Genomic DNA, 55,488 nt, shown 5'->3' with positions numbered 1-55,488 from the left:
CTACGACGCCAACGGCACGATCCGCGACGTCGTCCAGAACCACCTTCTGCAGATCCTCGCGCTCCTGGCCATGGACACGCCGCCGTCGACCGACGCGCGCGCCTTCATCGACGAGAAGTGGCGGGTGCTGCGCGCCGTCGAGGCCGTCGACCCCGACGACGTCGTCCGCGGCCAGTACGACGGCTACCTGGGCACCGAAGGCGTCCGCGAGGGCTCGACCACCGAGACCTACGCGGCACTGCGCCTGCGCATCAACAACTGGCGCTGGGCCGACGTCCCGTTCTACATCCGCTCCGGCAAGGGACTGGGCACCACCGACCTGGAGGTCGTCGCCCAGCTCCGCACCCCGCCCATCACCTTCTTCGACGGCGCCCCGGCGCCCAATCTGATCCGCTTCCGCATCCAGCCCGACGCGGGCGTCACGTTCGACCTTCTCGCCAAGATCCCCGGTCGCGACAGCACCCGGCAGGTCCCGCTCAGCGTGGACTTCACCAAGGTCCTGGGCCCGATGGAAGCGGCCTACCAGCGCATCCTCACCGACGCGATGACCGGCGACCCCCGCCGCTTCGTCCGCTTCGACCTGGCCGAGGAGTCCTGGCGCATCATCCAGCCCATCCTCGACCTCCCCACCCAGCCCTTCCCCTACGCCAAGGGCACCTGGGGACCGGACGAGGCCACCGACCTCGTTCCCGGTGGCTGGCACGAAATCTCCACCACCTTCGACTGACCCTTTCTCGTTCCGCGGAACCGATCACGTGGTGCTGCCGTCGCAGGGTTTCATGGTCGTTCAGGAGATCCAGGGACGAAGGACGCGATGACTCAGTTTCCGCAGCTGCCGGCAACGACGGACCTTGCCGCAGCCGGGCCCACGGGCGCCAAGAAGATGCTGACCAAGGCCGCGAGCCCGTTGCCCGCGGGCGATGTGGCGCTCTTCTTCGAGCAGGCCTGCCGGGAGCTGGTGGCGGCCGGGGAGAGCGAGCTGGCGTTCTGGGCGTTCGGGCAGGCGCGCAAGGTCGAGAAGGACCATCCGGCGCTGCTCGATCTTGATCGGGTGCAGGGCGTCTTCCTTGAATTGGTGGTTGTGGGTGGGGTGGGGCCTGCCGCGTTGCGGGACTACGCCAAGACGCTCGCCGCGGAGTTGCCCGGGGAGGAGGCGCACGCGCGGTTCCGGGAGGTGATCTGCGCGGGGCTCGATGCCGGGCTCGTTCCGTACGCGCGGATCTTCCCTGATCTGCGGACGCTGGCGCGCGGGGCGAAGATCAAGAAGCGGGATGAAGAGGCGTTCCTGGCCGAGCGGCTGCTGCGGGCCGGGCTCATGCCCGTCGCGTCTCATCAGGTGTGGGCGGCGGCCCGGGAGCCGCTGGCGGTGGTGGCCGAACGCGATGACGACCTGATGAAGCTGCTGATCGCCGCCGAGCCCGACCGTGCGCGGCACGAGGAGGAGAGCGGCGAGGAAGTCGCCGAGGAGATCCGGCAGATGTGGCTGGAGTCCTTGGCGGAGGCTGGGGCCGGGGCGCAGCTGTCGGCGGAGTGGTTCGGCACGGCGGGGCGGGGTTGCGCTGCGCCTGTGCTGCTGAGGCTCGCCGACCAGGCCGGGGAACGGCTGTTCCCGAATGCCGAGGTGGTCTTCGGCGAGGAGACGGACCCGGCGCTGCCGCCTCCCGACTATCGGCACATCATTCCCATGTGGGAGACCGCCACCGACTCTCCTCGCTGGTGGGGTTCGAACTTCGACGCGGGGCAACTTGCCGCGGACGTGGCGTCCGGGGCTGAAGGGCGCGAGCGTTTCGCCGGTCTGCTCAACGCGTTCGTTCGCGATCTGGGCTACTACGGCAACGTCGACTACGAGGCCTCCGTCAAGGCGCTCTGGGAGCTGCCGGAGACCCGGGAGGTGCTGAACGAAGCCGTCGATGGGTGGAAGGCGGACGCGGGGCGCGCGGACCTTCCTTTCATGTACAACGCCCTGCAGCAATTGGTGCGGCTCACCGGCTGTGGTCTTCTCAGGCTGGCTCCGGGCATCGCTGAGGGGCTCGAGCCTGCCGACCCGGTGGACGCCCTGCTGGCCGCCCTACGGGGTGGCATTCCCGCCGAATTCGGCGTGCCCAGCAATGGGTCGCCGTACAAGGCCCCGAAGTCGGGTCGAACGATCGTTCAGCACCTCGGGTACCTCACGGTCACCGAACGGTCCTGGAACGCCCAGGCGTCCGTCAGCGGCGACGATTCTCTGCCGGTGCGGCTGCCCCAGCTGCCCGAGGGGCTGCTGCCCTGGTACGACGGCAAGACCGGGCTACTGTCACGGATCCAGGGCGGTCTCTGGCAGACGTTCCGGGTCGAAGGGCAGACGGGCCAGGCTTTGGCGCTGACTTTGGACCCCGGCTCCGCGACCGCGCGGCCCCAGGCGCCGGGCACTTCCGAGGTGACGTTCCCGGGCGCCGGCGGTCCGAGCGAGGTCCGGCTGAGCCGCGGTGCGATCACGGTCACCGCCCCTGACGGGACCCGGACGGCCCGGCTGCTGTTCTCGCCCATCATGAGCACGAAGGGCGGGCTCGTTCCGCCGCCCGGCTGGTGGGCACGGCGTGACGCGGTGGACCCGGACGGGTCGGCGGCGCTGCGGCGGCTCGATCGCGAGGGTGCGGCGCGTTTGCTGGAGGCGACGCTGGCCGGGCCGGGTGCGGCCGCTGACGCGCTGGAGGCCGTGCTGCCCGAGGTGACCGTCCCGGCGCTGCGCGATGGCGTATCGGCGGCGGCTCGCACGGCCGTCGAGTGTCTTCTTCTGGCCATCGAGCTGCGCGATCGGACCGGCCGTCCCCAGCCCTCGGGACTGCCCGAGCTGGTCTCACCGGCCGCCGACCTGCCGTTCGCGCGCACCGCGGCGCGGACGAGGTGGCTCGTACGCCAACGGCTTCTGGCGCGCGCGCTGGAGTCGGCGACCGAGGAGCCGGCGGCCGACCAGCCCTACCTTGTCCGAACGGTCTCCCTGCCGCCCCGCGGTTACGTGGGCGTCGAGCTGGAGACCCTGGCGGGCTACGCGCTCCCCGCCGTTGTGCCGTGGACCCCTGACTCGCTGCGCGAAGACATCCTCGACGTTCTGCGCCTCTGGGCGAACGCTCCGATCGGCGCGGGAGCCTGCCGCGTCCTGAGGCTCACTCCCTCGGATGGCGAGGGGCAGTCCAACGCCGAACGTCAAATGGCCGACAAGAACCTGGAGCAGACGGCGCCCGGGCAACTCTGGCGCACTCCGAACGGCGCTTTGCTGATCTTGGACTACCAGCGCCACAACCGAACCGCGACCGCCGTGGAGTGCACGTCAGACGGAACGTTCACCGCAACGGAGCCGTTTGGTTGGCAGCCCGCCCGAGCCCCTATCCCCTGCTGGGCCAGCGCCGACCGCATTCTGCGGCTCATCCAGCTGCTGACCGACCGCGGCCCCGCCCCGATCGACGCCACCGCGACCGTTCGCGCCCTGGCGGAACGTGCGGGCTTCGATCTGGCCGACGCCGTCGCGATCTGCAGGTTTCCGGCAGAGGCACTGGATGCCGATATCCCGGCAACTGGTGCCAAGTTGTCCTTCCCCATGAGGGACGCCGTGCGCGAACGTCTGCTGCCGGACGACCCGGCCGACCTGTGGACCACCGGTCTGGCCACCGACGCCGCAGCCGCCTGGTGGGAGGCCCACGGCAGCTAACTCTGAGTCCAGGGAGGGGGAAGCTGCTGCTTCTCCCTCTTTGGCGTTCTCGTCGCCGTCAGCTGTGGGATTCGGCGGTTGGGCCCAGCGGGTTGGGCCCGGCGGTGCGGTTCAGTGGTGCGGTTCAGTGGTGCGGTTCAGCGGTGCGGTTCAGCGGTGCGGTTCAGCGGTGCGGTTCAGCGGTGGGATTCGGCTAGGTCGACCAGACGTACGGCCAGGTCTGCGAAGCGGATCAGCTCTCTGGCGATGGGGCTGTCGAACGGCTGGTCACCGGGGCGGCCCGCCACGGCCAGGACGCCACGGACGTTCTCGCCCGTCTCCAAGGGGAGCAGGAGGATCGGGCCGGGCGGGAGCCCGGCCAGGGCGGTGTCGCCGGCGACCCGGGCCGACAGGGGCCGGCGCGTACTGAAGGCGCGGCCGATCATGGAACGGCCGCGGCGGACGGTCAGGTCGCGGATCGCGTCGCTGCCGGGTCCGACCGCGACGGCGACCCGCAGCTCGTTGCCCTCCCGGTCGGGGAGCGCGATGAAGGCCAGCGTCGCGACCGCCATCGTGCGCGCGTGGGTCGCCACGCGGGTCAGGAGCTCGGGCAGGGGCGCGCCGTACAGGACCGCCGACATCAGATCCGTTGACGCGGCGAACCTGCCCACGTCCCTGGTGAGCTGGGGCATCCCGCCGGGCGCCCAGGTGATCGGCGGGAGTTCGCGTTCAGCCTCGGGGATGTGTTCCACGCGATCAGACCGCGGTCCGGCCGGAACGGCGTCGCGCGGCCCTTGCCGGCAGGGTGTCCTTCACGGGCATGGTGAAACTCCGATCCGGACTCTCCAGGTGTCGCACGGCGGGGTGCCGTGGAACGGAATCAGGCCGTCCCGGGGGGAGCGAGCGAGCGGCGGCATGGGCGCCGTACCTGTCCGGGCACTGGAGCGCCCAAGTATCAGACGAGGGGAGACACCGGCCAGTTGCCTGCGTCACGGCCCCCTTGTCGGTCCCGAGCCTACGCCCTGCCGATTCGGATCATGAGTTCTGCACCGTTGCGGCCGGAACCTCCGGCGCTGCTGAGCTGCGGAGTTCAGAGCTTGAAAAGCTTCGGATAGGGCGTGAGGATCCTGATTTTCTGAGTCCCGAAGTCGACCAGGACGGCGCGTCCGGGCTCGATCTCGACCACGCGTCCCAACCCGTGGGTGTCGTGAGTCACCTGGTCGTGGAGCTCGAACTCCTTGACCGGCGGTGCCTCGGCCGGAGCCTTGAAGGGGCTGGTGGGAAGGTGTCGGCGTCTGCCGGGCCTGGATGAAGTCACACCACCAGTATGCGCTCGATCAAGAGTTTTTGGGCGGCTACAGGCTCGGTATGAAAATCATCGCTCCGCAGGTCGGCGCCGAATCGTCCCTGGTGGAGCCTCCTGTGCTACCGTCAAGTAAAGTTGCGGTTCCCATAAACATGCATAGACGCCTGCGGGTCGGACCCTCGGGCGTATTTGTTGTTCTGGATCTTCCGGATGGGCCATCGCGGCGTCTCCGGTCGTGCACGGTGTACGGCCGGGATCGACCCAGAGGGAGATGGCCATGGCCACCGGCACCGTCAAGTGGTTCAACTCGGAAAAGGGCTTCGGATTCATCGAGCAGGACGGCGGCGGCCCCGACGTCTTCGCCCACTACTCCAACATCGCGGCCCAGGGCTTCCGAGAGCTCCAGGAGGGCCAGAAGGTGTCCTTCGACGTCACGCAGGGCCAGAAGGGCCTGCAGGCGGAGAACATCGTCCCCGCCTGAGCTTTGACGCTCAATCGTTAACGTCCGGTCGTTCACGGCGGGCGTTCGCGGCGCGGAAACTTCGGTTTCAGGGTCAGTGTGGTCGGAAGCCCTCGGCTTCCTGCCCGCTGACCCTTTGTCGTTTTCGCCCCCTCCTGCGGCCGACGCCCTGGTGGGTCTGCGCCTTTGGGTGGGGATGGGGGGCCGGCTCCGTCTGAAGTCGCGGTTCTAAGACGGGACGGCGGGTTGAGGCCCTAGGACGGCGCGCTCCCTAGCGTCGAAATCATGATGATGCCGGGTGTGAAGAGCGCGTCCATCGTGGCTGCGGTGGTCTCGGCCATGGGGTTGGCGGGGGCCTGTAAGACATCGCAGGAGCCGCTGACCGTACGGGTGGACTCGGGGAGCGTACGGGGCGTTCTCAAGGGGGACGCCCGGGAGTTTCTAGGGATTCCTTACGCTGCGCCGCCTGTTGGGGGGCTGCGGTGGACGTTGCCGCGCAAGCCACAGCCTTGGAGCGGGGTACGCGCGTCCCGGGCGAGCAAGGACTGCAAGCAGGCCGGGAAGCAGCCCTCGAGCGAGGACTGCCTCTACGTGAACGTCACCGCCCCGCGTAAGCGGCGTGGCCGCCTGCCGGTGATGGTGTGGTGGCACGGGGGCGGATTCACCCAGGGAAGCGGCAAGGACTACGACGCCGTACGGCTGGCCACCGAGGGCAAGGCCATCGTGGTCACGGTGAACTATCGGCTCGGGATCTTCGGCTATCTGGGGCTGCCCGGGCTCAAGGGATCGGGCGACTTCGGGCTCGCGGACCAGATCGCGGCGCTGAAGTGGGCGCGGCGCAACGCCTCGGCGTTCGGGGGCGATCCGCACAACATCACCGTGTTCGGGCAGTCGGCGGGGGCGATGTCGGCCTGCGCGCTGCTCGCATCGCCCGAGGCCAAGGGCCTTGTCGACAAGGCGATCATCTCTTCGGGGTCGTGCCGACTGCGCTGGCCTGCCGGTGGGCTGTTCCCGGGGGCGCCTGCCGACAGGCCGTACGTGCCCGTCAAGCAGGGGCAGGAGGACGGGCTGGCCGCCGCCAAGGAGCTGAAGTGCGGCGATGTGGCGTGTCTGCGGCGCAAGAGCGCGGACGAACTCCTTCCGCAGTCGGCGTCGTTCTCCGATCACCTGGCGTACGGCACCGCTCTGCTGCCGCGGGACCCGGCTGTGGCGCCGCTCGCGTCCGTTCCGGTCATGATCGGCGGTACGCGTGACGAGGCGCGGTCGTTCGTCGGAGGCGCGATCAACTACGACCCGAAGCTGATCACGGCCAAGACCTATCCGCGGCTGCTGGCGGCGGCGTTCGGGAAGGACGCGGGCAAGGTCGCCGCCAAATATCCGCTGTCGCGGTATCGGTCGGCGGGGCCGGCCTGGGCGGCGGTCCTGACCGATGGATCCTGGGCCTGCTCGGCGCTGGCCACTGCCCGCGGCCTCAGGAAAGTCTACTCGTACGAGTTCGCCGACGAGAACGCGCCCAACGTCAACGGGATCAAGATCCCCGGCTTTCCGATGGGCGCGGCGCACGCGTCCGATCTCCCCTATCTGTTCGACCTGGGCGGCCGCGACCTGCTGGTCAACAAGGAGCGCAAGGGACTGGCCCGGACCATGATCGGGTATTGGAGCGCGTTCGCCCGTTCAGGCGACCCGAACCACCGTGGCGCCCCAAGGTGGCGGCCAGGCCTCGCGCCGCTGAGCCTGGCACCAGGCGCGATCCGCACCATCGACGCGGCGTCCGAGCACAACTGCGCGTTCTGGAAGACGACAGGCGTTGCCTGACCGGCCTTGCGTGTCGCCTCACCAGCCTCGCGTGCGTCCTGATCGGTTTGGCGTGATGCGGTGGGTTCGCGTGCTGCTAGCGTCACTCATCGTGCCGGACCGGTTCGAGGCGACGCTGTCACCGCGGTGGCGGATGCTGCTGGTCGTGTGCGCGTTGGCCCTGCTGGCGCCGTTGGTCCTGGGCGTTCCCGAGGGGTACGAACGCGTCGCGCTGATCGCCCTGGTGGCGGTCCAGGCGGGCGCCGTCTGGTGGATGGGTGAACGGCCTGGCACGGTGACCGCGACGGTGCTGCTGGCCGGGGCGGGGATCCAGTTCCTGAATCCCTCCGGCGGGCCCGGGATCGCGCTGATCGTGGTGAGCACGTTCGCCTGGCTCCGTCCCGCCCGCGAGTCCCTGTGGGGCTTGGCCGGGGCGCTGGCGACGGCCGTGATCCTGCCGTTGGCGACCGGCCACGCCCAGCACGCGCTGCTGTGGCCTGGAGCGGCCCTGCTCGCGTGGAGCTGGGGCGCGCTGGGCAGAGCACGCTCGGCCCGCCGCCAGGCCGAGGCGGAACGCGTCGTCCTGGAGGAACGGGCTCGGATCGCCCGCGAGCTCCATGACGTTCTCGCTCACACGGTCTCGGTCATGGTCGTCCAGGCGGCCGCGGCGGACGACGTGTTCGACGCCAACCCGACCAAGGCCCGGCAGGCGTTGCGCGATCTGGAGACCTCGGGTCGGCAGGCGCTCACCGAGTTGCGTGCGTTCCTGCGCACAGTTCGTTCACTTGACGGAGAGGCCGCGCTCGGCGACGTCGAGGCGGCGCCGCAGCCCGGCCTGGCCGACCTCGACACCTTGACCAAGCCCCTGGCAGCGGCGGGACTGCGCGTGACGCTGCACGCCGAGGGCCTGGACGGCCGGACGCTGTCCCCTGGGGTCGAACTGTCCGCCTACCGCATCGTTCAGGAATCGCTCACCAACACGCTGCGCCACGCGCGCGCCAGCACCACCGACATCACCGTCGCCGCCACCGACCGCGAACTCACCATCGACGTCCGCGACGACGGCACCGGCGGCGGCCGCCTGACCGGCCTCGGCGCGGGCCAGGGCATCGCCGGCATGCGCGAACGCGCCGCGATGATGGGCGGAACGCTGGCGGCGGGACCCGACCCCGCAGGCGGATTCCGGGTCCACGCGCGGCTGCCACTGGAGGAGCCTTCATGACCATCAGGGTGCTCGTCGCCGACGACCAGGACCTGGTCCGGGCCGGGTTCTGCATGATCATCGACGCCCGCGACGATCTGGAGGTCGTCGGCGAGGCGGGCGACGGCGACCAGGCCGTCCGGGAGGCCGCACGGCTGCGCCCGGACGTCGTCCTGATGGACGTGCGGATGCCCGGCACCGACGGCATCACCGCCACCCGCCAGATCACCTCAGGCGACGACCCACCCAAGGTCATCATCCTGACCACGTTCGACCTGGACGAGCCGCTCTACGCCGCGCTGCGGGCCGGGGCGAGCGGCTTCCTGCTCAAGGACGTGCGCCCGCCGGAGCTCGCCGATGCCGTACGCGTGGTGTCGCGGGGCGAGGCGCTACTGGCCCCGACCGTGACGCGGCGGCTCCTCGACCGGTTCGTGGCCGTTCAGCCGAGCGAGCCCGTACTGCCCGAACGGCTCTCCGAGCTGACCGACCGCGAGGTGGAGGTGCTCCAGCTGGTCGCCCGGGCCGCCTCCAACGCCGAGATCGCCAAGCATCTCGTGCTGGCCGAGGCGACCGTGAAAACGCACGTCTCGGCCGTCCTGCGCAAGCTCGGCGCCCGCGACCGCGTCCACGCGGTCGTGATGGCCTACGACCTCGGTATCGTCCGCCCCCGCCCCTCGGCCTGAAGTCGCATCCGCAAGACCAGACACGCGGCCGAGGCGCCCCGCTCCGGATCTCCCTAGCCTGGTCACAGGGCGTAAGAGGCACACCACAGAGGGCAGGCGATCACATGTTCAGGTCACGTCGGATGCGCAAGGGCGACGCGTGGGAAGGCGTCGTCACCGGCAAGTCCCGCAACATGCCCGACGGGTCGAATATGTACCACTACCTCGAGGTCACCTTCACCGACGGCAAGAAGAAAAAGATCCGCGTCAAGGGCGGCCTCTGGGAGACCCTGAACGCCGGCGACCAGATCATCAAGCAAGCCGGCTCCGACCCCGTCAAGAAGTAGATCCAGCCAAGAAGCAGCCCGCCAAGCCCGAGGCTGCGGACATGCCCCGACCTCACGCACTCGAACTCAGACGCGCTCGGAGTCGGACGCGCTCAGGGTTCGGACGCGCTCAGCGCTCAGACGTGCTCGGAGACCAGGACCGCGCGGGTGCCGGGTTCCAGGGCCTCGAAGACGTGCGGGAGGTCACCCGGGTAGGCGACGTAGTCGCCCGGGGCGAGCTCCACGGGGTCGTCGGCGGTACCCACGTGCGCGCGGCCGGTTGCCAGTAGGACGTACTCCATGACGCCGGGCATGTGGGGCTCGGATTTGCGTGAGGTGCCCGGCTCGGCCTCGATGCGGTAGACGTCGCGGCGCGCGCCGGGCGGGCAGGCCGACAAGAGGAAGGCCCGGTAGTCGGCCTGCGCGGAGGCCACCGCGACGCCCTCGCCGACTCTGATCACCTGCTGGCGCGGGCGTGGCGGGTCCAGCAGGTGGGCGAACGGGACGTCGAGCGCGATCGACAGCGCCCACATCGTCTCCAGGCTCGGGTTTCCGTTGCCCCCCTCCAGCTGGGACAGCGTGGACTTGGCGACCCCCGCACGCCGCGCGACCTCGGTGATGGACAGCCCGGCCCGGCCGCGCTCGCGCCGGAGCGCCGCCGCGACCACCTCGATGGGGAACCTCTCAGTCACGCGTTCACCATAGCAGTCTCGTGTTCGATTTGACGAACACGGGATCGAGCGTTCATTATTATCGTCATGCGTTCATTCTGGCGAACACTCGGACGGGCGACGGTACGCGACATCGCCCTGGTCTGCGCCGCGGTGAGCCTGGTCGGCGTCTCGTACGGCGCGACCGCCGTCACCGACGGGCTGCCGCTGTGGCTGCCCGTCGTGCTCGGCCTCCTCGTGGTCGCCGCGTCGTCGGAGTTCATGTTCATCGGGATCGTGGCGGCGGGCGGCAACCCGTTCGCGGCGGTCCTGGCAGGGCTGCTGCTGAACGCTCGCCATCTGCCGTTCGGGCTCGGCCTGCCGGACGTTCTGGGCCGGGGTCCGCGCCGCCTGCTGGGCGTTCATCTGATGAACGACGAGACCGTCGTCTTCGCCCGCGCTCAGCCGGACCGGGCCCGCGCGAGCGCCGCCTACTGGGCCTGTGGGCTGGGCATCCTGCTCAGCTGGCCGCTCGGCACAGTGGTCGGCGGCCTCGCGGGAACGTTCATCGACGACAGCGCACCCCTGGGGCTGGACGCGGTCTTCCCAGCGGTCCTGCTGGCCCTGGTCCTGCCCGCGCTACGAGAGCATCGAGTCTCCGCGGTCGCCGGAGCCGTCGTCGCGGTGGCCACCACGCCGTTCCTCCCGATCGGACTGCCCGTACTACTCGCCCTCTCCGTACTGGCGGTGGCCAGATGACCATCCTCGTAGCGATGGTGCTGCTCGGGGCGGGCACGTACGCCCTCCGCATCGCAGGCCCGTGGCTGCGCAGCCGCATCACCTTCCCGCCGCGGGCCGAACGGCTGATGGAGTCCTCCTCGACCGTGCTGCTCACCGCCCTGGTCGCGACCACCGCGCTCACAGAGGGCCACTCCCCTTCCGGCGTAGCGCGTCCCGCCGGCGTAGCCGTGGCCGGTCTCCTCGCATGGAGACGGGCCCCGTTCCCCCTGGTCATCGTCGCCGCGGCCGTCGCCACCGCCTCCCTCCGCCTACTGAACGTCCCCTGACACCCCAACCTCCGCCCCCTGACCCCAACCCCGACGACCCGAAGGAGGCCCTATCTGACCGACCACGCATGACCAGCAGTCGCGCCCTCTGCCGGCCATCGATGAGTGAGCGGGCGGCGCAGATCGGTGGTTGAGCGGACGACGCAGATCGGCATTGGACGCGGGGCGGCAACTGGGCTTGATTCTTTGGCATGGACACCAGTGACGATCGAGGACACAGCCGTCGTGCGTTCCTCTCAGCCTCCGCCGTCACCGCAGTCGCCGTTCCGCTCTTCGCGGACCCGGCGTCCGCCCATGCCGCGGGCGCCAGCGCACCGGTCCCTGGGCCGGGGCAGCCCCTCACCCCTCAGCGTCCAGACAAGGAACTGCGCGAGCTGCTGCGGCAGGTGGACACGCGCAGGATCAAGGCGACCGTCGAACGGCTGGTCGCGTTCGGAACCCGGCACACCCTGTCCAGCCAGACCGACCCCGCTCGTGGGATCGGGGCCGCGGTCGAATGGGTGAACGCGCAGCTCAGTGAGTATGCGGCGGCCTCCGGTGGCCGGATGACCGTGGTCAAGCAGTCGTTCGTGCAGCCGGTGTCGCCGCGCATTCCGCAGCCGACGACGATCACCAATGTGATCGCGACGCTGCGCGGTGACGCCTCGCCGGAACGCGTCTATGTCGTGACCGGTCACCTGGACTCACGCGTCACCGACGTCATGAACGCCACCGCCGACGCGCCCGGCGCCGATGACGACGGGTCCGGGGTCGCGGTGGTGCTGGAACTGGCGCGGCTGTTCGCCACGCGCCGCACGCACGGCACGGTGGTGTTCGGCGTGGTGTCGGCCGAGGAGCAGGGCCTGTACGGCTCGGCGCACATGGCCGCGCAGCTGAAGGCCGCGGGCGCTGATGTGCAGGCGATGTTCAGCAACGACATCGTCGGTGCGAGCCGGGCCTGGGACGGCACCCGGCCCGATCCCTACACCGTGCGGCTGTTCGTGGAGGGCGTGCCGACGTCGGAGACGCCGGCCGAGGCCTCGGTGCGCCAGTCGGTCGGTGGCGAGAACGATGGGCCGTCGCGGCAGCTCGGGCGGTTCGTCAAGGACGTCTCGGACGGCGAGCACACCGGGATGAACGTCCGCGTGATCTGGCGGCGCGACCGGTTTCTGCGCGGCAGCGACCATCTGTCGTTCCTGCAGCAGGGCTACCCGGCCGCCCGGTTCACCGAGCCGCGCGAGAACTACAACCACGAGCACCAGGACGTGCGGGTGGAGAACGGGGTGCAGTTCGGCGACCTGCTGGAGTTCGTCGACTTCGCCTACATGGCCCGCGTCGCCAAGGTGAACGCGTCAGCGCTGTGGTCGCTCGCGCAGGGGCCCGGCACCCCGAAGAACGCGCAGATCCTGGCCACGACGCTGACCAACGACACGACGCTGACCTGGACTCGCGGCACGGACGCGGGCCTTGCCGGGTACGAGGTGGTGTGGCGGGAGACGACCGAGCCGGACTGGACGCACCGGATCGATGTCGGCGACGTCACCCGCGCCACCGTCGACCTGGTCAAGGACAACGTCCAGTTCGGCGTGCGCGCCGTCGACCGAGACGGGCACCGCAGCCCGGTCGCCTTCCCCCGGCCCGGGAGCTGACAGAGGCGCTCCTGCCCCAGGCCCCTGTGGGAGGCCCCTGCGGCAGGGGCGCTCCTGCCTCAGGGCCCTGCGCGTCTCTGATTCCGTGACGCGTCCGCAGTGATGGTTTATTTTTTCTACTGATTGGTGGAGTTTCTCAACCGAGGGCCTTAGGTTGAGGGAATGCGGTCGTACAACCAGTTCTGCTCGATGGCGCGCGCCTTGGATCTGGTCGGGGATCGGTGGACGTTGCTGATCGTTCGTGAGTTGCTGACGCAGGGGGCCTGTCGCTTCTCTGATCTGCGGCGCGGGCTGCCTGGGATCGCTAGCAATCTGCTGGCGGATCGGCTGCGCGAAATGGAGGCGGCCGGGCTGATCACGCGGGACGAGCAGCCACCGCCGATTGCCGCGACGCTGATCGGGCTTACTGAACGCGGCCAGAGCCTCATTGGTGTCGTTCGCGAACTGACCGCTTGGGGCGCGCCTCTGATGGTCGAGCCGCCGGACGACGATGAGTTCAGGGTGCACTGGTTCTCGCTGCCCCTGCGTTACCTGTGTAGCGACGGCGCCCCGGGCGAGGCGGGCGTGGTCGTTCGGCTGGGCGACCCGCGTGACGGCTTCGACGTCGTGGTCGCGGACGGGCGGGTCGATGTTCATCCCTGCTCGCCCGATCGGCGGCCTGACGCCAGCGTCACGGCGCCGCCCGAGGTCTTCGTTCAGCTGTTTACCGGTCAGGTGGGCTTGCGGGGGGCGCGGGACTTGGGGCTGGTCGTTGAGGGGTCCAGCGCTGCGCTCGAACGCATCCTGCCCTAGAGGAGAGGACGGACTGATGGCCGACAAGAAGGAAGCTCCTAATCTCGACCTGCTCGATCGGATCTCCGAGGACTACAAGGACGAGCCCGAGGTCATGATGGGGACCATGTTCCGCAGTCCTGGGCTCCGGGTGGGCGGCAAGATATTCGCCTTCCTGGGCTTTGAGGGCCAGCTCATCGTGAAGCTTCCGCGGGAACGGGCCGTCGAACTCGTCGGCGCGGGGACCGCTGAGGAGGTCGTCATGGGGACGCGGCGCATGCGCGAGTGGATTTCGTTCCCGTGTGGGGATGACCGCGACGCGACGCTCGTGCTCTGGCGTGATGTGGCGCAGGAAGCCTTCACGTACGTCGACTCCCTGCGCCGGGCGAACTAGCGGCCCGGTCCTAGGTTGCCGGGGTGAGGACTTGCAGATCCTTGAGGATGGCCTGGGCTGCGACGCGATGTTCGGCGGCTTGGGTTGGGTCGGTGTCGTTCAGGACTGCCGCTATGCCTTCGTGGGCCAAAGCCTCCTTGTGCCGGTAACCGAGCTTGGGGGCCAGCTCCAACGCCTGCCGGTGTAGGGCCAAGGCCTGCTCGGGAAGGCCGGCCAGGCGGCAGGTCTCGGCGTAGGTGTCCAGGAAGTGGATTTTCCAGTGGTCTTCGAAGAGGTCGTCCAGGAGGGCGAACGCCTGCTGATGGTTGGCCAGCGCCTCGTCGTACCGGCCCATCTGGCGTAGTGCGGCGCCCAGGCAGTTGAGGCACCAGGCCTCGTTGTGCTTGTGCCCGTCCTCGCGTGCCATGTCCAGGGCCTGGTTCAGGTGCTGAACGGCCTCGTCGGGCTGCTCGTCGGCGATGGCGACGCCTAGGGTGATGCGGGCCGTCAGTGTGGGCGGCCAGGCGGGGTCGGCGTGGGGAATGGCGAGGGCTTCGCGGGCCAGTTGTGCTGCTTGTTCGCGGTTGCCCAGTTGGAGCATCGCCCAGGCTTCGTAGGCGACCGCGTGGGCCGCGCCCATGGGACAGTCGGCCGCCGCGTACTGCTGGCCTGCCAGGCGGAAGAGGTCCAGGGGTTCCTCGACATGGCCCTTGTCCCATTTGAGGTAGCCGCGGCGCATGGTGAGTTCGGCCTGCGATCGCGGGTCTCCGGCCTGGGAGACAAGTGGTGTTGCTGCGTCGTAGGCGGTTTCGGCCTCCGCCATACGTCCTGCGTTGTAGCGGGCAAAGCCGAGGTCGCTCTGGGCCTCGGCCAGCTGGAAGGGGTCTCCTAGGCGCTGTGCGGCGACCAGTGAACGTTCGAAGAGGACGTTCAGGTGGGTCGTACCGCAGCGGCGCGCGAAGAAGGCCCGCATGAAGCGCGGCAGCTCGCACACGTGCACGTCGGCGCCGGTGGCCACCGCCGTTTCGAAGACGGCCATCAGGTTGGTGTATTCGGTGGCGAACCACAGGAGCGCCAAGTGCTTGCCGGCGAACTTCGGCAGCTCGGCCGGAGGCCCTCCCGCCGTGACAGGGCGGTTGGGCGAGAGGTAGGACATCGTCGCGTCGGCGGCCGCAGCGGCATGAACGTAGTAGTCGAGCACCCGCCGCAAAGCCTGGTCTAGGTCAGCAGGGGAATCCTCTTCGGCGGCAGCGTTGCGGGCATGCTGGCGCACCAGATCGTGCAGCCGGTAGCGGCCTGCCGCAGGCTGCTGAACGAGGTGTGCGTCGAGCAGGTCCTCCAGCATCATCTGGGCCTTGCGCAACGGGATGTCCGCGAGCGCCGCCGCCACGTACTCGTCGAACGTCGAGCCGGGCAGCTGTCCCAACAGCCGGAAGAAACGGCGCTGCGCCCGGTCCAGTTGCCGTACGGACATGTCGAAGGCCGTGTCGAACTCGGTGGCGCCCTCGGCCATCCGTTCAACCAGGATGCCGACCGTCCAGCCCGGCCGGTGCCGCAGCCGCGCCGCCGCCAGTCGCAGGGCCAGCGGCAGGTGACCGCACAGCCGCAGCACCTCGGCCGCCGATTCAGGGTCGCGGGCGAGCCGGCTGTCGTTCCCGCCCGGGTCGCCGCTCGCCCGGGCCAGCAGTGCGGCGCTTTCCTCGGGCGTCAGAACGTCCAGCGACACCGGGGGCACCTCGTCCAGGCCCATCAGGCGGTTGCGGCTGGTGATCAGCGTGACCGACGGACCCGCGCCGGGCAGCAGCGGGCGGACCTGGTCGGCGTCGGCGGCGTTGTCGAGGACGACGACGGCGCGGCGATGGGCCAGTTCCGAACGCCAGCACGCCGCCAGCGGCTCGATGCCGCCCTCCTGCGGGATCTTCTCCGACGGTACGTCGAGGGCGGCGAGCAGGGTCCGCAGCGCGGGATCGGGATCGAGCGGCGCGCGTCCGGCGGTGAATCCGTGCAGGTCCACGTACAGCTGGGCGTCGGGGTAGTCGTCGGTGAGGCGGTGCGCGGCGTGCACGGCCAGGCAGGTCTTGCCGACGCCCGCCATGCCGTCGATCGCGACGACCCGGCTGTCGTTCACCGCGGCGAGAACGGCGTCGAGCTGGCCCTCCCGCCCGGTGAAGTCGGGGACGTCGCGCGGAAGGTCGTTGCGGGGCGGACGCGGCGCACCGGTGGGCGGTGCGGGCGGCTGGACCTGGCGGCTGGTCTTCGGCGGCGCGGGCAACGGGTTGGAGGCCCGTTCCCACAACGGGCGCAGCGGGCGGGGGTCGCGCTGAACGAGACGGCACAGCGAGATGACCGCGGACCAGGGCGGAACGGTCTGGCCGCTCAGGTAGCGCGACAGCGACGACGAGCTGAGGCCCGCGTCCCGCGCGAGGGCGCGTACGCCGAGCTTGGAGACCTCCTGCAGCAGGCGCAGCCGGGCGGCGAGCTCGTCCTGAGGGTCTTCCTGGTGTTGCACGGCCATAGACCCTGTCTCCCTGTCCCAGCCCGGTACATCTACTTTGCACAGATTAGCCCTGCTCAGGGCGGTTCTGACTGTCCCACGGTGTCCCACGCCCATCGGTTTCCCCGGCCGACCCGGCTGAAATGAAGTCACGCCCCAAGGGAACGGGGCAGCGGCCCAAAAGGCCGGAACGGCTAACACAAGGAGAAACCGAAATGCAGTCACGTATGCAGAACCCCGCGGTCGTCCTCTCCGGCGCGATGCAGCCCATCCAGGAGATCTTCAAGGCCGTTCACTCCGGCGGCGCCGACCCCGAGATCCTCGAGCTGGTCCACCTGCGGGTCAGCCAGATCAACGGCTGCAGCTCGTGCGTCGACGCCGGCGCCAAGACCGCCCGCAAGGCCGGGGTGAGCGACGAGAAGCTGGCCACCGTCGTCGCCTGGCGCGAGACCCCCTACTTCTCCGACGAAGAGCGGGCCGCGCTCTCGCTGGCCGAGGCCGCCACGCGCCTCGCCGACCGTCCCGACGCGGTGAACGACGAGATCTGGGACACCGCCGCCACCTACTTCGACGAGAAGCAGCTCGCCGCGATCGTCCTGATGATCAGCGTCACCAACCTCTTCAACCGCCTGAACGCCACCACCCGCCAGATCGCCGGCGCCTGGGGCTGAGCGCCTGGGGCCTGGGGCCTGAGCCCCTGCCCCCTCCCCCACCCCTCTAGATCCGCACGTACGACCTCACAACACGTACGACCCTCACAAGGAGAAGCACCATGGCCGCAGCGCAGAAGACCGGAAGCAACGCCAAGTTCGACGGCTTCACCGCCGAAGAGCGGGCCGCGATGAAGGACCACGCCCAGGAGCTGAAGAAGGCCGCGCGGCGTACCGCAAGCAAGGCCGACGGCGAGCGCGACGTGCTCGACAAGATCGCCGAGATGGAGGACGGCGACCGCGCCCTCGCCGAACGGATCCACGAGATCGTCAAGACCACCGCGCCGCACCTGGTGCCGCGTCTCTGGTACGGCCAGCCCGCCTACTCCAAGGACGGCAAGGTCCTCTGCTTCTTCCAGCCCAGGGCCAAGTTCAAGACCCGCTACGCGACCCTCGGCTTCAACGACGTGGCGGCCCTCGACGACGGCTCCATGTGGCCGGCCTCCTTCGCCCTGGCCGAGCTGACCCCCCAGGTCGAGGCGCGCGTCACCGCCCTCATGGAGCAGGCGGCCTGAGACCCGAAACTGAAGATCAATGAAGGGCCGATCCCGGTCCAGACCCCAGTATCCGAACTCGGCCGACAGCCGGTGCCCGCGAAGGGCGCCGGCTGTTGCCGTTGATCTCGACCTTGGTACGGCGGCGCCGCTCCGAACCGTGACCGATACTTGGGCCAACCGTAACTCTGTGTGATCTTCTTGTGGGTACGGGGTGATGGTCGGGTGTTCAGCGCCTTGGCGTACGGGATTTCGGCCTCGTTCATGATGATCTGGGTGGAAAATTCCACCCCGGTGTCATGCGGCGGACCGGGAAGCTGTAAGTTCGATCTCCGGGCGGCTTGGATGCGCGCGGCTACGAGCGGGGATCCCGCCGAGCCGCGTGTCAGAGAAAGGTGCCCACCCCTCGAATGCTGATCTCGCGCCCCAAGCAGCAGGACCCTGATCGGGGCGCCCCCACGGGCCGGCCGCGCCGCAAGCTGCTCTTCTTCGGCGGTAAACGGCCCTTCCTGGGCGGCGAACTGCTGATCGTCTTCGTTCTGCTCGAGGTGTACGGCGAGCTGCGCAAACTCGCCGATACCCGGTACTCGACGGCGCTCTCGCACGCCCAGGACATCCTGCGCGTCGAACGGTTCCTGCACCTGGACGTCGAGCTCGGCATGAACCGGTGGCTGACCGAGCACCGCCTGCCGGAACGGATCGCGTCCGAGTGGTACCAGCACACCCACACGTGGTTCACCATCGCGATCCTGCTGTGGTGCTACCTCTCGGGGTCGGCCATCTACCGGCCCGCGCGCAACTCGCTGATCCTGATCAACTTGGTGGGGCTGGCGATCTTCTTCGCCGTTCCGGTGATGCCGCCGCGGCTGATCCCGGACGCGGGCTACATCGACACCGTGGCCGACGCGGGCTACGGCGTGACCCACAGCGATCCGATCACGATGTCGCCGGCCCAGTACGCGGCCATGCCCTCGCTGCATATGGCGTGGTCGTTGTGGGTGATGATCGTGGCGTTCCTGCTGCTACGCCGCTACCGGATCAAGTGGCTGACGATCATCCATCCGGCCATGACCGGGATCGTGATCATGGCCACCGCGAACCACTACCTGATGGACGTGGTCGCCGGGGCGGCCGTCGCGGTCGCCTCGTTCGTGGCGGTCGGCCTGGTCTGGGCGGGCGAGGGAACGCCGTACTTCGGCGGCCAGCTGATCCGCCGCCACAAGGTCGTGGCTCCCCCGCAGCCCGTCATCCGCGAGCCCAGCCCGTCCATCCCCGCAACGGCCGCAGCAACAGCCGCCGCCACGGCCACGACGGCAGCCACTACGGCCACCAAGGCCTCGGCAGCGGCCGCCGCATCCGCCTCGACAGCGGCCACGGCCACCACGGCCACGGCTCCGGCCCCGGCCGCCTCCGCCCCGGCAGCGGCCGGCACCAAAGCCACCCACACCGCGCCCACCGCCGCTGCCGCTGCCGCTGCCGCGGTGGCAGGCTCAATGACCTCGGCCGCGACCCCCGCCAAGGCCAAGCCCAAGGTCAACGGGCGGTCAGGGAGTAACGGCGTCGTCCATCCCGCGAGCACCGCGGGTCCAGGGCCAGGTGATCAGGGCCCAGCCGGCCAGGATGATCCCGACCTCGGCCAGGACGTACCAGGGCCAGGGGCCCAGCAGATCCAGGGCTGAGCCCGTGCTGGGCTTGCGGTTGAGGAAGCCGTAGTTGGTCCCGGCGATCCAGTTGAAGACGAACGTGGCCACGGCCCACGTCGAGGTGACGGCGACCGCGAAGCGGTAGGAGCCCCAGTCCGGGCGCATGCCGAGGCCCCAGGTGAGGTAGACGGCGGTCCAGACGATCATCAGGTGCGGGCCGAAGAAGTTCAGGTAGTCGATGTCAGGGTAGTCCGACCCGTTCAGCGCCGGGGTCAGCAGGGCCTGCACCGACAGCGTGAGGCCCCAGTAGTAGGCGAGCGCGAACCAGCGCCGGTTCCTCGTCCACAGGGTGGGGATGGCGACGATCCAGGCGAGGTCGCACAGCTGGAGGGGCAGCGATCCGCCGAGGCTCCAGTGGCCGGGCAGCAAGGTGTACGTCTGGACGCCGATCACCACGTACGCGATGGCCAGGGAGAACGCCCTGCTGAAGCCCTTGGCCTCGGAGGGCGTCTGCCCCCGGCCGAGCATGATCAGACCGACGCATCCGATCGCGAACAGCCCGAGCGCCGCCCAGTGCGAGGGGCCGTACGCGGCGAAACCACCGGACATCCGGCGATATTAACCGGAGATCGGCCACAAACCGGTGACGGGCCATTAACGGTGACGAAGCGTTAGCCGGCTACGAACTGCTGGCCGCCGTCTATGTCGTAGGTGGCGCCGGTGAGGGCGGTGTTGGTCATGAGGTGGACGGCTAGGGCGGCGACGTCGGCGGGGCCTACTACGCGGCCGATAGGGAGGGTTCGGCGGAGTTCCTCGCGGCGGGCGTCCAGCTTGTCGCCGAGGAGGGACGCCGAGAGTGGGGTGTCGACGAAGCCGGCGGCGATGAGGTTGACCCGTACCGGCGCGATCTCCAGGGCGAGCGAGGCGGTGAACGGGGGCAGCGCCGCGGTGGCGGCGGCCATGATGCCGGGCCTGATGCGGCGGCCGCCCGTTCCGCCCATGAGCAGGATCGTTCCGCCGGGGCGCATCTTGGGGGCGGCGTTGCGGGCGACGTCGAGCGCCAGGACGATGTGGTCGCTGATCGCCAGGCGGGCGGCGTCGGAGTTCATCTCCATGAGGGGCTGGTAGTGCGGCCCGCCTGCCGTGACCAGGACGTGGTCGAGGCGTGACAGGCTTCCGAAGAAGTCCGCCATGGCGGCCGGATCGGTCGCGTCGAAGGCGGCTGTACGTTTCACATCCAGCTCGTGCGCCGCGGCCTTGAGCCGGTCGGGGTCGCGGCCGGTCAGGACGACGTCGGCGCCCTCATCCCTGGCGCGGCGGGCGGTCTCCAGGCCGATGCCCGCGCTGCCGCCGATGAGGACGACGGTCTGGCCTTCGAGTTCTGGCTCGCGCACGGCGTCTCCTCAGGTCGGAAGTGTGGAGCCGGACTGCTCCGCCACCATGTAACGCGAATACCAGACCGGCCAATCCGGGTCGGCCTTGCCGGTGCGCTTCTCGTGCTCGCCGTGGGCGACCGAGGCGCGCCGCATCGCGTCCGCCAGGTCGTGCTCGGAGGAGAACGAGGTCACGCCGGGGTCCACACGACCGGGGAGGCGGGTCGTGATCTCCTGCAGCAGCCACTGGTTGCCGTCGGGGTCGCTGAACTTGGCGCGCGAGAAGTAGCTGCGGCGCTCGGGGTCCAGGCCCGGGGTGGGCCCTTCCGCGCCGAGATGGGAGAAGTCGCTCACCTCGACACCGGCCGCGACGAGCGCGTCCCGAGTGGCCACGATGTCGCCGACGACCAGGTAGTTGGAGGCCGAGCCGGGCGCGGCCGTGGTGAGCGTCGCGCCGAACTGCACCGAGCACCAGGAGCCGGGCGGCGTCAGCTGGACGACGAACGGCGGCGTGACGTCCAGCCTCCACCCGATGCCCTGGTAGAAGTCCCGCGCGCGATCGACGTCGGCGACGGGGATGATCACCACTTCGAGCTTCATGTCGATCGGGTTCTCTCGCAGGCCCATCGCGGCCTCCCTCGGTCGGTGCCGTCGGCCACGACGCTAGCCCGCCTGGACCGCCGCGTCCCCTGAGGTCAGCACCGTTTCGCGGCTTACGGTCGGGGCCTTCCTCACCCGCCGCGGAGGATGTCGGCGATCTCGCGCTGGCCCTTGTCGACCGCGTGCTGCAGCGGCGTCACGCCCTCACCGTCGGCGAGGCCCGGATCCGCGCCGCCGGCCAGCAGCAGGCGGACGATCTGCTGGTACGGCTCGCCGCCGTCGCCGAGGATGATCGCCTCCAGGAGCCCGGTCCAGCCGAGCCTGTTGACGTGGTCGACGTTGATTCCGGTCTTCAGGACCTCGCGTACGTAGTCGACGTGGCCGCGTTCGCAGGCCGGGATCAGCGCCACTCCCCCGTACCGGTTGGTCAGGGTCAGGTCCGGCTTGGCGGGGAGCAGCGCCCGCAGCATCGCCACGCTGCCGGTCACGCCGGTGACCAGGAACGCGCTGTCGCGCTGGTTGTCCTGCGCGTTCGAGTCCGCGCCCGCCTTGACGAGCTCCCTGGCGACCTCGACGTGGTCGGCTGATGCCGCCAGGAGGAGCGGCGTACGGCCCTGGTCGTCGCGGCTCTCGATGGCGGCGCCCTCGTTCAGGGCCTGCCGCACCTGGGCGACGTCACCCTCGGCGGCGGCCCGCAGGAGCGCCTGGTCGTTATCGGTCATCTTCGGTGCCTTCCGTTCGTCGCCCGGACCGCAGGCCGCGACCGCGATGCCGGCCAGCGCGGCGAGCGCCCCTCGCCTAGTGATCATCCGCATTGTGCTGCACGTCCCTGGTCGAGCCGGACGGTGAGGCGCAGCTCGAGAACGTCCGCCAGCCGTTCCAGCACCTGGATGGGCGGCACCAGGGCGCCTGCCTCCAGGCGGGAGACGGTCGGCTGGTCGATGCCGACCAGCTCCGCCAGGCGGGCCTGGGTGAGCCCGAGGGCCTTCCGGCGGAGACGGACCGTGTTGCCGAGGGATTGGTTCATGTGGACCTCCTTGCACGATCCACACTCGCCGCCGGCCGCCACCGGCCCATCATCCGATCGGTTGATCCCTCAACATCCTTCGCATGAGCGCCGCCGCCCGCCATTCCCCGGCCCGCCGTTAATGCGCGCGTGCACGGCGACTTCTTATGCATAATTTATTTGCTTTACCAGTTTGATACTCGCCCTTTAATGTGCTTAACCTCGCCGACATCGACCGAAGTCCGGTCGTGCGCCGAGTCTCCGCAAGGAGAGCCGGGGACCCAATCTCCCGGGGTGAATCCGCTGCTCAGCAGCGGTAGGGCCGTCTCCTTTGGCCCGAACCCGTCAGCTAACCCGGTAGGCGGACAAAGGAGAGGCGAAGGCCCTTTGAATACGGGCATTCAAAACCTGATCAAGGCACTCGAGTCGGAACTCGGGTACACCGAAAAGTCCGACGGCTACAGCAAGTTCGGCGACTGGTACACCAAGAACGTCGACGACTCCTACGACTTCGGGCACGCCGCCTGGTGCGACACGTTCCTCGCCTGGGGCGCCCAGCAGGCCGGCGTCACCGCGCAGACCGGGCAGTTCGCCTACACCCCGTCCCACGCGGCCTGGTTCAAGAAGCAGGACGCCTGGGGGACCAAGCCCGAGCCGGGCGCGTTCGTCTTCTACGACTGGTCCGGCGGCAAGGGGATCGACGGCGTCGACCACGTCGGGATCGTCACCTCGGTCGAGGGCAGTACGATCCACACGATCGAGGGCAACGTCGACGGCCAGTTCGCCAAGCGCAAGGACCGCGACCAGGGCAACGTCGTCGGCTACGGCTACCCCGAGAAGGTCAAGGTCGCCCCGGCCCAGCCCCAGGCCCCAGCGCCGCAGCAGAAGGCGGCGCTCCCCTCGGCGGGCGGCAGCGGCGGCGGTACGGCCACCGTCCTCGCACAGCAGGCCTCCGCACCGCAGGACGCCCCCTCGGTGGAGCTCTGGGGCGCGTTCACGGCGATCATCCTCGCCGCCATCGCCGTCCTGATCGTCGCCCGCCGCACCGTTCTGCCGAACGCCAGGCGCGCGACCGCCCGCAAGGGCCGCCACCACCGCTCCGCCACGACCGCCTGACCGGCCAGACCGCAGAAAGGAACCCCCGATGAAGAAGAACCTGACCCGGCTCTTCGCGGTCTCGCTCGCCGGAGCGGCCGCGATCATGACCCAGACCGTCCACGCCGAGGCCGCGCAGACCCCGCGCGACGGCATCGACGTCTCCTCGTACGACCGGGGCGTGAACTGGGGCGACGGCAAGCTCGGCTTCGGCATCGCCAAGGCCACCGAGGGCTACACCTTCGACGACCGCACGTTCACCGACAACTGGACCAAGCTCCGCGAGAGCGGCCTGGTCCGCGGCGCCTACCACTACGGCCACCCGAAGAACGACCCCGTCAAGGAGGCCGACCACTTCCTCTCCAAGGTCACCCAGGCCGGTCTCCAGCCCGGAGACCTGCTCGTTCTCGACCTGGAGACCACCGACGGCCGTAGCGAGAAGCAGGTCAACACCTGGGCCAAGAGCTGGCTCGGGCACGTCTACCAGAAGACCGGCGTGAAGCCGTTCTTCTACAGCTCCTGGTCGTTCGCCCAGGAGAACGGCGCCGGCCTGGGCGACTACCCGCTCTGGGTCGCGCACTACGGCAAGGAGCCGGGCAAGGTCACCGCCCCCTCCCCGTGGAAGCAGTGGGAGATCCACCAGTACGAGGCCACCGACCACGACCACAACGTGTCGCGGCAAGCCCCGGACGAACTCCGCAAGCTCGGCTACAAGGCCGGCCAGGCCTGAGCCGTGGATGACCGGGGAGCCCCGCTGCGCAGCGAACGAGCCGCAGCTGGGCTCCCCCAGGCTCCTACGACCCTCATGCTTCTACGACTCGCGGGCTTCTACGCCCCTCGTGCTTCTACGACTCGCGGGCTTCCTCGGAGCTCTCGCCCTCGGCGGCCGCGCCCTCGCTGTCGTCTTCGAGAGTTGCGGCCCAGCTTGCCAGGAGCTTCAGGCCGTCGTACGACGGCGTTCCGGGTTCGGCGGAGTAGGCGGAGAGCGTGAGGCCGGGGTCGGCCTGGAGCTCCATCGCCTCGTAGGCGAGGGTGAGGTCGCCGACGACCGGGTGGTGGAAGCTCTTGATGCCGGTCCGGTGGAGGCGGACGTTGTGCTCGGCCCAGCGGACGCGGAACTCCTCGCTGCGGGTGCAGAGCTCGCCGATGAGGTCGGTCAGATCCTTGTTGTAGGGATCGCGGCCGGCCTCGGTGCGCAGCATCGCCACGGTGGAGGCGGCGACGCCCTCCCAGTCGGGGAAGAACGAGGGCCCGTCCGGGTCGAGGAACTGGAAGCGCGCCGTGTTCGCTCGCCCGTACGGGCTCTGGAGGATCGGCCAGTAGAGCGCGTGGCCGAGCTGGTTGGTGGCGAGGACGTCGAGGCGCCCGTTGCGGATGAACGCGGGGGCATCGGTCATCGCGTCCAGCAGTTGCTGCAGGCTGGGCCGGACCTGCCGCACGGGACGGCGGCGGCTCCGGGAGCCGGTGTTGGCGACGCGGGCAAGGTCGTGCAGGTGGGCGCGTTCGGCCTCGTCCAGCTGGAGCGCGCGGGCGAGTGCCTCCAGAACGCTCTCGGACACCCCGCCGAGGTTCCCGCGTTCGAGCCGCACGTAGTAGTCCACGCTCATCCCGGCCAGCATCGCCACTTCCTCGCGGCGCAGGCCGGGAACGCGCCGGTTGCCGCCGTACGCGGGCAGACCCGCCTGCTGCGGCGTGATCCTGGCTCGCCGGGAGGCCAGGAACTCGCGAACGTCGTCCCTGTTATCCACAGCCCCAGGCTATGTGGCCCGCCCGCTGCTTGGGGGGTACGGCCGGTACCTGGATCATCAGGCCCTCATACGGCCGCGCCACCTGGGGTTTCCTAGGGGTGATCTAGTAGCCGATCTGGTCATCGAGGAAGGATCACTATGCGAGGAACCGTTCTGCACGGGCCCGGGGACGTGCGCATCGAGGAGCGCGCCGAGCCGAAGATCGTCGAGGCGACGGACGCGGTCATCCGGACCGTGGCGACGTGCGTGTGCGGGTCGGACCTGTGGAGCTACCGCGGGATCAACGACGTCCCCAAGCCGACGCCGTTCGGCCATGAGTACGTCGGCGTGGTCGAGGCGGTCGGCGGTGAGGTCACCGCGATCCGGCCCGGGCAGTTCGTCGTCGGCTCGTTCTACGCCTCCGACAACACCTGCCCGCACTGCCGTTTCGGCTACCAGACCTCGTGCGAGCGCAAGCAGCCGGTCCCGGGGTGCCAGTCGGAGCTGATCCGCGTGCCGCTGGCGGACGGGACCCTGGTCGCCACGCCGGACGAGCCGTCCGACGAGCTGGTGCCGAGCCTGCTGGCGTGCTCCGACGTCATGGGAACGGGCTGGTTCGCGGCCGTGGCCGCCGAGGTCAGGCCGGGTTCGACGGTCGCGGTGGTCGGCGACGGCGCGGTCGGGCTGAGCGCCGTGCTGGCCGCGCGCGAGATGGGCGCCGAACGCATCATCGCGATGAGCCGCCACGAGACCCGGCAGAGCCTGGCCCGCGAGTTCGGCGCGACCGACGTCGTCACCGAGCGGGGCGACGAGGGCGTCGAACGGATCAAGGACCTGACCGCCGGCGTCGGTGCCGACGCGGTCCTGGAATGCGTCGGCACCGGCGAGTCGATGCGGCAGGCGCTGCGTTCCACCCGGCCGGGCGGCAACGTCGGCTTCGTCGGGGTGCCGCACGGCGTGGAGATCGCGGGCCCCGAGCTCTTCTGGACGCACGTCGCGCTGCGCGGCGGCGCCGCTCCCGTGCGCCGCTTCCTGCCCGATCTGATCGAACGGGTCTGGAACGGCTGGACCGACCCGGGCCGCGTCTTCGACCTGACCCTGCCGCTCAGCGAGGTGGCCGAGGCCTACAGCGCGATGGACGAGCGCCGCGCCATCAAGGCCCTCCTGCAGCCTTAAGCGCTGCGGCCTTAGTCCTCGTTCTGCGGGAGGTGGGTCTTGGCCTCGTCGTAGCCGCCCTCGCCGGCCTCGGCGGGGGCGTAGACGAGGTTCAGGACGCCGGTCTCGAACGTCTGCGACGACAGGAGCTTCAGCGGGATCGCCTCGCCCTCGTCGAACAGCCGCATGCCCTTGCGCACGGCGATGGGGTGCTGGAGGAGGTGCAGCTCGTCCAGCAGGCCCGCGGCGAGCAGCGCTCGCACGACCGAGACCGAGCCGCTCAGCCCGATGACGCCGTCGCCCTCGTTCTTCAGCGCCCGGACCGCTTCGACGAAGTCGCCCTCGAGCTGCTCGGAGTTGCGCCAGGTGAAGTCGAGCTTCTGCCTCGACACGACGATCTTGCGCATGTCGCCGAGCTTCTTGGCGAAGTCGGCGTCCTCGGCGCCCGCCTTCTCACGCTCGGGCCAGGCCCCCGCGAAGCTGTCGTAGGTCACGCGGCCGAAGAGCATCGTGTCGGCCTGGCCGAGGGTGGCGCCGACAGCGGCGCCCATCTCGTCGTTGTAGTACGGGAAGTGCCACTGGTCGGGCGCCTCCACGACGCCGTCGAGCGCGATGAACAACCCCGCGACGATCTTCTTCATGATGAGCCCCTTCAAGGATCTCGTGGTGAGAAGTCACTGTCCCCTACTGACCGACGGACCCGCCAGAACTCATCGCCGACAGGTGATCATTACATTGCGTCAACGTTCGGTTGCGGAGAGCTCAAGGGCGGGAATGCCCATGACATGCGGGCACAGCTGCGGGCGTTCAATGTCTTTCTCGTCCTTATTTCGACGGTCATCGCCATTTCGGTGGTCGCGGCCGTCCCTCAGGCGCGCGCGGACGTGGTGTCCGAACGTCGTCACGGCCGGACCCTGGATCTGAAGGTCCAGTCCGCCGCGATGAAGAAGACGATGGGGGTACGGCTGCTCGTTCCGCCCGGCTGGAGCGAGAACGCGACCCGCAGATGGCCCGTCCTGTGGCTGCTCCACGGCGGCGGGGACGACTACCGCAGCTGGACGTCCCACACGGACGTGGAACAACTGGCCGCCAAGTATCAGGTCATCGTCGTCATGCCCGAGGGCGGGCGATGCGGGAACTACAGCGACTGGCGCAGCGGCGGGGCCAACTGGGAGACGTTCCATATGGGCGAGCTCCGCGAACTGCTGAAGTCGCGTTATCGCGCCGGGGACGCCGCGGCCATCGCGGGCAACTCGATGGGCGGCTTCGGCGCGATGTCCTATGCCGCACGGCATCAGGGCTTCTTCAAGGCGGCGGCGTCCTTCAGCGGCACCCTCGACTCCCTGCTGAAGGGGCACGTGCCCAGCGGGCCGCTCTTCATGGAGACGACGACGGCACTGGCCTGCCTGGGAAGCGACCCCTACGACGTGTGGGGTGACTCCCAGGACCAGCGCGACGTCTGGGAGGCCCACAACCCGACCAGCCAGGCCGCACGGCTCAACGGGGTCTCGCTCTTCGTCTCCTCCGGCAACGGCAAGTTCGGGCCGCTCGACAAGCTCGGAACCCCTGACCTGGTGCTGGAGCCGCAGACGCTCGCCGAGTCCCGGTCGTTCGTCAAGGCGCTGAACAAGGCGAACGTGCCCGCCAAGCTGGACTTCTACGGCAAGGGCACGCACAGCTGGCCGTACTGGCAGCGCGAGCTCCACCGTGCCTTCCCCATGCTGATGAAACGGATCGGCGCCTAGGCAGTTAGGCGCCTAGCCTTTGGCGAACTGTTTCCGCTGGCCAGACCGAGTGCCGGAAACAATGTCCTCATGCGATCAAGACGGTTCTCATGGATGGCCGCACTCGCATGCGGACTCGCCGCAGCGGTTCAGGCCGGCCCGGCATCGGCGTCAGCGGTGGAGGGGATGCCCGTGCGCTGCACGTTGTCGGGGTCGCTCTCGTTCGAGCACGCCGTCACCGAGGCGCCGCACGACACGGCCGTCACGCTCAAGGCCCAGGCGCTGCTGTGCACGGACCCCGACGTCAGCTCCGCCGAGGTCACCGGCACGCTGAAGGGGCCGGTCGGCAGGCTGACGTCCCAGCTCACCGGGACGCTCACCTACGCCTGGCACCTGAAGTCCGGGGCCACCGAGCCCAGCGTCCAGCAGGTGTCGGGCGTGGGGATCGGCGGCGGGTTCAGCTTCGAGGGCGAGACCACGAGCGGCCGCAACCAGGGCCGGCCCGTACGGATCATCCCGCTGACGCCGGGCGCCTTCTCCGAAGGGAAGGGTTCCGAGGTCAGCATGCTGGCGCGCCTGACGATCAAGTGACCGCCCTCACCTCATGATCTCGTTGAAACGGCGGCGCGGCGGGCATGAGGCCAGGGTGGAGATCTCAGCCTTGAGCGGCACGTTCGAACCGGAGTGGCTGCGGCCCGTGCTGGACGGCCGGTGGGAGCCCATCCGCCAGGAGGCCCGCGAGCGCATGCGCGAGCTGCGGCCGCCGGCGGGCGAGAGCGGCGACACCGAGCAGGAGCGCGCCCGCGTGATGGACGGGCTGCGGCGGCTCGCCGAGCAGGGTTATCCACGGCTCGGGTTCGCCAAGGAATACGGCGGCGAGGGCGACATCGGCGGCTCGGTCGTCTCGTTCGAGATGCTCGGGTTCGGCGACCTGTCGCTGCTGGTGAAGGCGGGTGTGCAGTGGGGGCTGTTCGGCGGGGCCGTGCAGGCGCTCGGCACCGAACGCCACCACAGTCGCCATATCCGGGCAATCATGGAGCTGGAGCTGCCCGGCTGCTTCGCGATGACCGAGACGGGCCACGGGTCCGACGTCGCGAGCCTGCAGACCACGGCGACCTACGATCCCGGCGCGGAGGAATTCATTATCCACACCCCTGTGGATAAAGCGCGCAAGGATTACATCGGCAACGCGGCGCGCGACGGCCGGATGGCGGTCGTCTTCGCCCAGCTGATCACCGACACCGAGTCCGGGGAGTCGCACGGGGTGCACGCCCTGATGGTGCCGATCCGCGACGAGCGGGGCCGGGCGCTGCCGGGCGTACGGATCGAGGACTGCGGGCGCAAGGGCGGGCTGAACGGCGTCGACAACGGGCGCCTCTCCTTCGACCACGTCCGCGTCCCGCGCGAGGCGCTGCTCAACCGGTTCGGCGACGTGGAGCCCGACGGCACCTACACCAGCCCGATCGAGAACCCGTCCCGCCGCTTCTTCACCATGCTCGGGACGCTGATCCGCGGCCGGATCAGCGTGGCGGGCGGCTCGGGCTCGGCGGCCAAGACCGCGCTGGCCCTGGCCGTACGGTACGGAGAGGCCCGCCGCCAGTTCGAGCGGCCCGGCACCGGCACCGAGGTCAAGGTTCTGGACTACCTGTCCCAGCAGCGGCGCCTGCTGCCCGCGCTGGCGACGACCTACGCCCTGCACTTCGCGCAGGAGGAGCTGGTCGCGGCGCTCCACGAGATCCAGACCGCCACCCTCCAACCTGACGGCGCCGGAGAGGGCGCCGGAGACGACGACGGCAAGGCCGAGGAGTGGCGGCAGCGCGAGCTGGAGTCGCGCGCCGCCGGCCTCAAGGCGATCGCGACCTGGCATGCCACCCAGACGATCCAGGACTGCCGGGAGGCCTGCGGCGGCGCCGGTTACCTGGCGGAGAACAGGCTGGTGCAGCTCAAGGCCGACACCGACGTCTTCACCACGTTCGAGGGCGACAACACGGTCCTGCTGCAGCTGGTCGCCAAGGGCCTGCTCACCCGCTTCCAGCACGACGTGGAGGATCTCGGCACGATCGGCCTGGCCCGTTTCGTGGCCGAGCAGTTCGCCGAGGCCTTGATAGAACGCACGGCGGCGCGTTCCACCATCGCCCGCCTGCTGACCGCGCGCGGCGAGCCGGACGAGGACGACCTGCTGGACCGGGCCTGGCAGCTGCGCGCGTTCGAGGACCGGGAGAAGCACGTCCTGGAGGGGCTGGCGCGGCGGCTGCGGCGCGCGGCCGCGGACGACGCCGACCCGTTCGAGGTCTTCAACGACGCCCAGGATCACGTGCTGCGCGCCGGGCGCGCACACGTCGACCGGATCGTGCTGGAGGCGTTCGTCGCCGCGCTCGACCGCTGCGACGGACCGGCCGCGCCGCTGCTCGCCAAGGTCTGCGACCTGTACGTGCTGTCGACGATCGAGGCCGACCGCGCCTGGTTCCTGGAGCACGGGCGGCTCAGCCCGGCCACCGCCAAGGCGCTGCTCGAGACGGTCAACGAACTGTGCAAGCAGCTCAGGCCGCACGCCCGCACGCTGGTGGACGGCTTCGCGATCCCCGGCCACCTGCTGGAGGTCCCGATCACCCAGGGCCCGCCCGCCACCGACTGATCCGCGTCACATCACCTCGCTCATCCCACCTCGCTCACACCACCTCGCTCATCCGGTAGCCGATCGGGCGTTCGGCCGTCTCGGGGGCGGCGGGCAGCGTGACGGTCACGCGCAGCCCGCCGCCGTCGCGCGCGCGGGCCGTGATGTCGCCCTCGTGGGCGCGGACGATGGACCGGACGATCGACAGGCCCAGCCCCACCCCCTTGGAGTCGACGATCCGGTCGGCGTCCATGCGGCGGAACGGCTCGAACAGCGCGGGGATCTCGTACGCGGGCACGGACGGGCCCGAGTTGGTCACCTCCAGCTCGACCTGGTCGCCCCGAACGTCGGCCCGGACGCGGCTGGCCACCTCGACCCAGCCGCCCTGCCCGCCGGTGTTGTGGCGGATCCCGTTTTCCACGAGGTTCTGGACGAGCCGTTCGAGCAGGAGCGCGTCGCCCGAGGTCATCGCCTCGCCCGGCTCGGTGCGGACGGCGACGCCGGACGCGTCCGCCTCAGCCGTGGTCTGCGCCACCACGTGGTCGACGACGTCCGCGAGGTCGACGGGGGCGCGCCCGGTGATCTCGTTCTCGGTACGGGCGAGGAGCAGCAGGCCGCCGATGAGCCGTTCGTGCCGCAGGTTGATCTCCAGCAGGCTCTCGCCGAGCTGCAGCACGTCCGGGGACGCCGAGCGGCGCCGCATGGCCACCTCGACCAGGGCGCGGCCGACGGTCAGCGGCGTGCGCAGCTCGTGCGAGGCGTTCGCGACGAAGCGGCGCTGGCCGTCGAACGAGCGGTCCAGCCGTTCCACCATCGTGTCGAAGATGTCGGCCAGTTCCTTGATCTCGTCGCTCGGCCCTTCGAGCGCGATGCGTTCGTGCAGGTTGTTCTCGGCGGCGGGGGCGCTGGCGATGCGGCGCGCGGTCTCGGTGACCCGGTTCAGCGGGGCGAGCATGCGCCCGGCGACGATCCAGCCGAGCGCCGCCGCCAGCCCGCCGACCCCGAGCAGCGCGATCCCGCCCTGGGTGATCAGTGACGTGGTCGCGGCGTCGTGCGCCTTCTTCTGCTGGTCCCTCATCACCTTGTCCGCGCTCGGGAACACGGGGCCGTCCTGCTCCGAGGATCCTTCGCCGGGCCTGGATCCTTCACCGGGCCTGATGGTCCCGGTCAGCTTGACGACGGCCCCCTTGGACATCTGCTGGTCGAACATCACGTACGTGGCACCCAGGAGCACGATGCCGGCGATCAGGAAGAGGCCGCCGTAGGTGAGCGTCAGGCGGGAACGCAGCGACAGTTTCATGGTGCGCTTCTTCATGTTCACAGGGCGCTTCATGGGATCCGGTACCCCGCTCCTTTGACGGTCTCGACGACGGGTGGCTCGGCGAGTTTGCGGCGCAGCTTGAGGATGGTCAGGCGGACGGCGCCGGTGAACGGGTCGGCATGCTCGTCCCACGCCCTTTCCAGCAATTCCTCTGCGGAGACCACGGTCCCTTCGGCCCGCATCAACTCCCACAGAACGGCGAACTCCTTGCGTGCCAAGGGCACGTACCGGCCGTCCCGGAAGACTTCCCGCCGGGCCGGGTCCAGGGTGATGCCCGCCCGGCGCAGAACGGGCGGAACGGCGGGACGCGAGCGGCGCCCGAGCGCCTGCACGCGGGCCCCCAGCTCAGGGAACGCGAAGGGCTTGGTGAGGTAGTCGTCGGCCCCGATCCCCAGGCCCATGACGCGGTCGGAGATCTCGGCGGCGGCGGTCAGCATCAGCACCCGCGCGTCCGACTCCCGCTGCGCCAGGTCCCGGCAGACGTCGTCGCCGTGCACGACGGGAAGATCACGGTCCAGGACGACCACGTCGTAGGCGTTCACCGCGAGGCGTTCCAGCGCGGCGCCCCCGTCGTAGGCGAGATCCACCGCGTGGGCGTCCTCGCGCAGCCATTCGGCGATCGCGCCCGCGAGCAAGCGCTCGTCCTCCACCACCAAGACCCGCATGTGTCCCGTCCCTTCGCACCCCTCAGCAGGGGCCATTCGTCCGCCATGCTGCCGGGCGCCGCGTTTCCTTTCTGTTAGGAAATGCGGAAACGGAGGGGAAACGTCGGACCGGGTTGCATCACCTCTCGTTCGGCCGGAACGGATCCGGCTTCGACGCGAGGAGACGAGAAATGCGACTGCGAACCACCGGCGCGCTGGCGGCGCTCCCCCTGACGCTGGCGCTGGTCCTGACCGGCTGCGGCTCGGGCGACGGCAAGAACGACAAGGTGGCCTCGGCGAACGGCGGCTCGGTCTCGACCGGGACGAGCGGAAAGCCCGGCGGCGGGAACGTCGGCGGCGGCGACAAGGGCGACCAGGCGGTGAAGTTCGCCGAGTGCATGCGCAAGAACGGCGTGAACGTCCCCGACCCCGATCCCGGCAGCGGCCGCATCACGATGAAGTTCGACGGCAGCACGCCCAAGGAGAAGGTCGACAAGGCGATGCAGGCCTGCCGCCAGTTCAGCCCGCAGGGCGACGGCTCGACCCCCGATCCGCAGGAGGAGGAGCGCGGCCGCAAGTTCGCCGAGTGCATGCGCAAGAACGGCGTCGAGAAGTTCCCGGACCCGAAGCCCGGCCAGCGCGGCATCATCATGAACAAGGACGCCGGCGAGGACCCGGACCTGCAGTCCGCCCAGCAGAAGTGCGACAGCATCCTCGGGCAGAGGCCGTAATGGGCGGCTCGGTCATGGAGGATCCACAGGGACCGGCACCGTCGCCCGACGGTCCACCGGCGCCGCCCTCACCGCCCCCGCCGGATGAACGTCCGCGTCGCAGGCGGCGGTCGCGCAAGAAGGCCGTCTTCGCCGTCCTCGCCATCGTGGCGGCGGGTGGGGTCGCCGCCACCGCGCTCACCCTGCGCGACGGCGATTCCGGCGGCACGACCTCGTCGGCAGGGCTGCCGCCGAACACCACCGCCGTGACGCGCCAGACGCTGAACGACAGCCAGAGCGAGAACGGCAAGCTCGGCTTCGGGGACACGACCACGGTGACCAGCCGCCTGCCCGGGACGATCACCCGGGTGCCCGACAGCGGCAGCACGTTCAGCCGCGGCCAGAAGCTCTACGAGGTCGACGACCGGCCCGTGCTGCTGATGTACGGGTCGCGGCCGATGTACCGCGACCTGAAGCCCGGCGTCGAGGGTTCGGACGTGCGCCGGCTCGAACGCAATCTCAGCGCGCTCGGCTACGACGGCTTCACGGTGGACGACGAGTACACCTCGGACACCGCCGACGCCGTCAAGGAGTGGCAGGACGACCAGGGCCTGAAGGAGACCGGGACGGTCGAGCTCGGCCGCGTCGTGTTCGCGCCCGGGAAGATCCGGGTGGACAGCGTCGAGGCGGGCGAGGGAGATCCGACCGCCCCCGGTCGCAAGGTCCTGACCTACACCGGGACCGACAAGGCGGTCACGGTCGATCTGGAGACCACCGACCAGCGCCTGGCCAAGAAGGGCGCGGCGGTCGAGGTGACGCTGCCCGACGACAGCGTCGTGCCGGGCACGATCGACAAAGTCTCGACCGTGATCGAGCCCGGTGGCCAGGGCGAGGACCCGACGACCAAGGTCGAGGTGCTGATCGGGCTGAAGGGCGGCAAGGCGGAGAAGGCCGCCCAGCGCTACACGATGGCGTCGGTGGACGTCGACTTCACCTCGGGCACGCGCAGGAACGTGCTGACCGTGCCGGTCTCCGCGCTGCTGGCGCTGCAGGAGGGCGGGTTCGGCGTGGAGGTCGTCAAGGGCACCGCGTCGTCGTACGTGCCGGTCAAGACGGGCCTGTTCGCGTCCGGCCGGGTGGAGGTCTCCGGCCCCGGCATCGCCGAGGGCACCAGGGTGGGGGTGCCGAAGTGATCTCGTTGAAGGACGTGACCAAGCACTATCCCGGTGGCGTCGCCGCGCTCGGCGGGGTGTCGCTGGAGATCGAGCACGGCGAGCTGCTCGCGATCGTCGGCCCGTCCGGGTCGGGCAAGTCGACCATGCTCAACATGCTCGGCACGCTGGACCGGCCCACCTCGGGCACGGTCCGGGTGGACGGCTTCGACGTCGGCTCGCTGTCGGACGCCAAGCTGTCGGCGCTCCGGGCGAGCCGGATCGGGTTCGTCTTCCAGCAGTTCCACCTCGCGCCGGGCATGCCCGCGCTGGACAACGTCGCCGACGGCCTCCTCTACTCGGGGCTGCGCGCGAGCGAGCGGCGCCGGCGCGCGGCGGCGGCGCTGGAACGGGTCGGGCTCGGCCACCGCATGGACCACCGCCCGCACGAGCTGTCGGGCGGCGAACGGCAGCGCGTCGCGATCGCGCGGGCGGTCGCCGGGGAGCCCGCGCTGCTGCTGGCCGACGAGCCGACCGGCGCCCTGGACTCGGTCTCGGGCGCCGGGGTGATGGAGCTGCTGCGGGGGCTGAACGCGGCGGGCACCACGGTCGTGATCATCACGCACGACCGGGACATCGCCGCCGCGCTGCCCCGCCAGGTGCGGATGCGGGACGGCCTTCTGGTGCCCGGCCACGATGGCCCCGGCCGCCCCGGTGATCTTGTGGCCGCGGGAGCGGGCCGATGAGCACCGACGCGCTGGGCCCCGGCCGTCTCGACGCGCAGCGGCCCGCCGCCCGCCTCCGCCCGGCACGGCTGCGGCCCGGCGACGTCGTCAAGGTCGGCGCCGTCGGGCTGCGGACCCGGCCGCTGCGCGCGTTCCTGTCCGCGCTCGGCATCGCCATCGGGATCGCCGCGATGGTCGGCGTCGTCGGGATCTCCTCCTCGTCGCGCGCCGACCTGGACGCGACGCTGGCCTCGCTCGGCACCAACCTGCTCAAGGTCTCGCCGGGGCAGACGCTGACCGGTGAGAAGGCCAAGCTGCCGCTGGAGGCGGAGTCGATGGTGGCCCGCATCGCGCCGGTCCGTTCGGTGTCGGCGGTCGGACTGGTCGAGGACGCCAAGGTCTACCGCAACCGCAAGATCGACCAGGCGGAGACCGGCGGCATCGCCGCCTACGCCGCCCGTCCGGGGTTGCGCGAGGCGACCGGTGCCAAGCTCGCGAGCGGCACCTGGCTGAACGACGCCACCGGCACCTACCCGGCCGCCGTGCTCGGCGCGTCGGCGGCGGAACGGCTCGGCATCGGACGGGCGACGCCGAACACGCAGGTGCTGATCGGGGGGCGCGAATTCACCGTGATCGGCATCCTCGCCCCGGCGCCGCTCGCGCCCGAACTGGACAAGGCGGCGCTGATCGGCTGGCCGGTGGCCAAGTCCGCGCTCGGCTTCGACGGGCATCCGACCACCGTCTACACCCGTTCCGACGACAGCGCGGTGGAGGACGTCCGGGCGGTGCTGGGCGCGACCGCCAACCCCGAGCAGCCGAACGAGGTCGACGTCTCGCGCCCGTCCGACGCGCTCGCCGCCCGGCAGGCCACCAACAAGGCGCTGACCGGGATGCTCCTCGGCCTCGGCGCGGTGTCGCTGCTGGTCGGCGGCGTCGGGGTGGCCAACACGATGGTCATCTCGGTGCTGGAACGGCGCTCGGAGATCGGCCTGCGCCGGTCGCTGGGCGCGACGCGCGGGCAGATCCGCACGCAGTTCCTGGCGGAGTCCTTGCTGCTCTCGGCCTTGGGAGGCGCGGGCGGGGCGTTGCTGGGGGCGCTGGTCACCGGCGGGTACGCGGTGTCGCAGGGGTGGCCGGCGGTCATCCCCGCGTGGGCCGTGGCCGGGGGCATGGCCGCGACGCTGCTCATCGGCGCCGTCGCGGGCCTGTACCCGGCGGTGCGCGCGTCCCGGCTGTCCCCCACCGAGGCGCTCGCCACACCATGATCATTTCGGCGTGTCCGCTGGTCAGAGCCACGATTCTGGTCTTCCATTCATGATCATTAACGACGTCCCGCCGGGGCGTCGACGAACGAGGGAGCCGGATCACATGGTTCGGACAGTAGGCACGATCACCACCTGGGCGGGCGCGGCGCTGCTCGCCGCGAGCGCGCTCGGCCTCGCGACCACCGCCGCGTCCGCCGCCACCGCCGCACCGGCGAAGGCCACCGCCGCGTCAGCGCGGGCCACCCCCGCGTCCGCGACGGCGGGCACGCGTGGGGTCGTGGATCAGACGGTGCCGGCGCTGGCCCAGGGCGCGATCCCGAACGCGCATCACGACAAGCCCGTGCGGGTGGCGTTCAAGCTGACGGCAGGCGACACCACCTCGCCGTTCAAGGGCTACAGGGTCGGCGACGTCCTCAAGATCACCGCACCGCCGGGGACGACGATCGCCGACCTGATGTGCGGCCCCAAGAAGGACATCGCGGCCGACAGGAGGTCCGCGACCTGCACGATGCCGGCCAGCTCCTTCTGGACGGCCGACCGCTTCGTGATCCTGAACGTCGACGACAACGCGGCCGGGGGCACGGTCACGGGCAAGCTGAGCTACAGCGACCCCGCGGGCAGGCGCCTCACCGCCGCCGACCTCACCGTCTTCATCGCCGGAACGGTGAAGGCCGGCACGTACTGCAAGGCCGCCGACCTCGGCAAGACCGCCTTCACCGACAAGAACAAGGCGATCATCTGCAACCGGGACGAGGACGGCGGTAAGCAGCGCTGGCGGTTCCCCGCCTGATCGTTCAGGTGTGGGCGGGCGCCGGTGCCTCCTCCATCCCGAGGTAGTTGCGGAACATCGGGTGCACCTGGAAGTGCGGCACCGCGGCCAGGTTGATCTGGTGGACCTGGTGCACGCCGTAGAACGCGCTCTCGCCCGGCCGTACGGAGTCCCCGAGCGGCTGGGCGATGAGGAACCCCATCTGGTAGAGGATCTCGATCAGCGCGTCCGGGTCGCAGTGCGGCAGCCAGGGGAAGGTGTCGCGGGTCGGGATGTCGCCGGTGGCAAGTTCCAGGCAGAGCAGTTCGAGCTCGTCCCTGGTCATGGTGTGCCGGCGCCCGCGGAAGACCTCGAAGACGCTGAGGAGCCCGGGGTACTGGTAGCGGTACTCGGCGGCGATGTCCCTGGCACGTTCCGCCGAGTAGGTGTGCTCGGCCCTGGCGATCGCGGCGAACGGGAGCGGCAGCTTCTTCGCCCGTCCCCGCGCGCTCTCCAGGGCGTCGGTGCAGAACTGGATGATCTCGCGGGGACGGTAGAGCGTCCGCTCGATCGTGTATCTGAACGTGGTCTCCCAGCTGCCCCCTGGCGGCGATGCGAAGACCCCTGCCCAGCAGGCCGGATCGGTCGCCCGCTGCAGAACGTCGCCGTCGTACCCCTGTTCCTGCGCCGAGTAGCGGATTCGCTTGGCGATGAGCTCAAGTAGCGATTCCTCCGACCACTGGATGCGTTCGAGGAGGTCGCGGTGCTTTTGCATGTCGTCGTACAGGGCCGGGATGTCGTCGTAGAGCTCCTGGCGGAGTGACACGTACACCCGCAGGTTGGGGTGCAGGGCGTTGATGGACACGCACGCCTGGAACAGCCCCGCCACGAACGACTTGGCGTCCTCGGAGGAGTCCCAGCCGCGGTCCAGCTCGTCGACGAAGACGACCACGCGGCGCTTGTCCAGGACGTTCTTCAACGAGGGCAGCAGGTCGTGGATTTCTTCGAGCTTGTAGAGGCGGTCCAGCTCGCGGGTCCGCAGCCCGGCCTCCAGCGGACCGATCTTGATGCCCTCCAGCCGCTTCAGGTACGAGACCAGGAGCGTGAGCGGGCCGAGGTTGCCGGTGGCGTGGTTGTCACGGATGTAGCGGTGGATGTCGGCGCCGCCGTTCTTGGTCAGCCGCATCCCCTTCTTGGCGATCTCCTTCATCACCAGCACGTAGATGAGGTACTTCCAAGCGGCCGCGTAGGCGCCGTGCTTGGCCCACGAGCCCTTGCGCTCGGCGACCAGCGTCGCGCTCAGCAGCTCATAGGAGTAGTCGTCGGGGGACAGTTCGATGACGTTGCTTCCGGCAAGCCGTTCTCGTTTGGCGATCATCTGGAAGATGGCGCTCTTGCCCGACCCCCGGTTGCCCAGGACGATCGTCTTGGCGCCGGAGTTGACGCGCTGGTACGCGCCCGACTCCACGAAGCATTTCTCCAGGCCGCGGGCGATGTCCCGCTCCGCCGACGGTGTTCCGAAATCCAGGTGGTCGAGCACTTTCGGGGACAGGGCGAGCCGCGGCATGCATCCTCCCGTGGCAACGGACATTGCCAACGAGTTTCACATTCAGCCCGAAAACAGTCCACATATAGACACATGCCCCGCACCCTCAGGGAAGGGCCCCCTCAAGGCAGAGCCAGGCGGAAGATCTTCTTCCACGTGCTGCCGACCTGACGGGCCAGCGAGCCGGTGTTGTACGGCAGGTCGTACTTGACGCAGAGCGCCCGGACGTGCGGGGCGATCTCGGCGTAACGGTTGCTCGGCAGGTCCGGGAAGAGGTGGTGCTCGACCTGGTGGCTGAGGTTGCCGGTGAGCAGATGCAGGAACGCTCCACCGCTGATGTTGGCCGAGCCGGTCAGCTGCCGTACGTACCACTCGCCCCGGCTCTCGTTCTCCAGCCGGTCCTCGGGGAAGACCTGCACGTCCTCGGGGAAGTGACCGCAGTAGATGATCGTGGTCGCCCACAGGTTGCGGGCGGTGTTGGCGATGAAGTCGGCCAGCAGCGTGGACCCGAAGCCGCGGCCTGACAGCGCAGGGAACGCCAGATAGTCCTTGGTCCACTGGCGGCGGATCTTGCGGCCGATCACGCGGAGCTTGGCGCGGGTCAGCTCCTTGTCGTGCTCGCCCGCCAGGATCTGGTCGATCTCCAGGTCGCTGACCGCGACGCCGTACTCGAAGAACATCATCAGCAGCAGCGCGTAGATCGGCTGCGCGACGCAGACCGGATGCCAGGGCTGCTCGGGCGTGATGCGCAGCAGGCCGAAGCCGAGGTCGTCGTCCTTGCCGAGCACGTTGGTGTTGGTGTGGTGAACGACGTTGTGCAGGTGCTTCCACAGCTCGGCCGGCGCCACCGCGTCCCACTCCCACGTGGTCGAGTGGATCTTCGGGTCCTGCATCCAGTCCCACTGGCCGTGCATGACGTTGTGCCCGATCTCCATGTTCTCCAGGATCTTGGCCAGCGAGAGCGTCACCGTTCCCGCCGCCCAGAGCGGCCTGGACCCGCGGCGCCCGCCGGCCATCGCCGACGCCTGGAGGATCGCGCGGCCGCCCAGCTCCAGGCCGCGCTGCAGCTTGATGATCCGGTGGATGTACGCGGCGTCGCGTTCGCCCAACTCGGCGCGGAACCGGTCGCGGAGCGCGTCCAGATCGGCGGCGAGCGCGTCGTGGTCGGCGTCGGTCAGCTGGCTGGTCTGCCGCATGAAGCGTCCTTCTGATGTGGGGCCACGATCCCGGAACGGACTGTTCCAGATGGCCCGCCACGGCGATATGAGATCAGGGACAAAGAATCCGGACTCGGCACGCACTCACGACCATGCATACATCGTTCGCATCCTGCGAACGATGTATTTTCACGGACCCTCCGGTCTGCAGATCGAACGCTTCGGAAGGGAGGTGGAGACCGTGCGCGCGTACCGGATGCTCATGGCGCTCTGGAGCCTGGCGCCCGTGCGGGTCGCGGTCCGCCTCTCCAACTTCGTGCTGAACGCGGTGTCGGTCCGCGACCTGCTGTACGCCCTGCACCGCGCCGAACTCCGCCCCTCCCTGATCGCCCTCGCCTGGCTGGTCCCGTGGGAACGGATCGCGATGTCGCTCTACCGCGCGTTCCGTTCCGCCTACTCGCGCGCCGCTCACTCGCGGGCGGCGACTCACTCGCGGGCGGCGACCAGGGAGACCGGGGACGCCTTGGTCGCCGACCACGCGGTCAGCACGCTCGCGACCGCCGTCACCGCGAACGAGCCGGCGCTCAGCAGCGCGAGCAGTCCCCACGGGACCGCGAGCACCTGCACGCCGCCCGGTCCCGGCCGGAAACCCGCGAGCGCGCCCGCCGCGACCAGCGAGCCGAGCAGCAGACCGATCAGCGTGACGGCCATCGACTCGGTCAAGGCCATCCGTACGACCTGTCCGCGGCTCAGGCCCGTCACGCGCGCGACCGCGAACTCGGCGCGGCGTTCGGTACCGGCGATGACGACCGCGTTGACCACGGCCACGGCGGCGTAGAGACCCGACAGGCCCATCAGCACGGCCATGATCCCCATCGTTCCGCTCTGCTGCGCGTCGACCCGCGCGTCCGCCCAGGCCGCCACGGTGCGGGGCTCGCCGAGCCCGGCCGCACGGATCTGCCGCGCGACGTCGTTCACGGGCGTGCCGGGCGCGACCTTGATCATCGTCTGGGTCTCCGAGTCGTTCGCCACCGTCCCGGCGGGGATCAGCTCGCGCGGCACCAGGAAGGTCTCGCTGCCGTTCTCCAGCGTCGCCGGCAGCCGCGCGACGATCCGCAGCCGGACCTTGCGATCGCCGATGCGGGCCGTCACGTAGGGGCCGCGGACGCCCGCCTCGGCCATGCCGGGGCCGACCGCGATCGTGTTGCCGCGCAGGCCGTCCAGCAGGTGCGGCTTGAAGCGATGCGTCCGCTGGTAGGCGGCGCCGTCGACCGCCACGATCCCCAGGTGATGGGTCTGCCGGAACGACCGCACGTCCTCGCGGTGCCGTGCGGTGACCGCGATGTCGACCGGGATCTGCGGCGAGGCCGTCGCGACGCCCGGGATCCGCGCGATCCGATCCACGGCCGCCGCGTTCTGCGACGACACGACCAGGTCGGCGTCGGTCAGCCGCCGTACGTCGGCGCCGGTCGCGCGGGCCAGCGAGTTCAGCGCGCCGATCAGCCCGATCACCAGCCCGACCAGCACGATCAGCGGCGCCGCCGTGGACGCGCTGCGCCGCACGCCGTCCCGCAGGTTGGCCTGCGCGAGGTCGCCCAGCGGGCTCAGCCGCAGCACGGCGCCGAGCGCGCGCCCGGCCACCGGCACCAGCAGCGGGCTGAGCTGGCTCAACGCGACCGAGCCGGTGATCGACACGGCCATCGCGATCAGCAGCGCGCCGAGGAGGTCGGCCGACTGGCCCGCGCCGACCATGAGGACGGTCAGTGCCAGCGACGACGTTCCGACCAGCCATCGCCCGATCGTCATCACGCGCGCGGCCTGGGGGCTGTCGCGTACGGCGTCCAGGGGCCTGATCCGCGCGGCGCGGTAGGAGGCCGCGAGCACGCCGCAGACCGAGACGCTGATCCCGAGGCCGAACGACACCGGCAGGATCGCCCAGTTCCAGCCCACCCCGAAGCCGTCCGGGAGCAGCCCGATCGCCACCAGCAGCTTGGCCTGCACCCACGTTCCGGGGATGCCGAGCGCCACGCCCGCCGCCGAGCCGGCCGCGCCCAGCAGCACCGCCTCGCACAGCAGCAGCCACACCATCTGGGGCCTGCTGCCGCCGAGGATCCGCACCAGCGCGAGCTCGCGCCGCCGCTGCGCCACGGTGAACGCGAACGTCGACCCCACGATGAAGACCGCGAGGAACAGCGCCAGCGGCACCGCCATGCCGAGCAGCGTCGCCGCCCCGACGTACCCCTCGCGGATCTGCTCGGCCTCCTTGCCCGACGCACCCACCGGGATCTTCGGGTCCCCGGCCGACACCATCACCATCAGGCACGCCTGCACGAGCGCGACGCCGAGCGCCACGGTCAGGATCGCCCCGCTGAACATCGCACGGCGTTCGAGGAACGTGCTCCAGGACATCCGCAGCACGGCTCAGCCCTCCAGCCGCGCGAGGCGTTCGGCCACCTGGGCGGCGGACGGGCGCACGAGCCGGTCCACGATCCGGCCGTCCGACAGCAGCACGACCGCGTCGGCGGCGGCCGCGGCGACCGGGTCGTGCGTCACCATCACCACGCACTGGCCGCTGCCGTCGACCATGCGGCGCAGCATCCCGAGGACCGTACGGGCCGAGGAGGAGTCCAGCGCGCCGGTCGGCTCGTCGGCGAACAGCACCGCCGGACGGGTCGCCATCGCCCGCGCGATCGCCACACGCTGCTGCTGCCCGCCCGACAGCTCCCGGGGACGATGCCGCGCCCGGTCCGCGAGCCCCACCTCGGCGAGCGCCGCCCGCACCCGCTCCCGATCGCGCCCACCCGCCAGCCTCAACGGCATCGCGACGTTCTGCTCGGCCGTCAGCGAAGCGATCAGGTTGAAGTTCTGGAAGACAAAACCGACGGCCCCGCGCCGCAGCCCCGTGAGCACCCCTTCCGGCGCCCGCGTGATGTCCGCCCCGGCCAGGAAGACCCGCCCCGAGTCCACCCGGTCGAGCCCGGCCGCGCAGTGCAGCAGCGTCGACTTCCCCGATCCGGAAGGGCCCATCACGGCCGTCCAGGACCCGGCGGGAAAAGAAAGACTGACCTCGTCAAGGGCCCGGACCCGCGCCGCACCCGACCCGTACTCCCTGGTCACGCCGTACAGCTCGACCGGCGGGCGCATCGTTTGGTTCATGACATCGATCCCACCCGGCGGAGGGGGTCATCGATAACAGGGCAGGCCCCCAACTTGCGGGTATGCCTGGCCATACCTGGCGGGAAGGTCGCCTAACGTAAGCCCGTGACCGCGACCCCGCTAGAGGCTGCCGGGCGCCGCACGTTCCTGCTCACCGGCTGGCCATGGCGCTCCGCGGCCCACCTCCTCACCAGCCCCCTGGCCGCACTGCCGACCGCGCTGATCTCCATTCCGTTGATCATGGCGATGGCGAACGCCCACGACCTCACCGGCTGGTCCTGGACCATCGTCCTGTCCACGGCCCTGATCGCCGGTCTAGGACCGCTGATCGCCACCCCCCTGGCCGGCCTAGAACGCCGCCGCCTCCTCTTGATCGACCGGCGCCCCGTCACCGCCCCCACCAAAACCGGCCTGCTCCCCCGCTACACCGACCCCGCCACCTGGCGAGAGCTGGCCTACGCGGCCCTCCTGGCCGTCCTGGCGCCCGCCCTGATCGCGGTGCTCGGAGTGACGCTGGCCTGGGCACTGACCGCGCTGCTCAGCCCCTGGCTGGTGGCGAACGGCGAGCACACCGTCGCGCTGTGGCCCGTGACCGTCAGCTCGCCAGGCGAGGCCATCCCCTGCGCCGTGGGAGCCCTGATCCTCCTCCTGGCCTTCCCCTATCTACTCGCGCTCCTCGCAGGCGTCCACGGCCTGGCCGCCCGCGCCCTGCTCCAAAGTGCCCCCAACCAACGACTCCGCGAGGAACTGGTAGAGGTCTCCCGCTCGCGCGCACGCCTCGTGGACGCCTTCGAAGCCGAACGCCACCGCATCGAACGCGACCTGCACGACGGCGCCCAACAAAGCCTGCTGGGCCTCACCCTGCAGATCAGCATGGCCCGCCTGGACGTCCCGCCCGATTCCCCCGCCGCCGAACGCATCGACGAGGCCCACCGCCAGGCCAAGGACCTCATGAACGAGCTCCGCGAACTGATCCGCGGCATCCACCCCCGCGTCCTGACTGACCGAGGCCTGACCGCCGCCCTAGGCGAACTAGCCGACAAGTCCCCCCTCCGTGTCACCATCGGCGCCGACCTCCCCGGCCGTCCACCCGCCCCCATCGAGACGACCGCCTACTTCGTCGTAGCCGAAGCCCTCGCCAACGCCGCCAAACACGCCGACGCCACCACCGCGGCCATCCACGCCCACTGGCACGACGCCCTCCTCACCCTCCAGATCGAAGACGACGGCCAAGGCGGCGCCGACCCCGAACGCGGCACGGGCCTCACCGGCCTCGCCGACCGGGTCGCGGTGATCGACGGCAGAATGTTCCTGGCGAGCCCGCCCGGCGGGCCGACGACCCTACGCGTGGAGCTCCCGTGTCACCTGTCCGAGTAGTCCTCGCCGAGGACGGTGTCCTCCTCCGGGAGGGGGTGTCCAGCCTCCTCACCCGCTTCGGCTTCGAGATCGTCGCCGCCGTGGGCGACGCCGACGACCTGATCACCGCCGTCAAGGACCACGCCCCCGACCTGGTCGTCACCGACATCCGGATGCCCCCCGACCACACCGACGAGGGCCTCCGCGCCGCCGTGGCCCTCCGCCGCGCCGACCCCGCCCTCCCCGTCGTCGCGCTCAGCCAGTACGTCGAGCTCAGCTACGCGGGCGACCTGCTCGACTCCGGCGACGGCCGCCGCGTCGGCTACCTGCTGAAGGACCGCATCGTCGACATCGAGGACTTCGTCGACTCCCTGCGCCGCGTCGTGGACGGCGGCACGGTGGTAGACCCGCAGGTCATCCGCCAGCTCCTCAGTCGCCGCGACCCCCTGTCGGAGCTCTCGCCCCGCGAACGCGAGGTCCTGGCCCTGATCGCCGAGGGCCATTCCAACAGCGCCATAGCCGCCCGCCTGGTCATCTCCGACGCCACCGTCGGCAAGCACATCGGCAACATCCTCGCCAAGCTCGACATCCCCCAGACCGACGACACCCACCGCCGCGTCCTCGCCGTCCTCACCTACCTCCGAACCACCCCCCGCTAGGGGAAGGAGGTGTCACGGACTCCAGGCGTGACGCCCATGTCCTCCTGCAGTGACTCCAGGAGCTCTTCCAGGCGACGCCCCTCGGGCTCGTTCAGGAACGCGGTCACGGCGGCGTAGACGTCCACCGTCGCATCCGGATCGTCCGCGTCGTACTCGCCCATGAGGAATCGCGCGAAGGTGGGCGACTCCGGGTCCTCGTCGAGCACCCACCGGCCGCCGATGTCAAAGAACATGTACTCGGCGCAGTACGCCGTCAGCAGCAGATCGAAGGGCTTGTAGCCGATCATCTCGAAGGCGGTCAGGTCCTCGAAAGCGCAGATCGTGCTCATGTGCCCGAGACCGTGGCTCGGGTGCTCAAGGAGGGTCTCCGGCGGATCCCAACGAGACAGCGCTCCCAGGTAAACCACCAGATCGCGACTCTCGCCCACCCAGTTCGGCAGCAGTTCCCGGCGCTCGTCGAGGACGCGGGCCGCCACGTCCGGAGTCAGCGGATCAGGCAGCGGCAGCTCCGGAAGAAACGGGTACGCCATGAAATCTCCTGATCTTGGAACGGCCGAGCCCGCACACTAGCGCAGCCAGCCGCCAAGGCCGGCTTCGTGCCTTGCTGGGTTAGCTAACCGCCTCCGGCCCATCAGACCCCCACCGAACGAGGCTGGGCTCGTGGCCGACCTGAACGCCGTTAGAAGGATCGATGTTGAAGCGGCCGAACAGCGTGGTCGTATCGAGCTGCGAGGCCGCGTTCCACAACGAATCGCGGGAGGTGCTGTTGGCAAGGCGAGCGCAATGCGTCGCGATCGCGGCCGTCGCTACCGCCTGTGCAGCGGGGTAATCAGGGAGCGTCGCCATCCGCTTCCGGTAAGCGTCGAGGAACGCGCCCTCGTCGAGCCCCAACTCAGCGCGACCACCAGCACCGGGGAACCATTGCCCGATGCCGTAGATGCCTTCCGCCTCACCGACGGCTTCCCCGAACTCGCGAACGCCGGCAGCAACAGCGCAAACCGTCTTTGGAGGCGCGTTGAGGCCCCGTGCTCGCGTGACAGTGTCCACGTCTTCCTCAAAGGAGGCGGCACACAGCAGCGCCCAATTCGAATCGACATCCTCCGCAGGGAGGTCCTCACCTGGACCAAGACGCGCGGTGTTGAGCCCGAGCTTGCGCGCGAACGAGTCGGCGCCATCCGTCACCTGTCGGCCGAAGCTGCCTTTGCCGTGGATGATCCAGAGTCGGTCGGGCCGCTCGTTCACCACAAGGCGACGGAGGAACGATTCCGCGTACCGGCTGGTCGGCGTAAGCACCGAGACGACATGACCTGGATGGGCGGCCTCGACGTCATCGCCGGAGCCGCCGTGATTCCAGACGAGCCGGTCAAGCTGCGCGGCGGTTTCCCCAGCCCGGCGCATGAGCTGTGTCGAATATGGGCCGAGGAGTAGGTCGCACTTGGCGGCGAGGCGGCAGAAGACCGCGTCAAAGCCCCTGCGATCGCTCTGATCGTCTTCAATGATCAGGCTGACGCCCTGCTCGGACTCCTGCCAGATCTCAAGTCCGGCACGCGCTTGCTTGCCGAAGCGCGCGTGTTTTCCCGTGAGCGAAAGGCAGGCGCCGACGCGGAGTTGACCAGTGCCGGTCGTGTTCATCGCATCTGCACCTCGTACCGGAACTCATGACGGTCGGCCGCCAGGATCGAGTCTTGTACCTCCACTGGCCGATCCTCGGAGTCGTAGACCGTCCGGATCACGCGGACGACCGGCACGCCTGTCGAAAGGTCGAGCGCCTCGGCCTCCTCACGGGTCGGCATCCTGCTCACGAGATCGTCGACCGACCGCGTGATCTGTCGATGGATCTGGCCCGCCGGGTCCTCGATCACCGCATAGACGCCACCCTTGATCTTGCGGTGCTCGGCGATCGGAGTCCCTGCTGCCATGTCTGCCGGGTAATAGCTGGAGCAAAGCGCCACAGGCTGACCGTCGGCCAGGAACAGACGACGGCGGACAACGACGCTCGCGCCCTCGTCCAACTCCAGGCGGCGGCGAGCATCGACCGGTGCCTCGATCGTCGCCACGTCGAGCAAACGTTGCTCGGCGGTGAGCCCCTGCTCCAGCACTTGGGCATTGAACCCGGGGAGCCCGGCAGCACGGTGCTTGCGATAGTTCGACCCGCTGATGAGCAGGCGAACACGTGGCTGGGGCCGAACGAACGCGCCTTGACCCTGCCGGCTCACGACGAGCCCCTCGCTCTTGAGTAGAGCGATCGCTCTGCGCACCGTCGGCCTGCTGGTGCCGTACTGATCCGCAAGATCGTTCTCGGAAGGCAGCTTCTCGCCGGGCGCTCTGGTGCCGTCGAAGATCTCGGCGCGGAGGTCTTCGACGATGCGCTGATACGGGAAGCCGGTGACCTCGGACATGCCTGGAGCCTACCGGCAGCTTGGATTGCCAAGTTCATTGACTTGTATTTCCAAGTGAGTCTACAGTCATGACAACTTGTAATTCCAAGTGACGTCAGGGCCCCAACGACAAGTAGGGAGCACCCCCTCGAATGGACGCCCGTAGACACCTGGACCAGCGCCGAGAAGCCCGCACGACACTCGACGACCCGCCGCACACGACCGCCATCCCAATGCGGCGGTTGGCGGCACTCGCCGCTCACCTCAAGGGCCGCGAGCTCGTCGTTCAGGAACATCCAGACGGAGTAGTGGTGCGCAACCCTCACCACCGCGAACTGGCCGACACCGTCACGTGTCGCGAGCGGCCGGACGACGGCGACAGGTTGTGGTTCTTCACAAGCTGGAATGACCCGATCGCTGAGGCGGACCGGATCACGGACGCCGGCGTGACGATCGCGGGTTACCTCAAGTACGACGGGGAGGCGGCTGAGGCATGAGCGCCGCACGTCCCAACAACCGGCACGGCGTGGTGGCTGCAGGAGGGCGTCATGCATGATCTGATCGCGAGCCCTGCGAACGGCGAGCATGTCGTCCTGCGCCCAGGCTCTCGCCAAGCCCTCCGCATCGGAGAACGTCGATTTCGTGAGCTCGAAGTCGCGGTCGACTGCCCATCCTGGCTCGTCGATGCAAGTCGCCGAGCGTGGAGCCTGAATCTACTCGGGCGCCCGATCGACGACACCGTGATCGTGCGCAAGCCGACATCGTACGGTTTCGTCAGGGCAACGCACGAGGTCAACCTCGGCTGCAACTACGACTGCGAACACTGCTACCTCGGGCTCAAACGGTTCGAGGGCATGACGTGGCCTGAGCGAGAACGCATGCTCGGAGTCCTGCGGGACGTCGGGGTCCTGTGGCTCCAGCTCACCGGCGGCGAGCCGATGATCGATCGCCTGTTCCCGGAGGTCTACGCACACGCCTATGACCTGGGCATGATGATCGACATTTTGTCCAACGGGTCGCGCCTGCGTGTTCCCCGCGTTCTGGAGCTGCTGACCAAGCGACCGGCGCATCGAATAACCGTCAGCGTCTACGGCGCGACCACCGACAGCTATGACGCGCTGACCCGCCGACCCGGTGCGTTCAGGCTGTTCTGCAAGGGCATGGCTGCCGGCACCGAGGCCGGACTCCCACTCGCCCTCAGCCTGATCGTGACCCGCCACAACGCCGACGAGCTCGGCGCCATGAAAGACCTCGCCGATCGGCTCGGGCTGCCGTACGAGGTCTACTCGAACATGTCGCCGACGATCCACGGTGGCGCCGAGACCCTGCCCTCTCAGTCGGTCGAGCATCTGCGCAAGCGCAAGCCGTTCACCGGCTGCAACGCCGGTCACACGTTCTTCCATGTCGACCCGCACGGCAAGGCGAGCATCTGCAAAATCGGCCGCGAACCGAACGTCGACCTCCTCACCGAGGGCGCCGACGGCCTGCGCGGACTCGGGGAGATCGCTGACGGACTGCTGTTGCGGCAAGGCGGTTGTACTGGCTGCCAGCTCCAAGGAACATGCGGCACATGCATGCCCCTGGTCCAGCTCTACCGCAAAGCCGAATCCCCACTCGCGACCTACTGCCAGCACCGCGACCCCAGAGAGGAGGAATCAGCCGAATGACAGTCGTAGACATCGAGATCCGTCCTCGGCCCGTCGATGACGACGAGATCTTGATCATCGATGACGTTGACGACCTGCTCGCAGCGAACAAGTGTTCCTGCGCCGCTGGCGATGATCAGCCCTACTGACACGAGCGCCGCGGGGCCGTCCCCTACCGTTGGGGGCGGCCCTGCCGCTGGGGGGAGATCGGATGGCAGTCGAACGGATCCGTTGGGAAGACCTGCCGGAGCGAACGCGGCGGCAAGTGGAGACCGAGACCGGAACCGTCTATGCGGCCGAGACGGTGTCGGAGGGCTTGAACTCGGCGATCGCCGCGATCTTGAGAACCGAGTCGGGGCGCGTGTTCGTCAAGGGACTGCACCGCGACTACCCCCGCCGATGGACGCAGGACCGGGAAGCGGCGATCAACTCGTCGATCGGTCACATCTCACCCCGTCTGCTGTGGCGCGTCGAGGGCGAATGGGATCTCCTCGGCTTCGAGGCCATCGACGGACGACATGCCGACTACCGTCCAGGGTCAACGGACCTGCCGCTTCTGATCTCGACGATGGCCGAGCTGGGCAAGACAACTTGCCCCGACGTCGAAATAAAGGTCGCCGAGGACCGCTGGAGGCCCTACGTCTCCAACCTCGCGCATCTCGCGCACTTTGCCGGTGACCGGCTACTTCACACCGACTACAACCCTGTGAACATCCTCATCGCGGACGGTCGTGCGCTGCTGATCGACTGGGCATGGCCGACCAAGGGAGCCGCCTGGATTGACCCTGCCTGCCTGATTACCCGGCTGATGGCCAGCGGGCACACCGCTGCCCAGGCCGAGGGGGCAGTCAGAGATTTGCCCGCTTGGCGCGAGGCGCCGGTCGACGGGTTGCACCGATTCGCCGAGGCGAACGCACGTGTATGGGCGGAGATCGCGACCAACGACTCCTCGGAATGGACGCACAGCATGAACACCGCCGCGCGGGAATGGCTCAAGCACCGAGCCACCCTTTAGCCCACAGGAGAGAGAAGACTTGCCCGCACTTCTGGGCCGTCGAAGAGTGCGGGTGTCTGTGTCCTCCTTGCCGTCCTCACCTACCTCCGCAGCCGACTCGCGCTAGGCGCGCATCAGGTGGGTGGTGAGGGAGTTGAGCTCGATCGGGCCGTCCGCGCCGACGACGACGGTGCCGCCGAGGTTGGCGAGGTGGCCGTCGATCACGCAGTTGGGCTCGAACGCGAAGGTCATCCCGGGCGCGAGCGGCAGGTCGCTGCCGACCGTCGGCACCTCCATGAGCAGCCCGTACTCGGCCGCTTCGGGCAGCCGCCGCAGCCCGCCGCCGAACCCGCAGACCGTGCCGTACGGGTTCAGGCCGTGGATCAGCGGGTGCACGTTCCAGCCGTCCGCCGCCTCCATCGGGGCCTTCATGGCCTCGACGACCTGACCGAAGGTGTTTCCGGGGCGCAGCGCTTCGATCCCGGCGTCGTAGGAGGCGCGGGCGACCTTGGCGGCCTGCTCGACCCGCGCGTCGACCTCGCCGACCGCGATCGCGACCTGGTGCTGGGACTCGCGCATCCCGTACATGCAGAAGACCTCGGCCATGATCACGTCGCCGTCCTCGATGACGCGCGGCGCCTGCGGCCGGAACGACCAGGTCGGCGGCCCCCAGCACGCGAACCCGGGACCGGACTGGATCAGCATGCCCGGCGCCGCCGCCCCGCGCCGGAACCCCTCCGCCATCCCGGCCGCGTAGACGTCGGCCTCGGTCACGCCCGGACGGGTCGCGTTCAGCATCGCCTGGGCCATCGCCTCGCCGATGTCCGCCGAGTGCTTCAGAACGGCCAGCTCCTCCTCCGACTGGCAGAGGGTCCGCAGCAGCAGGCTCAGCCAGACGGGCTTGAACGTCACCTGCGGAAGCTGCTCCAGCACCGACGCCCACAGCGTGTGCGGCATGATCGGGTTGAAGTGGAACGGCGGGTAGGGCTCCAGGCCGACGACGCCGACCGCCGCGCGCTCCAGCCCGTGCTCCTTCAGTACGTCCACGACGCCCATCGCGTGCTTGGCGACCCGCATGTCGCGCGGCTCGATCCAGCCCGCGTCGCCGCGCCGCCGCCCCTCGATGTGGTCCTCGACGTGCATCGGCGACCACACCAGTGAGATCGGGTCGGCGTCGCGCGGGAACACCACGATCGCGCCCGGCCGCTCGTTGGTGAAGTAGACGTCCGGCGCGAACGGGGCGGGCCCGCTGCTCTCGTGCTCGCCGTAGACCACCAGCGCCTCGACGCCCTCGGCGTCCATCAGCTCGCGCGCCAGTGCCCAGCGGCGGTCGCGTTCGGCCGTCGTGTACATCGGAACGTCGCTCATCCTCGTTCTCCCTGCTCTCGATCATGCTTCGTGCAGGTCAGAACGCTAGGCAGGCGGCAAGGCGGAGGAATCAGTCAGATGACCGGCACCGCGACGTCTTATTCTAGTACTAGAATAAGAGGATGGCCGCCGACCTGACGCCCGCCGAGCTGACCTTGCTGGGTCTGCTCGTGGAGAAGCCGAGACACGGCTACGAACTGGATGAGGTCATCAACGCGCGCGGCATGCGCGAATGGACCGAGATCGGCTTCAGCTCGATCTACTACCTGCTGACCCGGCTCCGCGATCGCGGCCTGATCACCGAGGCGACCGGGGCGCCGGCACCACGGGGAAAAGCGCCACAGGGCCGGGCGTCGCGGGGAAAGGCGCGCCGGGTGTACGAGCCGACGCCCGAGGGGCGGCGGGTCTGCGCACAGGCCGCCGAGGCGGCGGTCGCCGAGCTTCGGCCGGTGTTCCCGCCCGTCCTGGTCGGCCTGGCCAACCAACCGCTCATCCCACCCGAGCGGCTCCGGGACGCGCTCGAGCGGCGGGCGGCGGCCCTGGCGGAACGGATCGCCGCCGTCGGCGCGGCCCGCGACGCCCAGCCCGGCCTGCCCGACTTCGTCCGCGCCATCTTCGACTACTCACTCGGTCAACTGACCGCCGAACAGCAGTGGCTGGCCGCGTACATGGACGGCCGGCCTCCCCTCAGGAAGGCAGACGGTCATGGATCGCTATGACATCAAACGAGACCTCAAGCCGTTCTACGCGCCGCGGAACACCGACTGGGCGCTGGTCGACGTGCCCCCGCAGCAGTTCATCGCCATCGACGGACGCGGCGATCCCAACACCAGCACCGAGTACGCCCGCGCCGTCGAGGCGCTCTACGCCACCGCCTACACGATCAAGTTCACCAGCAAGAAGGCTCTCGACAGGGACTTGGTCGTCGGGCCGCTCGAAGGGCTGTGGTGGTCGGACGACCCCGAGGTGTTCATCACCCGCGACAAGGGCGCCTGGCACTGGCGCATGCTGATCAGCCAACCCGACTGGATCGCCGAAGACCTCATCGACGAGGCCAAGCAGGCCGCGCTCGCGAAGAAGGGCCTTCCCGCGATCGCCCAGATCCGCCGCGAGCCCCTGAAGGAGGGCACCTGCGCCCAGGTCCTGCACGTCGGGTCCTACGACGACGAAGGCCCCATCCTCGCCAAGCTCCATCACGAGTACCTCGCCGCCAACGATCTGCGCATGACCGGGCACCACCACGAGGTCTACATCGGCGATCCTCGCCGGACCGAGCCCGCCAAGCTCAAGACCGTCCTCCGGCAACCCGTTGAGACGACGAACTAGGTAGTTTCATCCCATGCTGGTCGGACGCTCCACCGAACAGGCCGTCCTCGAAGCCCTGATCACCACCGCCCGGGACGGCGAGAGCGGGGCGCTCGTCGTACGCGGCCAGGCCGGCATCGGCAAGACGGCGCTGCTCGACCACGCCGCGGCGGCGGCCGAGGGCCTGCGCGTCATCCGCACGGAAGGCGTGGAGTTCGAGGCGGAGCTCCCGTTCGCCGGTCTGCACCTCCTGCTCGGCCCGGTCCTGGACCATCTCGACGCGATCCCGGCCCGGCAGGCCGCCGCGCTGCGCGGCGCGTTCGGGCTGGGCCCCGCCGACCAGGGCGGACGGTTCCTGGTCGGCCTCGCGGTCCTGTCCGTTCTGGCCGAGCTGGGCCCGCTGCTGTGCGTCGTGGACGACGCGCAATGGCTGGACCGCGCGTCCGCCGAGGCACTGACCTTCGCCGCGAGACGCCTCCAGCGCGAGGGCGTGATACTCCTCTTCGGCGTACGGGACGGCGCCGGCGCCACCCGCCTCGACGGCCTGCCCGAACTCCCTCTCTGGGGCCTGGACCGCGACGCGTCCGCCACGCTGCTCTCCCGGCACGGCGCCGACCTGGCGCCGACCGTACGGGACCGGATCCTGGCCGAGTCCGAGGGCAACCCACTGGCCCTGATCGAACTGCACACCGCGCTCACCCCCGAACAGCGCGGCGGCGCCGTGCAGCCCCTCTCGTTCAACCTCGGCCCACTGCCCCTCCCGGCGCGCGTCCAGCAGGCGTTCGGCACCCAGGCCGCCCGCCTGAGCGAGGACGCCCGCACGTTCCTCCTGGTCGCAGCCCTGGAAGAGACGGGCGACCTGGACATCGTCCTCCGCGCCGCCGCGACCCTGGGCACGGCCGCCCTCGACGAGGTGGAACGTTCCGGCCTGGTGAGCCCCAACGGCACCACCCTGAGCTTCAAGCATCCACTGGTCCGCGCCGCAGTGATCCAAGACTCGCCTCTCACCACCCGCTTCGCCGCCCACAGAGCCCTTGCCGAAGCCCTAGGCCCCTCAGACCGCCGCGCCTGGCACCTGGCCGCAGCAACGACCGGCCCCGACGAACAAGTAGCCGCCGAACTGGCCGACACCGCCGAACAAGCCGCGACCCGCGCGGGTCACGCCGCGCAGGCCGCCGCTCTGGAACGCGCCGCCGAGCTCACCCCCGATCCCGAACGCCGCGCCGCACGACTGGTCGGCGCCGCCGAGGCGGCCGTCCTCGCCGGAGACCTCGATCGAGCCGCCTCGATCGCACGCCGCGCCGCGAAATCCAACCTCGATCCGCTCCCAGCCGCTCGCCTCGCCCACGTGCTCGCCTCCGTCGAGTTCGAGCGCGGCTCCCTCCGTACGGCGGCCCGGACGCTCATCGCAGGCGCGGACGCGATCGCCGGAACCGGCAAGTCCATCGCCATGCTCGCCGAGGCGGTCCGCGACGGCTACTTCGCGGGCGAGACCGCCCTCGCCGCCGAGGCGGCGGCGAAACTCTCCGCGATCGCCCCCGCCTCACCCATCGCCATATCGCTCGACGGCCTCGCCCGGATGATGGCCGGAGACCTCACCGAGGCCGTCCCCCGCATGCGCACGCTGACCGAGGCCGCCCTCGCCGGCCAGGTCCCCGGCCTGGGCGAACGGCTCATCGCGGGCTCCATGGGCCTGCTCACCGGCGACGACGAGTCGGCCTTCGACGTCTTCGATCGCCTCGTGTCCGACGCCCGCGACTCCAGCCAGATCGGCATGCTCCCGAACGCCCTGGAACACCTCGCCATCACCGAGGTCTTCCTCAGCCGCCGCCGCGACGCCTCCGCCCACGCCGAAGAGGCCATGCGCCTGGCGGAGAGCATCGGCCACCCGCACCGCACCGACCACCTGCGCTGCGTCCTCGCCTGGATCGCCGCGATCGCCGGCGACGAGGAGACCTGCCGTACCCTCGCCGAGCCCGCCATCGACCGCGCCCTGAGCTCCGGCATCGTCCGCACGGCCGTCTGGGGAACGATGGCCATCGGCCTCACCGAACTGAGCCAGGGCAGGTACGACCGGGTCCTCGACCGCCTGGAAACCGCCACCCGCGCGACCCAGGACAGACCCCTAGGTGCAATGAACCTCATCAGCCTGGCCGCCGACCAGGTCGAGGCCGCCGTCCGTTCCGGCCAACCCGATCGCGCCCGAGAACCCCTCCGCCGCTTCGAGCAGTGGGCCGTCCCCACCCAACGCCCCTGGGCCGCAGGCGTCATCCTCCGCTGCAAGGCCCTGCTCGCCACCGACGACAAACAAGACCGCCTCTTCGCCGAGGCCGTAGCCATGCACGAGCAAGGCGGCCGCCCCTTCGAGCGCGCCCGCACCGACCTCCTCTACGGCGAATGGCTCCGCCGCGACCAACGCAAGGCCGAGGCCCGTTCCCGTCTGCGCCCCGCCCTGGAGACGTTCGAACGCATGGGCGCCACCCCCTGGGCAGACCGCGCCCGCGCAGAACTACGCGCCACCGGCGACACCAGCGCTCCGCTCCGCACCGAATCCGCCCTGGACAAGCTCACCCCTCAAGAGCTCCAGGTAGTCCGCCTAGCCGCCCGAGGCCTCTCCAACCGCGACATAGCCGCCCAGCTTTTCCTCAGCCCCCGCACCATCGGCCACCACCTCTACAAGGCGTTCCCCAAACTAGGCATCGCCGGCCGAGGCGAACTCCCCCACCTCAACCTCTAGCTGCGGGGTAGTAACTGAGGCAGAGCACCACGGGCCCTGCGGTGATCGGGATGGGGTACCGGAGTCTCCGATCCAGTACGGCTGA

The 55,488-nt window shown here is 69.8% G+C and carries 54 protein-coding genes, 1 pseudogene and 1 riboswitch (1 of these 56 only partly in view); of the genes and pseudogenes, 34 read left to right on the top strand and 21 right to left on the bottom strand.

Annotation, left to right across the window (positions count from 1 at the left end; genetic code table 11):
* Both zwf and J4573_RS50690 read left to right on the top strand, forming a co-directional pair.
* On the top strand, positions 1-727 hold the 3' portion of the coding sequence (gene zwf, locus J4573_RS50695; protein ID WP_208263651.1) for a glucose-6-phosphate dehydrogenase. 644 nt of this gene lie to the left of the window's left edge; the window shows 727 of its 1,371 coding nt (coding positions 645-1,371); the start codon falls outside the window, past its left edge; the stop codon is at positions 725-727.
* Between the two features lie 87 nt (positions 728-814).
* The gene (locus J4573_RS50690) at positions 815-3,685 is read left to right on the top strand and encodes a hypothetical protein (protein WP_208263650.1); all 2,871 of its coding nucleotides are present in this window, start codon (positions 815-817) and stop codon (positions 3,683-3,685) included.
* A gap of 176 nt (positions 3,686-3,861) precedes the next feature.
* Here J4573_RS50690 and J4573_RS50685 read toward each other — a convergent pair whose 3' ends face one another.
* Positions 3,862-4,416 (bottom strand): GAF domain-containing protein, encoded by a 555-nt coding sequence (locus J4573_RS50685; RefSeq protein ID WP_208263649.1) that lies wholly within the window; start codon positions 4,414-4,416, stop codon positions 3,862-3,864.
* 338 nt (positions 4,417-4,754) lie between these two features.
* Positions 4,755-4,982: a hypothetical protein gene (locus J4573_RS50680; protein ID WP_208263648.1), complete on the bottom strand. Its 228-nt coding sequence runs from the start codon at positions 4,980-4,982 to the stop codon at positions 4,755-4,757.
* Between the two features lie 265 nt (positions 4,983-5,247).
* On the opposite strand from J4573_RS50680, the gene J4573_RS50675 reads away from it, so the two are divergent.
* From J4573_RS50675 to J4573_RS50655, 5 genes are all read left to right on the top strand, one after another.
* The gene (locus J4573_RS50675) at positions 5,248-5,451 is read left to right on the top strand and encodes a cold-shock protein (RefSeq protein ID WP_208263647.1); all 204 of its coding nucleotides are present in this window, start codon (positions 5,248-5,250) and stop codon (positions 5,449-5,451) included.
* 264 nt (positions 5,452-5,715) lie between these two features.
* Positions 5,716-7,245 carry a carboxylesterase/lipase family protein gene (locus J4573_RS50670; protein WP_208263646.1) on the top strand — a complete coding sequence of 510 codons (1,530 nt, stop codon included), beginning with the start codon at positions 5,716-5,718 and terminating at the stop codon, positions 7,243-7,245.
* Between the two features lie 70 nt (positions 7,246-7,315).
* Positions 7,316-8,446, top strand: coding sequence for a sensor histidine kinase (locus J4573_RS50665; protein ID WP_208263645.1), 1,131 nt, complete (start codon positions 7,316-7,318; stop codon positions 8,444-8,446).
* A complete protein-coding gene (locus J4573_RS50660; protein WP_208263644.1) occupies positions 8,443-9,108 on the top strand; it encodes a response regulator in 666 nt (221 codons plus the stop codon). The genes J4573_RS50665 and J4573_RS50660 overlap by 4 nt, the downstream gene beginning before the upstream one ends.
* A gap of 104 nt (positions 9,109-9,212) precedes the next feature.
* Positions 9,213-9,434 carry a DUF7489 domain-containing protein gene (locus J4573_RS50655; protein ID WP_208263643.1) on the top strand — a complete coding sequence of 74 codons (222 nt, stop codon included), beginning with the start codon at positions 9,213-9,215 and terminating at the stop codon, positions 9,432-9,434.
* 116 nt (positions 9,435-9,550) lie between these two features.
* Here J4573_RS50655 and J4573_RS50650 read toward each other — a convergent pair whose 3' ends face one another.
* The gene (locus J4573_RS50650) at positions 9,551-10,105 is read right to left on the bottom strand and encodes a helix-turn-helix domain-containing protein (RefSeq protein ID WP_208263642.1); all 555 of its coding nucleotides are present in this window, start codon (positions 10,103-10,105) and stop codon (positions 9,551-9,553) included.
* Between the two features lie 66 nt (positions 10,106-10,171).
* On the opposite strand from J4573_RS50650, the gene J4573_RS50645 reads away from it, so the two are divergent.
* The 5 genes from J4573_RS50645 (at position 10,172) to J4573_RS50625 (ending at position 13,923) form a co-directional block, all read left to right on the top strand.
* Entirely contained in the window at positions 10,172-10,822 is a 651-nt protein-coding gene (locus tag J4573_RS50645; RefSeq protein WP_208263641.1) for an AzlC family ABC transporter permease, read from the top strand.
* Positions 10,819-11,130, top strand: coding sequence for an AzlD domain-containing protein (locus tag J4573_RS50640; RefSeq protein ID WP_208263640.1), 312 nt, complete (start codon positions 10,819-10,821; stop codon positions 11,128-11,130). The genes J4573_RS50645 and J4573_RS50640 overlap by 4 nt, the downstream gene beginning before the upstream one ends.
* Positions 11,131-11,321: 191 nt before the next feature.
* The gene (locus J4573_RS50635) at positions 11,322-12,758 is read left to right on the top strand and encodes a M20/M25/M40 family metallo-hydrolase (protein WP_208263639.1); all 1,437 of its coding nucleotides are present in this window, start codon (positions 11,322-11,324) and stop codon (positions 12,756-12,758) included.
* Positions 12,759-12,920: 162 nt separating this feature from the next.
* On the top strand, positions 12,921-13,550 hold the full coding sequence (locus J4573_RS50630) for a winged helix-turn-helix transcriptional regulator (RefSeq protein ID WP_208263638.1): 630 nt from the start codon (positions 12,921-12,923) through the stop codon (positions 13,548-13,550).
* Positions 13,551-13,566: 16 nt separating this feature from the next.
* Positions 13,567-13,923, top strand: coding sequence for an MmcQ/YjbR family DNA-binding protein (locus tag J4573_RS50625; RefSeq protein ID WP_208263637.1), 357 nt, complete (start codon positions 13,567-13,569; stop codon positions 13,921-13,923).
* A 10-nt stretch (positions 13,924-13,933) separates the two neighbouring features.
* Here the strand turns inward: J4573_RS50625 and J4573_RS50620 are convergent, their stop codons facing one another.
* Positions 13,934-16,417: an ATP-binding protein gene (locus tag J4573_RS50620; protein WP_243774919.1), complete on the bottom strand. Its 2,484-nt coding sequence runs from the start codon at positions 16,415-16,417 to the stop codon at positions 13,934-13,936.
* Positions 16,418-16,611: 194 nt separating this feature from the next.
* Between J4573_RS50620 and J4573_RS50615 the strand changes: the two genes are divergently transcribed.
* The 3 genes and pseudogenes from J4573_RS50615 to J4573_RS55830 form a co-directional block, all read left to right on the top strand.
* The gene (locus J4573_RS50615) at positions 16,612-17,067 is read left to right on the top strand and encodes a carboxymuconolactone decarboxylase family protein (RefSeq protein WP_208263635.1); all 456 of its coding nucleotides are present in this window, start codon (positions 16,612-16,614) and stop codon (positions 17,065-17,067) included.
* 101 nt (positions 17,068-17,168) lie between these two features.
* The gene (locus J4573_RS50610) at positions 17,169-17,621 is read left to right on the top strand and encodes an iron chaperone (protein WP_208263634.1); all 453 of its coding nucleotides are present in this window, start codon (positions 17,169-17,171) and stop codon (positions 17,619-17,621) included.
* Between the two features lie 389 nt (positions 17,622-18,010).
* A pseudogene (locus J4573_RS55830) lies at positions 18,011-18,742 on the top strand (phosphatase PAP2 family protein); the annotation flags it as partial.
* 402 nt (positions 18,743-19,144) lie between these two features.
* Here the strand turns inward: J4573_RS55830 and J4573_RS55005 are convergent.
* The 5 genes from J4573_RS55005 to J4573_RS50585 all read right to left on the bottom strand — a co-directional run bounded on the left by J4573_RS55005 (position 19,145) and on the right by J4573_RS50585 (position 22,243).
* Positions 19,145-19,852, bottom strand: a complete 708-nt coding sequence (locus J4573_RS55005; RefSeq protein WP_243774918.1) for a YwaF family protein — start codon at positions 19,850-19,852, stop codon at positions 19,145-19,147.
* A 62-nt stretch (positions 19,853-19,914) separates the two neighbouring features.
* The gene (locus J4573_RS50600) at positions 19,915-20,637 is read right to left on the bottom strand and encodes an SDR family oxidoreductase (RefSeq protein ID WP_208263632.1); all 723 of its coding nucleotides are present in this window, start codon (positions 20,635-20,637) and stop codon (positions 19,915-19,917) included.
* Between the two features lie 9 nt (positions 20,638-20,646).
* Positions 20,647-21,243 carry a VOC family protein gene (locus tag J4573_RS50595; protein WP_208263631.1) on the bottom strand — a complete coding sequence of 199 codons (597 nt, stop codon included), beginning with the start codon at positions 21,241-21,243 and terminating at the stop codon, positions 20,647-20,649.
* Between the two features lie 104 nt (positions 21,244-21,347).
* Positions 21,348-22,025: an ankyrin repeat domain-containing protein gene (locus J4573_RS50590; RefSeq protein ID WP_208263630.1), complete on the bottom strand. Its 678-nt coding sequence runs from the start codon at positions 22,023-22,025 to the stop codon at positions 21,348-21,350.
* Complete coding sequence (locus J4573_RS50585) at positions 22,022-22,243, bottom strand: helix-turn-helix transcriptional regulator (RefSeq protein WP_208263629.1); 222 nt, start codon at positions 22,241-22,243, stop codon at positions 22,022-22,024. Before J4573_RS50585 ends, J4573_RS50590 begins: the two co-directional genes overlap by 4 nt.
* Before the next feature lie 220 nt (positions 22,244-22,463).
* Positions 22,464-22,601: riboswitch (cyclic di-AMP (ydaO/yuaA leader) on the top strand.
* 8 nt (positions 22,602-22,609) lie between these two features.
* Here J4573_RS50585 and J4573_RS50580 point away from each other — a divergent pair.
* Both J4573_RS50580 and J4573_RS50575 read left to right on the top strand, forming a co-directional pair.
* Positions 22,610-23,338: a CHAP domain-containing protein gene (locus J4573_RS50580; protein WP_243774917.1), complete on the top strand. Its 729-nt coding sequence runs from the start codon at positions 22,610-22,612 to the stop codon at positions 23,336-23,338.
* 28 nt (positions 23,339-23,366) lie between these two features.
* Positions 23,367-24,047 (top strand): glycoside hydrolase family 25 protein, encoded by a 681-nt coding sequence (locus J4573_RS50575; RefSeq protein WP_208263627.1) that lies wholly within the window; start codon positions 23,367-23,369, stop codon positions 24,045-24,047.
* A gap of 115 nt (positions 24,048-24,162) precedes the next feature.
* Here J4573_RS50575 and J4573_RS50570 read toward each other — a convergent pair whose 3' ends face one another.
* Positions 24,163-25,065: a helix-turn-helix transcriptional regulator gene (locus J4573_RS50570; RefSeq protein WP_208263626.1), complete on the bottom strand. Its 903-nt coding sequence runs from the start codon at positions 25,063-25,065 to the stop codon at positions 24,163-24,165.
* Positions 25,066-25,203: 138 nt separating this feature from the next.
* On the opposite strand from J4573_RS50570, the gene J4573_RS50565 reads away from it, so the two are divergent.
* Positions 25,204-26,220, top strand: coding sequence for a zinc-dependent alcohol dehydrogenase family protein (locus J4573_RS50565; protein ID WP_208263625.1), 1,017 nt, complete (start codon positions 25,204-25,206; stop codon positions 26,218-26,220).
* A gap of 11 nt (positions 26,221-26,231) precedes the next feature.
* On the opposite strand, the gene J4573_RS50560 is transcribed toward J4573_RS50565, so the two are convergent.
* Positions 26,232-26,840 carry a dihydrofolate reductase family protein gene (locus tag J4573_RS50560; RefSeq protein WP_208263624.1) on the bottom strand — a complete coding sequence of 203 codons (609 nt, stop codon included), beginning with the start codon at positions 26,838-26,840 and terminating at the stop codon, positions 26,232-26,234.
* Between the two features lie 144 nt (positions 26,841-26,984).
* Here J4573_RS50560 and J4573_RS50555 point away from each other — a divergent pair, with 144 nt between their 5' ends.
* The 3 genes from J4573_RS50555 (at position 26,985) to J4573_RS50545 (ending at position 30,558) form a co-directional block, all read left to right on the top strand.
* On the top strand, positions 26,985-27,944 hold the full coding sequence (locus tag J4573_RS50555) for an alpha/beta hydrolase (RefSeq protein WP_208263623.1): 960 nt from the start codon (positions 26,985-26,987) through the stop codon (positions 27,942-27,944).
* A 171-nt stretch (positions 27,945-28,115) separates the two neighbouring features.
* Complete coding sequence (locus J4573_RS50550; RefSeq protein ID WP_208263622.1) at positions 28,116-28,514, top strand: hypothetical protein; 399 nt, start codon at positions 28,116-28,118, stop codon at positions 28,512-28,514.
* A gap of 13 nt (positions 28,515-28,527) precedes the next feature.
* Positions 28,528-30,558, top strand: coding sequence for an acyl-CoA dehydrogenase family protein (locus tag J4573_RS50545; protein WP_208263621.1), 2,031 nt, complete (start codon positions 28,528-28,530; stop codon positions 30,556-30,558).
* A gap of 34 nt (positions 30,559-30,592) precedes the next feature.
* Here J4573_RS50545 and J4573_RS50540 read toward each other — a convergent pair whose 3' ends face one another.
* Both J4573_RS50540 and J4573_RS50535 read right to left on the bottom strand, forming a co-directional pair.
* Positions 30,593-31,837: a sensor histidine kinase gene (locus J4573_RS50540; protein ID WP_243774916.1), complete on the bottom strand. Its 1,245-nt coding sequence runs from the start codon at positions 31,835-31,837 to the stop codon at positions 30,593-30,595.
* A 29-nt stretch (positions 31,838-31,866) separates the two neighbouring features.
* Complete coding sequence (locus J4573_RS50535; protein ID WP_208263620.1) at positions 31,867-32,523, bottom strand: response regulator transcription factor; 657 nt, start codon at positions 32,521-32,523, stop codon at positions 31,867-31,869.
* Positions 32,524-32,693: 170 nt separating this feature from the next.
* Here J4573_RS50535 and J4573_RS50530 point away from each other — a divergent pair, with 170 nt between their 5' ends.
* The 5 genes from J4573_RS50530 to J4573_RS50510 all read left to right on the top strand — a co-directional run bounded on the left by J4573_RS50530 (position 32,694) and on the right by J4573_RS50510 (position 37,143).
* The gene (locus J4573_RS50530) at positions 32,694-33,233 is read left to right on the top strand and encodes a hypothetical protein (RefSeq protein ID WP_208263619.1); all 540 of its coding nucleotides are present in this window, start codon (positions 32,694-32,696) and stop codon (positions 33,231-33,233) included.
* A 14-nt stretch (positions 33,234-33,247) separates the two neighbouring features.
* The gene (locus J4573_RS50525) at positions 33,248-34,405 is read left to right on the top strand and encodes an efflux RND transporter periplasmic adaptor subunit (RefSeq protein ID WP_243774915.1); all 1,158 of its coding nucleotides are present in this window, start codon (positions 33,248-33,250) and stop codon (positions 34,403-34,405) included.
* Complete coding sequence (locus J4573_RS50520) at positions 34,402-35,109, top strand: ABC transporter ATP-binding protein (RefSeq protein ID WP_208263617.1); 708 nt, start codon at positions 34,402-34,404, stop codon at positions 35,107-35,109. The genes J4573_RS50525 and J4573_RS50520 overlap by 4 nt, the downstream gene beginning before the upstream one ends.
* Positions 35,106-36,353, top strand: a complete 1,248-nt coding sequence (locus J4573_RS50515) for an ABC transporter permease (RefSeq protein ID WP_208263616.1) — start codon at positions 35,106-35,108, stop codon at positions 36,351-36,353. Before J4573_RS50520 ends, J4573_RS50515 begins: the two co-directional genes overlap by 4 nt.
* Before the next feature lie 103 nt (positions 36,354-36,456).
* On the top strand, positions 36,457-37,143 hold the full coding sequence (locus J4573_RS50510; protein ID WP_208263615.1) for a hypothetical protein: 687 nt from the start codon (positions 36,457-36,459) through the stop codon (positions 37,141-37,143).
* A gap of 4 nt (positions 37,144-37,147) precedes the next feature.
* Here the strand turns inward: J4573_RS50510 and J4573_RS50505 are convergent, their stop codons facing one another.
* The 4 genes from J4573_RS50505 to J4573_RS50490 form a co-directional block, all read right to left on the bottom strand.
* The gene (locus J4573_RS50505; RefSeq protein ID WP_208263614.1) at positions 37,148-38,668 is read right to left on the bottom strand and encodes a P-loop ATPase, Sll1717 family; all 1,521 of its coding nucleotides are present in this window, start codon (positions 38,666-38,668) and stop codon (positions 37,148-37,150) included.
* A 101-nt stretch (positions 38,669-38,769) separates the two neighbouring features.
* Entirely contained in the window at positions 38,770-39,843 is a 1,074-nt protein-coding gene (locus J4573_RS50500) for a fatty acid desaturase family protein (RefSeq protein ID WP_208263613.1), read from the bottom strand.
* 447 nt (positions 39,844-40,290) lie between these two features.
* Complete coding sequence (locus J4573_RS50495) at positions 40,291-42,213, bottom strand: FtsX-like permease family protein (RefSeq protein ID WP_279575879.1); 1,923 nt, start codon at positions 42,211-42,213, stop codon at positions 40,291-40,293.
* Positions 42,214-42,225: 12 nt separating this feature from the next.
* A complete protein-coding gene (locus J4573_RS50490; protein ID WP_243774914.1) occupies positions 42,226-42,960 on the bottom strand; it encodes an ABC transporter ATP-binding protein in 735 nt (244 codons plus the stop codon).
* Between the two features lie 105 nt (positions 42,961-43,065).
* Between J4573_RS50490 and J4573_RS55825 the strand changes: the two genes are divergently transcribed.
* Both J4573_RS55825 and J4573_RS50480 read left to right on the top strand, forming a co-directional pair.
* Positions 43,066-44,337 carry a sensor histidine kinase gene (locus J4573_RS55825; protein WP_307797536.1) on the top strand — a complete coding sequence of 424 codons (1,272 nt, stop codon included), beginning with the start codon at positions 43,066-43,068 and terminating at the stop codon, positions 44,335-44,337.
* Complete coding sequence (locus J4573_RS50480; RefSeq protein ID WP_208263611.1) at positions 44,319-44,975, top strand: response regulator; 657 nt, start codon at positions 44,319-44,321, stop codon at positions 44,973-44,975. Before J4573_RS55825 ends, J4573_RS50480 begins: the two co-directional genes overlap by 19 nt.
* Here J4573_RS50480 and J4573_RS50475 read toward each other — a convergent pair.
* The 3 genes from J4573_RS50475 to J4573_RS50465 form a co-directional block, all read right to left on the bottom strand.
* On the bottom strand, positions 44,972-45,505 hold the full coding sequence (locus J4573_RS50475) for a hypothetical protein (protein ID WP_208263610.1): 534 nt from the start codon (positions 45,503-45,505) through the stop codon (positions 44,972-44,974). The genes J4573_RS50480 and J4573_RS50475 overlap by 4 nt on opposite strands.
* A gap of 79 nt (positions 45,506-45,584) precedes the next feature.
* On the bottom strand, positions 45,585-46,607 hold the full coding sequence (locus tag J4573_RS50470; RefSeq protein WP_208263609.1) for an ABC transporter substrate-binding protein: 1,023 nt from the start codon (positions 46,605-46,607) through the stop codon (positions 45,585-45,587).
* On the bottom strand, positions 46,604-47,374 hold the full coding sequence (locus tag J4573_RS50465; RefSeq protein WP_208263608.1) for a GntR family transcriptional regulator: 771 nt from the start codon (positions 47,372-47,374) through the stop codon (positions 46,604-46,606). The genes J4573_RS50470 and J4573_RS50465 overlap by 4 nt, the downstream gene beginning before the upstream one ends.
* Positions 47,375-47,595: 221 nt before the next feature.
* On the opposite strand from J4573_RS50465, the gene J4573_RS50460 reads away from it, so the two are divergent.
* The 3 genes from J4573_RS50460 to J4573_RS50450 all read left to right on the top strand — a co-directional run bounded on the left by J4573_RS50460 (position 47,596) and on the right by J4573_RS50450 (position 50,014).
* Positions 47,596-47,850, top strand: coding sequence for a hypothetical protein (locus J4573_RS50460; protein WP_208263607.1), 255 nt, complete (start codon positions 47,596-47,598; stop codon positions 47,848-47,850).
* 51 nt (positions 47,851-47,901) lie between these two features.
* On the top strand, positions 47,902-49,020 hold the full coding sequence (locus tag J4573_RS50455; protein WP_208263606.1) for a radical SAM protein: 1,119 nt from the start codon (positions 47,902-47,904) through the stop codon (positions 49,018-49,020).
* A 190-nt stretch (positions 49,021-49,210) separates the two neighbouring features.
* Positions 49,211-50,014: a hypothetical protein gene (locus tag J4573_RS50450; RefSeq protein WP_208263605.1), complete on the top strand. Its 804-nt coding sequence runs from the start codon at positions 49,211-49,213 to the stop codon at positions 50,012-50,014.
* A gap of 102 nt (positions 50,015-50,116) precedes the next feature.
* Here J4573_RS50450 and J4573_RS50445 read toward each other — a convergent pair whose 3' ends face one another.
* On the bottom strand, positions 50,117-51,361 hold the full coding sequence (locus tag J4573_RS50445; RefSeq protein ID WP_208263604.1) for a M24 family metallopeptidase: 1,245 nt from the start codon (positions 51,359-51,361) through the stop codon (positions 50,117-50,119).
* A gap of 122 nt (positions 51,362-51,483) precedes the next feature.
* Here J4573_RS50445 and J4573_RS50440 point away from each other — a divergent pair, with 122 nt between their 5' ends.
* The 3 genes from J4573_RS50440 to J4573_RS50430 are packed head-to-tail and all read left to right on the top strand — an operon-like array spanning position 51,484 to position 55,403.
* Positions 51,484-52,080, top strand: a complete 597-nt coding sequence (locus J4573_RS50440) for a PadR family transcriptional regulator (protein ID WP_208263603.1) — start codon at positions 51,484-51,486, stop codon at positions 52,078-52,080.
* Positions 52,067-52,687 (top strand): GyrI-like domain-containing protein, encoded by a 621-nt coding sequence (locus J4573_RS50435; protein WP_208263602.1) that lies wholly within the window; start codon positions 52,067-52,069, stop codon positions 52,685-52,687. Before J4573_RS50440 ends, J4573_RS50435 begins: the two co-directional genes overlap by 14 nt.
* 13 nt (positions 52,688-52,700) lie before the next feature.
* Positions 52,701-55,403 (top strand): helix-turn-helix transcriptional regulator, encoded by a 2,703-nt coding sequence (locus J4573_RS50430; RefSeq protein WP_208263601.1) that lies wholly within the window; start codon positions 52,701-52,703, stop codon positions 55,401-55,403.
* Positions 55,404-55,488 lie beyond the last annotated feature (85 nt).

The sequence above is a fragment of the Actinomadura barringtoniae genome (assembly GCF_017573505.1).
Lineage (GTDB): Bacteria > Actinomycetota > Actinomycetes > Streptosporangiales > Streptosporangiaceae > Spirillospora > Spirillospora barringtoniae.
The sequence above is the reverse complement of the archived record's forward strand: the minus strand, read 5'-3'. Positions and strand labels throughout refer to the sequence as shown.

Bases quoted from the DNA above. Each gene is read 5' to 3' on its own strand.
- J4573_RS50690 (WP_208263650.1), top strand. From the start codon at position 815: ATGACTCAGTTTCCGCAGCTGCCGGCAACGACGGACCTTGCCGCAGCC.
- J4573_RS50675 (WP_208263647.1), top strand. From the start codon at position 5,248: ATGGCCACCGGCACCGTCAAGTGGTTCAACTCGGAAAAGGGCTTCGGA.
- J4573_RS50670 (WP_208263646.1), top strand. From the start codon at position 5,716: ATGATGATGCCGGGTGTGAAGAGCGCGTCCATCGTGGCTGCGGTGGTC.
- J4573_RS50660 (WP_208263644.1), top strand. From the start codon at position 8,443: ATGACCATCAGGGTGCTCGTCGCCGACGACCAGGACCTGGTCCGGGCC.
- J4573_RS50655 (WP_208263643.1), top strand. From the start codon at position 9,213: ATGTTCAGGTCACGTCGGATGCGCAAGGGCGACGCGTGGGAAGGCGTC.
- J4573_RS50645 (WP_208263641.1), top strand. From the start codon at position 10,172: ATGCGTTCATTCTGGCGAACACTCGGACGGGCGACGGTACGCGACATC.
- J4573_RS50640 (WP_208263640.1), top strand. From the start codon at position 10,819: ATGACCATCCTCGTAGCGATGGTGCTGCTCGGGGCGGGCACGTACGCC.
- J4573_RS50635 (WP_208263639.1), top strand. From the start codon at position 11,322: ATGGACACCAGTGACGATCGAGGACACAGCCGTCGTGCGTTCCTCTCA.
- J4573_RS50630 (WP_208263638.1), top strand. From the start codon at position 12,921: ATGCGGTCGTACAACCAGTTCTGCTCGATGGCGCGCGCCTTGGATCTG.
- J4573_RS50625 (WP_208263637.1), top strand. From the start codon at position 13,567: ATGGCCGACAAGAAGGAAGCTCCTAATCTCGACCTGCTCGATCGGATC.
- J4573_RS50620 (WP_243774919.1), bottom strand. From the start codon at position 16,417: ATGGCCGTGCAACACCAGGAAGACCCTCAGGACGAGCTCGCCGCCCGG.
- J4573_RS50615 (WP_208263635.1), top strand. From the start codon at position 16,612: ATGCAGTCACGTATGCAGAACCCCGCGGTCGTCCTCTCCGGCGCGATG.
- J4573_RS50610 (WP_208263634.1), top strand. From the start codon at position 17,169: ATGGCCGCAGCGCAGAAGACCGGAAGCAACGCCAAGTTCGACGGCTTC.
- J4573_RS55005 (WP_243774918.1), bottom strand. From the start codon at position 19,852: ATGTCCGGTGGTTTCGCCGCGTACGGCCCCTCGCACTGGGCGGCGCTC.
- J4573_RS50595 (WP_208263631.1), bottom strand. From the start codon at position 21,243: ATGGGCCTGCGAGAGAACCCGATCGACATGAAGCTCGAAGTGGTGATC.
- J4573_RS50590 (WP_208263630.1), bottom strand. From the start codon at position 22,025: ATGATCACTAGGCGAGGGGCGCTCGCCGCGCTGGCCGGCATCGCGGTC.
- J4573_RS50585 (WP_208263629.1), bottom strand. From the start codon at position 22,243: ATGAACCAATCCCTCGGCAACACGGTCCGTCTCCGCCGGAAGGCCCTC.
- J4573_RS50575 (WP_208263627.1), top strand. From the start codon at position 23,367: ATGAAGAAGAACCTGACCCGGCTCTTCGCGGTCTCGCTCGCCGGAGCG.
- J4573_RS50565 (WP_208263625.1), top strand. From the start codon at position 25,204: ATGCGAGGAACCGTTCTGCACGGGCCCGGGGACGTGCGCATCGAGGAG.
- J4573_RS50560 (WP_208263624.1), bottom strand. From the start codon at position 26,840: ATGAAGAAGATCGTCGCGGGGTTGTTCATCGCGCTCGACGGCGTCGTG.
- J4573_RS50555 (WP_208263623.1), top strand. From the start codon at position 26,985: ATGCGGGCACAGCTGCGGGCGTTCAATGTCTTTCTCGTCCTTATTTCG.
- J4573_RS50545 (WP_208263621.1), top strand. From the start codon at position 28,528: ATGATCTCGTTGAAACGGCGGCGCGGCGGGCATGAGGCCAGGGTGGAG.
- J4573_RS50540 (WP_243774916.1), bottom strand. From the start codon at position 31,837: ATGAAACTGTCGCTGCGTTCCCGCCTGACGCTCACCTACGGCGGCCTC.
- J4573_RS50535 (WP_208263620.1), bottom strand. From the start codon at position 32,523: ATGCGGGTCTTGGTGGTGGAGGACGAGCGCTTGCTCGCGGGCGCGATC.
- J4573_RS50530 (WP_208263619.1), top strand. From the start codon at position 32,694: ATGCGACTGCGAACCACCGGCGCGCTGGCGGCGCTCCCCCTGACGCTG.
- J4573_RS50525 (WP_243774915.1), top strand. From the start codon at position 33,248: ATGGAGGATCCACAGGGACCGGCACCGTCGCCCGACGGTCCACCGGCG.
- J4573_RS50515 (WP_208263616.1), top strand. From the start codon at position 35,106: ATGAGCACCGACGCGCTGGGCCCCGGCCGTCTCGACGCGCAGCGGCCC.
- J4573_RS50510 (WP_208263615.1), top strand. From the start codon at position 36,457: ATGGTTCGGACAGTAGGCACGATCACCACCTGGGCGGGCGCGGCGCTG.
- J4573_RS50505 (WP_208263614.1), bottom strand. From the start codon at position 38,668: ATGCCGCGGCTCGCCCTGTCCCCGAAAGTGCTCGACCACCTGGATTTC.
- J4573_RS50500 (WP_208263613.1), bottom strand. From the start codon at position 39,843: ATGCGGCAGACCAGCCAGCTGACCGACGCCGACCACGACGCGCTCGCC.
- J4573_RS50495 (WP_279575879.1), bottom strand. From the start codon at position 42,213: ATGTCCTGGAGCACGTTCCTCGAACGCCGTGCGATGTTCAGCGGGGCG.
- J4573_RS50490 (WP_243774914.1), bottom strand. From the start codon at position 42,960: ATGAACCAAACGATGCGCCCGCCGGTCGAGCTGTACGGCGTGACCAGG.
- J4573_RS50475 (WP_208263610.1), bottom strand. From the start codon at position 45,505: ATGGCGTACCCGTTTCTTCCGGAGCTGCCGCTGCCTGATCCGCTGACT.
- J4573_RS50470 (WP_208263609.1), bottom strand. From the start codon at position 46,607: ATGAACACGACCGGCACTGGTCAACTCCGCGTCGGCGCCTGCCTTTCG.
- J4573_RS50465 (WP_208263608.1), bottom strand. From the start codon at position 47,374: ATGTCCGAGGTCACCGGCTTCCCGTATCAGCGCATCGTCGAAGACCTC.
- J4573_RS50455 (WP_208263606.1), top strand. From the start codon at position 47,902: ATGCATGATCTGATCGCGAGCCCTGCGAACGGCGAGCATGTCGTCCTG.
- J4573_RS50450 (WP_208263605.1), top strand. From the start codon at position 49,211: ATGGCAGTCGAACGGATCCGTTGGGAAGACCTGCCGGAGCGAACGCGG.
- J4573_RS50445 (WP_208263604.1), bottom strand. From the start codon at position 51,361: ATGAGCGACGTTCCGATGTACACGACGGCCGAACGCGACCGCCGCTGG.
- J4573_RS50440 (WP_208263603.1), top strand. From the start codon at position 51,484: ATGGCCGCCGACCTGACGCCCGCCGAGCTGACCTTGCTGGGTCTGCTC.
- J4573_RS50435 (WP_208263602.1), top strand. From the start codon at position 52,067: ATGGATCGCTATGACATCAAACGAGACCTCAAGCCGTTCTACGCGCCG.
- J4573_RS50430 (WP_208263601.1), top strand. From the start codon at position 52,701: ATGCTGGTCGGACGCTCCACCGAACAGGCCGTCCTCGAAGCCCTGATC.